The sequence below is a fragment of the Paenibacillus sp. FSL P2-0136 genome (assembly GCF_037975325.1).
Taxonomy (GTDB): Bacteria; Bacillota; Bacilli; order Paenibacillales; family Paenibacillaceae; genus Paenibacillus_AQ; species Paenibacillus_AQ silagei.
The window spans coordinates 5475867-5533537 of sequence record NZ_CP150244.1; the positions used below are offsets into that span (position 1 = coordinate 5475867).

The 57671-nt window shown below is 53.7% G+C and carries 39 protein-coding genes, 7 tRNA genes and 2 rRNA genes (2 of these 48 cut by a window edge); 17 read left to right on the forward strand and 31 right to left on the reverse strand.

Features of this window, described 5'->3' with window-relative positions; all coding sequences use genetic code 11:
• A protein-coding gene (gene ruvC, locus NYE26_RS23205) for a crossover junction endodeoxyribonuclease RuvC (RefSeq protein WP_036690559.1) crosses the window boundary here: on the reverse strand, positions 1–7 show its 5' portion. The gene continues 497 nt to the left of window position 1, outside the view; the window shows 7 of its 504 coding nt (coding positions 1–7); it begins with the start codon at positions 5–7; its stop codon lies off the left edge, out of view.
• A 301-nt stretch (positions 8–308) separates the two neighbouring features.
• Here ruvC and NYE26_RS23210 point away from each other — a divergent pair, with 301 nt between their 5' ends.
• Positions 309–605, forward strand: coding sequence for a transposase (locus NYE26_RS23210; RefSeq protein WP_339223802.1), 297 nt, complete (start codon positions 309–311; stop codon positions 603–605).
• 11 nt (positions 606–616) lie between these two features.
• Positions 617–1474, forward strand: a complete 858-nt coding sequence (locus NYE26_RS23215; RefSeq protein ID WP_339257270.1) for an IS3 family transposase — start codon at positions 617–619, stop codon at positions 1472–1474.
• A gap of 307 nt (positions 1475–1781) precedes the next feature.
• Here the strand turns inward: NYE26_RS23215 and NYE26_RS23220 are convergent, their stop codons facing one another.
• Together NYE26_RS23220 and NYE26_RS23225 are read right to left on the reverse strand one after the other, a co-directional pair.
• A complete protein-coding gene (locus tag NYE26_RS23220; protein ID WP_339250424.1) occupies positions 1782–2528 on the reverse strand; it encodes a BofC C-terminal domain-containing protein in 747 nt (248 codons plus the stop codon).
• A gap of 88 nt (positions 2529–2616) precedes the next feature.
• Positions 2617–3858, reverse strand: a complete 1242-nt coding sequence (locus tag NYE26_RS23225) for a serpin family protein (RefSeq protein WP_339250426.1) — start codon at positions 3856–3858, stop codon at positions 2617–2619.
• A 195-nt stretch (positions 3859–4053) separates the two neighbouring features.
• Between NYE26_RS23225 and fabV the strand changes: the two genes are divergently transcribed.
• Complete coding sequence (gene fabV / locus NYE26_RS23230; protein ID WP_339250428.1) at positions 4054–5244, forward strand: enoyl-ACP reductase FabV; 1191 nt, start codon at positions 4054–4056, stop codon at positions 5242–5244.
• Between the two features lie 586 nt (positions 5245–5830).
• Here the strand turns inward: fabV and NYE26_RS23235 are convergent.
• The 3 genes from NYE26_RS23235 to NYE26_RS23245 form a co-directional block, all read right to left on the reverse strand.
• A complete protein-coding gene (locus tag NYE26_RS23235) occupies positions 5831–6541 on the reverse strand; it encodes an ABC transporter permease (RefSeq protein WP_339250430.1) in 711 nt (236 codons plus the stop codon).
• Positions 6538–7383 (reverse strand): ABC transporter ATP-binding protein, encoded by an 846-nt coding sequence (locus NYE26_RS23240; protein ID WP_339250432.1) that lies wholly within the window; start codon positions 7381–7383, stop codon positions 6538–6540. Before NYE26_RS23240 ends, NYE26_RS23235 begins: the two co-directional genes overlap by 4 nt.
• Before the next feature lie 105 nt (positions 7384–7488).
• Entirely contained in the window at positions 7489–8424 is a 936-nt protein-coding gene (locus NYE26_RS23245) for a LytTR family transcriptional regulator DNA-binding domain-containing protein (RefSeq protein WP_051478662.1), read from the reverse strand.
• Between the two features lie 109 nt (positions 8425–8533).
• Between NYE26_RS23245 and NYE26_RS23250 the strand changes: the two genes are divergently transcribed.
• Positions 8534–8995: a hypothetical protein gene (locus NYE26_RS23250; protein WP_339250435.1), complete on the forward strand. Its 462-nt coding sequence runs from the start codon at positions 8534–8536 to the stop codon at positions 8993–8995.
• A gap of 104 nt (positions 8996–9099) precedes the next feature.
• The gene (locus NYE26_RS23255) at positions 9100–10248 is read left to right on the forward strand and encodes a glycoside hydrolase family 88 protein (RefSeq protein ID WP_339250437.1); all 1149 of its coding nucleotides are present in this window, start codon (positions 9100–9102) and stop codon (positions 10246–10248) included.
• Positions 10249–10263: 15 nt separating this feature from the next.
• On the opposite strand, the gene NYE26_RS23260 is transcribed toward NYE26_RS23255, so the two are convergent.
• The gene (locus NYE26_RS23260; RefSeq protein ID WP_339250439.1) at positions 10264–10533 is read right to left on the reverse strand and encodes a hypothetical protein; all 270 of its coding nucleotides are present in this window, start codon (positions 10531–10533) and stop codon (positions 10264–10266) included.
• A 369-nt stretch (positions 10534–10902) separates the two neighbouring features.
• Between NYE26_RS23260 and NYE26_RS23265 the strand changes: the two genes are divergently transcribed.
• Complete coding sequence (locus NYE26_RS23265) at positions 10903–11868, forward strand: MBL fold metallo-hydrolase (protein WP_339250441.1); 966 nt, start codon at positions 10903–10905, stop codon at positions 11866–11868.
• A gap of 77 nt (positions 11869–11945) precedes the next feature.
• On the opposite strand, the gene NYE26_RS23270 is transcribed toward NYE26_RS23265, so the two are convergent.
• Positions 11946–12788: a class I SAM-dependent methyltransferase gene (locus tag NYE26_RS23270; protein WP_339250443.1), complete on the reverse strand. Its 843-nt coding sequence runs from the start codon at positions 12786–12788 to the stop codon at positions 11946–11948.
• Between the two features lie 241 nt (positions 12789–13029).
• Here NYE26_RS23270 and NYE26_RS23275 point away from each other — a divergent pair, with 241 nt between their 5' ends.
• From NYE26_RS23275 to NYE26_RS23290, 4 genes are all read left to right on the forward strand, one after another.
• Positions 13030–13734 (forward strand): response regulator transcription factor, encoded by a 705-nt coding sequence (locus NYE26_RS23275; protein ID WP_036732418.1) that lies wholly within the window; start codon positions 13030–13032, stop codon positions 13732–13734.
• Positions 13731–14729: a sensor histidine kinase gene (locus NYE26_RS23280; RefSeq protein WP_036732421.1), complete on the forward strand. Its 999-nt coding sequence runs from the start codon at positions 13731–13733 to the stop codon at positions 14727–14729. The genes NYE26_RS23275 and NYE26_RS23280 overlap by 4 nt, the downstream gene beginning before the upstream one ends.
• Before the next feature lie 118 nt (positions 14730–14847).
• A complete protein-coding gene (locus tag NYE26_RS23285) occupies positions 14848–15615 on the forward strand; it encodes an ABC transporter ATP-binding protein (RefSeq protein ID WP_036732423.1) in 768 nt (255 codons plus the stop codon).
• Positions 15587–17467: an ABC transporter permease gene (locus tag NYE26_RS23290; protein WP_339250446.1), complete on the forward strand. Its 1881-nt coding sequence runs from the start codon at positions 15587–15589 to the stop codon at positions 17465–17467. Before NYE26_RS23285 ends, NYE26_RS23290 begins: the two co-directional genes overlap by 29 nt.
• Positions 17468–17602: 135 nt before the next feature.
• On the opposite strand, the gene NYE26_RS23295 is transcribed toward NYE26_RS23290, so the two are convergent.
• From NYE26_RS23295 to NYE26_RS23320, 6 genes are all read right to left on the reverse strand, one after another.
• Positions 17603–21376, reverse strand: coding sequence for an Ig-like domain-containing protein (locus NYE26_RS23295; protein WP_339250448.1), 3774 nt, complete (start codon positions 21374–21376; stop codon positions 17603–17605).
• Positions 21377–21413: 37 nt separating this feature from the next.
• Complete coding sequence (locus NYE26_RS23300; RefSeq protein ID WP_339250450.1) at positions 21414–22964, reverse strand: ABC transporter substrate-binding protein; 1551 nt, start codon at positions 22962–22964, stop codon at positions 21414–21416.
• A gap of 37 nt (positions 22965–23001) precedes the next feature.
• Complete coding sequence (locus NYE26_RS23305; protein WP_036732429.1) at positions 23002–23886, reverse strand: carbohydrate ABC transporter permease; 885 nt, start codon at positions 23884–23886, stop codon at positions 23002–23004.
• A gap of 15 nt (positions 23887–23901) precedes the next feature.
• Positions 23902–24888, reverse strand: coding sequence for an ABC transporter permease subunit (locus NYE26_RS23310; protein ID WP_051478672.1), 987 nt, complete (start codon positions 24886–24888; stop codon positions 23902–23904).
• A 257-nt stretch (positions 24889–25145) separates the two neighbouring features.
• Positions 25146–27455, reverse strand: coding sequence for a helix-turn-helix domain-containing protein (locus tag NYE26_RS23315; protein ID WP_339250453.1), 2310 nt, complete (start codon positions 27453–27455; stop codon positions 25146–25148).
• Between the two features lie 69 nt (positions 27456–27524).
• Positions 27525–28277, reverse strand: coding sequence for a GDSL-type esterase/lipase family protein (locus NYE26_RS23320; protein ID WP_339250455.1), 753 nt, complete (start codon positions 28275–28277; stop codon positions 27525–27527).
• Between the two features lie 134 nt (positions 28278–28411).
• Here NYE26_RS23320 and NYE26_RS23325 point away from each other — a divergent pair, with 134 nt between their 5' ends.
• A complete protein-coding gene (locus NYE26_RS23325) occupies positions 28412–29278 on the forward strand; it encodes an AraC family transcriptional regulator (protein ID WP_339250457.1) in 867 nt (288 codons plus the stop codon).
• Between the two features lie 19 nt (positions 29279–29297).
• On the opposite strand, the gene NYE26_RS23330 is transcribed toward NYE26_RS23325, so the two are convergent.
• Positions 29298–30203 (reverse strand): AraC family transcriptional regulator, encoded by a 906-nt coding sequence (locus NYE26_RS23330; protein ID WP_339250459.1) that lies wholly within the window; start codon positions 30201–30203, stop codon positions 29298–29300.
• Positions 30204–30332: 129 nt separating this feature from the next.
• Between NYE26_RS23330 and NYE26_RS23335 the strand changes: the two genes are divergently transcribed.
• From NYE26_RS23335 to NYE26_RS23345, 3 genes are all read left to right on the forward strand, one after another.
• Complete coding sequence (locus NYE26_RS23335) at positions 30333–32318, forward strand: alpha-amylase family protein (protein ID WP_339250461.1); 1986 nt, start codon at positions 30333–30335, stop codon at positions 32316–32318.
• Positions 32319–32644: 326 nt separating this feature from the next.
• On the forward strand, positions 32645–38038 hold the full coding sequence (locus NYE26_RS23340) for a CBM35 domain-containing protein (RefSeq protein WP_339250463.1): 5394 nt from the start codon (positions 32645–32647) through the stop codon (positions 38036–38038).
• Positions 38039–38600: 562 nt separating this feature from the next.
• Entirely contained in the window at positions 38601–39731 is a 1131-nt protein-coding gene (locus NYE26_RS23345; protein WP_339250465.1) for an IS4 family transposase, read from the forward strand.
• Positions 39732–40130: 399 nt separating this feature from the next.
• Here NYE26_RS23345 and NYE26_RS23350 read toward each other — a convergent pair whose 3' ends face one another.
• From NYE26_RS23350 to NYE26_RS23375, 6 genes are all read right to left on the reverse strand, one after another.
• Positions 40131–41255, reverse strand: coding sequence for a DUF4432 family protein (locus NYE26_RS23350; protein ID WP_339250467.1), 1125 nt, complete (start codon positions 41253–41255; stop codon positions 40131–40133).
• A gap of 90 nt (positions 41256–41345) precedes the next feature.
• Entirely contained in the window at positions 41346–42083 is a 738-nt protein-coding gene (pgmB, locus tag NYE26_RS23355; protein WP_339250469.1) for a beta-phosphoglucomutase, read from the reverse strand.
• Entirely contained in the window at positions 42064–44322 is a 2259-nt protein-coding gene (locus tag NYE26_RS23360; RefSeq protein ID WP_339250471.1) for a glycosyl hydrolase family 65 protein, read from the reverse strand. The genes pgmB and NYE26_RS23360 overlap by 20 nt, the downstream gene beginning before the upstream one ends.
• A gap of 51 nt (positions 44323–44373) precedes the next feature.
• A complete protein-coding gene (locus NYE26_RS23365) occupies positions 44374–45183 on the reverse strand; it encodes a carbohydrate ABC transporter permease (RefSeq protein WP_339250473.1) in 810 nt (269 codons plus the stop codon).
• 35 nt (positions 45184–45218) lie between these two features.
• Positions 45219–46094 carry a sugar ABC transporter permease gene (locus NYE26_RS23370; RefSeq protein ID WP_339250475.1) on the reverse strand — a complete coding sequence of 292 codons (876 nt, stop codon included), beginning with the start codon at positions 46092–46094 and terminating at the stop codon, positions 45219–45221.
• Between the two features lie 39 nt (positions 46095–46133).
• Positions 46134–47480, reverse strand: coding sequence for an extracellular solute-binding protein (locus NYE26_RS23375; protein WP_339250477.1), 1347 nt, complete (start codon positions 47478–47480; stop codon positions 46134–46136).
• A 317-nt stretch (positions 47481–47797) separates the two neighbouring features.
• On the opposite strand from NYE26_RS23375, the gene NYE26_RS23380 reads away from it, so the two are divergent.
• Positions 47798–49618: a sensor histidine kinase gene (locus NYE26_RS23380; RefSeq protein ID WP_339250479.1), complete on the forward strand. Its 1821-nt coding sequence runs from the start codon at positions 47798–47800 to the stop codon at positions 49616–49618.
• A gap of 4 nt (positions 49619–49622) precedes the next feature.
• The gene (locus NYE26_RS23385) at positions 49623–51239 is read left to right on the forward strand and encodes a response regulator (RefSeq protein WP_339250481.1); all 1617 of its coding nucleotides are present in this window, start codon (positions 49623–49625) and stop codon (positions 51237–51239) included.
• Between the two features lie 49 nt (positions 51240–51288).
• Here the strand turns inward: NYE26_RS23385 and NYE26_RS23390 are convergent, their stop codons facing one another.
• Positions 51289–52215, reverse strand: coding sequence for a LysR family transcriptional regulator (locus tag NYE26_RS23390; RefSeq protein ID WP_339250483.1), 927 nt, complete (start codon positions 52213–52215; stop codon positions 51289–51291).
• A gap of 99 nt (positions 52216–52314) precedes the next feature.
• Here NYE26_RS23390 and NYE26_RS23395 point away from each other — a divergent pair, with 99 nt between their 5' ends.
• Complete coding sequence (locus NYE26_RS23395) at positions 52315–53262, forward strand: hydroxyacid dehydrogenase (protein ID WP_339250485.1); 948 nt, start codon at positions 52315–52317, stop codon at positions 53260–53262.
• Positions 53263–53332: 70 nt separating this feature from the next.
• On the opposite strand, the gene NYE26_RS23400 is transcribed toward NYE26_RS23395, so the two are convergent.
• From NYE26_RS23400 to NYE26_RS23440, 9 genes are all read right to left on the reverse strand, one after another.
• Positions 53333–53411, reverse strand: a tRNA-Leu gene (locus tag NYE26_RS23400).
• A gap of 66 nt (positions 53412–53477) precedes the next feature.
• Positions 53478–53554: transfer RNA gene (locus NYE26_RS23405), tRNA-Arg, on the reverse strand.
• A gap of 6 nt (positions 53555–53560) precedes the next feature.
• Positions 53561–53635, reverse strand: a tRNA-Gly gene (locus NYE26_RS23410).
• Positions 53636–53667: 32 nt separating this feature from the next.
• Positions 53668–53745 (reverse strand) — tRNA-Asp (locus tag NYE26_RS23415).
• 9 nt (positions 53746–53754) lie between these two features.
• A tRNA-Met gene (locus NYE26_RS23420) sits at positions 53755–53828 on the reverse strand.
• A gap of 40 nt (positions 53829–53868) precedes the next feature.
• A tRNA-Val gene (locus NYE26_RS23425) sits at positions 53869–53944 on the reverse strand.
• A gap of 74 nt (positions 53945–54018) precedes the next feature.
• A tRNA-Glu gene (locus NYE26_RS23430) sits at positions 54019–54093 on the reverse strand.
• Positions 54094–54853: 760 nt separating this feature from the next.
• A 5S ribosomal RNA gene (gene rrf / locus NYE26_RS23435) occupies positions 54854–54970 on the reverse strand.
• A 215-nt stretch (positions 54971–55185) separates the two neighbouring features.
• Positions 55186–57671 (reverse strand): 23S ribosomal RNA (locus tag NYE26_RS23440); it runs 441 nt beyond the window's last position.

The window sequence follows — 57671 nt, forward strand, 5'->3', positions numbered from 1 at the left end:
TACGCAAAGTCCTTCTCTCTCCTCTATGCCCGGGCGGATACTTTCGGATAGATACCGGGGCAGAATAACCCTGCGGGTACAAGCCCTCTGCATCCATCCGTCCGGCCCTAAAGCGAACATATGTATTCCTTCCACCCATTATAGCAAAAAAAATTCCCCGGGAGACAAAAAGTTTGTCCGGGGAAATGAAACGGTATTGTATGTCTGCCAGTCAGGCTCAGGAGATTCAGGGGCACTATGCTGTTAGTGTTAACCGTGGACACCCGTTAAGAGAATAGAGATAATAAGCTTAACGAGGAGGTGTCCCCATGAGTGGAACACGGAGAAGCTACAATGAAGAATACAAAAGACAGACCGTAAAGTACATCCAGGAGCAGACGAAAACGGTGGCGGAACTGGCCCTGGAACTGGATGTCCCCGCCAAAACGTTGCATAAATGGCTAGGACAGTACCGGCAGTTTGAGAATGAGCCCATCGTGACTCCAGACAAATACAGAGAGCTGGAACGTCAACTGAAGGAGCGGGAGCAACAACTCGCAGAGCTGACAGAGGAGATGGCAATCCTAAAAAAAGCCGTGCACATCTTCAGCAATCCAAAGAACTGAGATTTCAGTTTATTGAAGATCATCGCTCCGAGTTCCGCGTGGAGAAGATGTGCAATGTCTTTCAGGTGTCCCGGAGCGGGTACTACAAATGGAGAACAGCAAAGCCCAGCCCTCAAGCCAGCCGCAAAACCTTGTTGCTGAAGCGGATTGCCTATCATTTTCATGACTCTAAGGGTCGCTATGGCAGCCCCAAAATCAAGGTTCTCCTAGAGCGTGAAGGGCACCAGGTCAGTGAACGCACGGTAGGCAAGTACATGAAAGAACTGGGTCTGCGCTCTTGTGTCGCAAAGAGATTTCGCGTATGCACCACCGACTCCAACCATCCGTTACCCATTGCCCCCAACCTGTTAAACCAGCAATTTCACACGGAAAAGCCGAACCAGACGTGGGTGGCGGATATCACCTACATTCCCTGCCGGGAAGGACGAATGTACTTGGCGAGTGTGCTGGACCTGTGTACCCGGGAGATTGTCGGCTGGCGGCTTAGCGACCGGATGACCACTGACCTCGTACAAGGCGCTCTGGACGCTGCCTACAAGGCCAAACGCCCCGGGAAGGGCTTAATTCACCATTCGGATCGAGGCTCCCAGTACGCCTCGGAAGACTACCGGGAACGCCTAAAGACGTACCAGATGACGGCAAGCATGAGCCGCAAAGGGAACTGTTATGATAACGCCTGTATCGAATCTTTTCACAGCCTCTTAAAAAAAGAGTTGGTGTACTGGAATCGATTTAAAACGAAGCAACAGGCGTATGATGCCATTTTCCAGTACATTGAATTTTTCTACAACCGCAAACGAATCCATGGGGCGCTCGGTTACGTTTCTCCGGTTCAGTTTGCAGCCACATTTAAGCGAACAACGATGTAGTTGCTGTCTACTTTCTTGACAGGAGTCCATTAATGCTCCTCATTTGCTCAGTTGGCCCGCTTTCGTTGAATTCAGGGGCATTAATGCTCCTCACTACGTTCATTTAGCCGCACTTGGCGCCACCCTATGGGATTTATACCTTTAAATTTCACGTTTGCCCACTTTCAGCCGAACCTATGGGATTTATCCCCTTCATTTACTTATCCGCCCCACTTCCCGCATCACCAATGGGATTTTTCCCTTTCATTCCCCGCACAAAAAGACCCGCAGGCCACTTGCACGCCCCGAGTCTTCTATAGTCTCTCCCTCACTCCGCATGCATCACCTGTTCAGAGGAATCACGAGCATAGTCGCTGAAGGTGGAGAGCACGCTGTTGTACTCCTCCAGATCCTGCACCCGGATGCCCTGATGAAGCTGCTCCCAGATGCCCTTGGGCAGAGAGGATTTGATGGAGCCCATGTCCATCTGGAAAAAGGTCTTCATGACCCGCTCCGCTTCGGGCGGGCCTTGGAACAAGGTCAGATTGCCCTGCTCGTCCACCCCGAAGTAGGCTTCTTTTTTGGTCAGCGGCGACAGATCATTGACCCGCTGCTCCAGCCACAGGTCCCCTTCCCGGCTGAGCCAGCCGCTCCAGCCTGCATGCCGGACAATCAGCTCGCTAAGCTGAGCCGGAGTCTGCTTGCCGGGCAGGGTCTGCACCTCTTCACCGGCTACATAGAGGGTCTTAAGATGCACCGTTCTGCTGATGGCTTCCTTGCCCACAGCCTTCAGCAGCTCTTGACTGTTCATCACGGCGGCATCCTCTTCAGCATCATCGTCTGTATGGTTATATACGGCGGCTACAGCCGGTAAGCTGCTTCCGGGTTCCAGATTCTGCACTGCGCTTCCGCTCAGGAATGACGAAGATTTAAGCAGCGTACTGATCTCTTCCGGAACCTGCATGCCGCGCCAGGCGAGCAACGTCAGCACGAGGCATGCCGCACCTACCCAGGGAGCTTTTTTCCAGCGTCTCCACCGCCGCCACAGTTGTTTTTTCAGGCGAAAAGCATTCACGTTAATCCCTTCATTCTGGTTTTTTCCTATTGTGACCTGTGAAGGGATCATTTATGCGTAAATGCTTGAAATTCATCCCAGCATGGATTCAATCCGTACGATGGGGATTCTCAATGGCCCCAAGGAACAGCACGACTCCGCTCTGCGTGTCCCGGATCATGAACAGGAAGGGCCGATTGACGTTCATTTCAAAGGGCGGGTCTACAGGGGGCGCCGATCCGGCACGCATAGCAATTACAGTGGAAGCCGCTGCCTCCGTTCCCCGCTCGTTCACATCGATATAGGTTTTGTGGATGACCTGTTCAAAATAGATCGGGCTGTCCAGATCCGACATAAGAGAGAAATCACCATGGCTCGGATCAAAAGCAAGCTTCACCCCCAGCGCCTGCAGCGCCTTGGAGAGCTCTGTACCATAGCTGGCCGTGAACCTTGGCAGCAGCAGCATCCCCCGGGAACTGGAGAAACCCTTATCCAGCAGCAGGGTCCCCTGCTCCAGTTGACCCACAAGCTCCGCGAGCGACGATTGCTCACCCGGAAGGACCACTACCATCTCCATCTGTCCCTCTCCGTAGGGAAGCTTTACCGCCTGCCAATCCTCATGGACGGCATACTCGAACATACCGCTCCGCTTCATCATCATCACCTGCACTGCCGGTCCGTCCGGAGGATAAAAGTCCGCCTGCTTCGTAGCCTGTTCCTCGAACACATCTCTCCAGGCACCTTGGAAATACAGCGCATTGACAAGGACGGCAACAGCCTGAGGTCCGGGCGGCTCCGTGAGCATCTCCGGAATCTTGTTCCCCGTATGGTCAGCCACCCATCCGTTAATCTCCTTCACAGACTTCTGTGCCGTCAGGTCCGTAGTCTTAATCTGCGCATCATAGAAATCCTTACCGGTCTTGAGATAGTCCCTGCGCAGCGGCAGGCCCTTCATACCCCAGACTGAATTCGCGATCTTCAGCTGCACGCCTGCTCCTCCATCATTCAAGAGCTTCATTAATGACTGCTGGCCGGTATTCAGCTGCTGCCGTTCGTCCGGCGCATAGCCCAGCAGTTTTCCGAGCTCCTCAGCCGTCTCTCCGGCACTGCCGTTATAGGCCAGGGCCAGAGCGGCAGCGGCACTGTACGGGGATATCGTCAGGTTCCCGCTCCCCTGCTTCCATAACTGGCTGAACAGCTTCACGCCCAGCCCGTTGCTGCTGTCAGCCAGACCCGAATCGAGCCCTGCTGCCGCAGCCTGTCTCTCCGCGTAATTCATGCCCGAACCTCCTTCACTGCAGCCGCCCAAGAGCAGTACGGCCAGTATAAGTGTCGATAATCTTTTGCCCATGCCAATCTCCTCCCTGAATCCGTCAGCAACCTCTCTACCCACTGACGCTGCGGATTGGGAAAAGTTGCAAATTCATAGCGGCAGGCATACAAAATTGCTATTCATTATATTGAAGGCTTATCTTTCTATGCCATCATTTGCTATACTCTATATTAACGAAAAAAGTTAAAAACTAAAACAAAGGGGATATCCTTGATGATTATTCAGCCAAAAACACGCGGCTTTATCTGCACAACAGCTCACCCGGAGGGATGTGCCGGACAAATACAGGAACAGATCGATTATGTACGGTCCCAAAAGAAGCTTACCGGCCCGGTGAACGTGCTGGTCATCGGCGCTTCCACAGGCTATGGACTGGCTTCGCGGATTGCCGCTGCCTTTGGCGCAGGCGCGAACACCATCGGCGTCTTCTTTGACAAGGCTGCTGAAGGCACCCGCACCGCTTCCGCAGGCTGGTACAATTCTGCTGCCTTTGAACGTGAAGCGGCCAAGCAGGGGCTGAAATCCTTCAGCATCGTCGGCGATGCCTTCTCGAATGAAATCAAGACCAAAACAATCGAGCTGATCAAGGCCGAATTTGGCACCGTTGATCTGGTCGTGTACAGCGTAGCCTCCCCGCGCCGCACCCATCCGGTAACCGGAGAAGTGTTCTCCTCGGTGATTAAGCCGGTAGGCCAAGCCTATTCGAACAAGACGATGAACTTCCATACCGGAGAAGTCTCCACCGTTACCATTGAACCGGCTACAGAGGATGAAGTCCGCCAGACCATCGCCGTGATGGGCGGGGAAGACTGGGGCATGTGGATCAGCCAGATGCAGGAGGCCGGTGTGCTTGCTGAGGGAGCAACTACCGTAGCGTACTCTTATATCGGACCCAAGATTACGCATCCTATCTACAAGGACGGAACTATCGGCCAGGCGAAGAACCATCTGGAGCAGACCGCCATTGCCTTGAACGAGCAGCTATCCGACACCGGCGGCCGGGCCTTCGTATCCGTGAATAAGGCACTGGTTACCCAGTCCAGCTCTGCGATCCCGGTGGTGCCGCTGTATATCTCCGCCCTGTACAGAGTTATGAAGGAGAAGGAGCTGCACGAGAACTGCATCCAGCAGATGTACCGTCTGTTCGCAGACCATCTGTATAACGGCGGTGAAGCGGCTGCGGACGGCAGCCACCTGATCCGCATTGACGACTGGGAGATGCGCGAGGATGTGCAGATCGAGGTCATGAGACGCTGGAATGAGTTGGAGACGGATAATGTGCCTGAGCTGGCGGATCTGGCAGGCTATCAGGACGACTTCTTCCATCTGTTCGGCTTCCGTACCGAAGGCGTAGACTATGAAGCTGAGACAGACCCTGCCGTAGAGATTCCTAATATGGTATAAAAGCTTGACGCTCGCTGTACGCACGCGGAACAAAATCATCCTAACGGATGAATAAGATTACCTGCGTGCGTGCAGAATGTATGCTGTTTTTCGCATACATTCGGGCTATGTGCCTGCATCTGAGCACAATGTATGCTGTTTTTCACATACATTTAGCCTATGCGCCTGCATCTGAGCACAATGTATGCTGTTTTTCGCATACATTCGAGCCACGCGCCTGCATCTGAGCACAATGTATGCTGTTTTCGGCATACATTCGGGCCATGCGCCTTCATTTGAACACAATGTATACTGTTTTCCGCATACATTCGGGCCATGCGCCTTCATTTGAGCACAATGTATGCTGTTTTCCGCATACATTCGTGCCATGCGCCTGCATGCGAACACAATGTATGCTGTTTTTCACATACATTCGGGCCATGCACCTGCATGCGAGCACAATGTATGCTGTTTTCCGCATACATTCGGGCCATGCACCTGCGCAATTCCTGTACACCAAGAAAGCCGCTCCTTCCGGAGCGGCTATTTAGCCTTCTGCCCGGCTGTAAGGACAGCCCGCGCCACGAATTGTCACAGCCCCGCCAGCCTATTCGTCCCGGAGCCGCTTCTGGTACAGCACCACAGACACAAGGGTCAGCACGGCTGTCCACGCCGCAATAATTAGAAGAGACGGCCACACCTCTCCCGCCGAATAACCGGCTGGGCTTAGGTTCAGCAAGTGCACCAGCTGGCTGCTTGGCATGTAATCCAGCACCCCGAACACCGGATAATTCTTCGCCAGTACGGCACCCCAAGGTGCGCCCATGAAGATGAAGGCTACCGGGATGATCGATAAGGACGCATCCAGTAAGGTTTTGGAATAGAGACCGCAGATCGTCCCGGCTGCCGTGTAGAGAACAATGGAAAGAACGATCGCGGCTACGAATACCCCTATATTTGCAGGCTCATAGCCAAACAATAGTGTAGAAATGGCGAGAACCACCGTCGACATGACAAAGACCAGACTGCTTTTACCCATCAGCACATCCATTGTTGTAGCCGGTGTCAGCATGAGTGTACGCAGCGTGTTGCGCTCCTTCTCTTCCGCAATCAGGCAAGCTTGGGCGAAGCAGGTCAGTAGAACAAACGAGCTGTTGAACAGAAATCCGGCAGCTCCCGGCAAGGATGCACCTGCGCTTTTGAACAGCACCGCAAACAGAATCGGAAACAGCAGCATAATGGACAGCGCATAATTGCGCGAGAATTCCTTATAATCCTTCACAAAGATCGCGCTGGCCCGCTTATAGGAGATGTTCATAGCAGCTCACTTCCCGTCATTTTGATAAAAATATCACCCAGGCTAGGTTCCTTCGTCTCTACCCGTTCAATGAGTCCCCGCTTCATCCAATCCGCGATCCGGTCCGCCGTGTCCCCATCCACCGGAAGCTCACAAGCCTCTCCGCTGGTCAGCTCCACCCGGATCAGGTTCTCGCGGTGCTGCCGCTTCAGCTCCCTTGGTGAGCCGATGGTCTGGATGCGTCCCTGATAGAGAATTGCTACACGGTTACAGAGCAGCTCCGCCTCCGCCATATCATGCGTGGTGATGAAGATGGTGGTCCCCTTCTCATTCAGATAACGTAAACCTTTATAGATATGCGCTGAATTCACAGGGTCCAGTGCCGAGGTCGGCTCATCCAGGAACAACAGCTCCGGCTCATGGATAATGGCGCAGGCCAGCATCACCCGCTGACGCATCCCTTTGGACAGCGTATTTGTTTTCTTCTTGCGCTCACTGCTTAAATTAACGAACTGCAGCACCTGCTCCACCGCAGAGCGGGGAAGATCGTACAGCTTCCGGTACAGCTCCAGATTCTCCTCGATGGACAACCGCTCGTACAAGCCGCTGTTATCGGTCAGAATGCCAAAACGCATCTTCTGGGCCGACTGCTGCATCGCCTCCGCCGGCTGATCGAATACTTTGGCCACTCCGCCTGTCGGCTTCAGCTGTGCAGTCAGAATCTTAATCAAGGTGGTTTTGCCTGCACCACTCGGACCGAGGAACCCGAAAATCTCCCCTTTTGGAATACTGAAGGACACCTCTGTCAGCGCATCTCTCGCCCCGAAGGTCTTGCGGACCTGTTCTACCTGAATAACCGCCATCTCACCACATCCTTATGTTGTTGATGACTTAACGTTATCCAGAATTCAGCCTTTCAGCCACCAAAACCGGGTGAATTGTACCCATTCCGGCCTGAACGGTACCTTTTACAGCTTAAGCAGCGCCTTAAGTTCCTGCAATTTGGAGCGGGATAACGGAACCACGGCCTCCTTGCCGGTGTTCAGCCGCAGACTGTAGCTGTTCTTCGTCCAGGTAATGATCTCACGTACCTTTTGCAGATTGACGATGTAGGACCGGTGGCACCGGAAGAAGCCGAAATTCAGCAGCCGCGCTTCAAGCTGGGTCAAGGTCAGGGCACAGTCATAATGCTCACCGCCGACATGTACCAGGATAGAGCCTTCTACACTTTCAATAAAATCAATCTCGGGCGGATCAAATAAAATCACCTTATCCTCCCGTTTGGTCGAGACCTTCTGCAAGGTGATGTTGGCCTCATCCTGCTTCACTGCCTCCTGCTTCTCCTCTTCCGAATCGCGGATATCCAGCTGATGAAGCCCGGACCCGCTCAGCCGGTAAATGACATCACAGGAGATCAGCGCATCCTCCAGATTCGAGGTCAGAATGAGTATCCTTTTCTGCTGCGACAGGTCATCCAGTATCCGCTTCAGCTGGCGGCGGTCCTGCTCCTCCAGATAGAAATACGGCTCCTCCAATACGAGCGTGGACTGATGGGCGAAAAAGGCCCGCAGCAGGGTCACATACACCCTTTTCGAAGAGCTGAGCTGCATCAATCTGACCTTACGTTCCTCCTTCAGCGCAAAATAATCAGTTAACACAGCCGCCCGCTCCTCCCGTCCCGACATTCGGATCAGAAACGAGATTAGCTCCTCTACCGTCAACCGCATATATTCGTTCTGCCCGGCCCACGACAAATAATTGCCGGATTCCCGGGACAATTGCTCCATTAATAACTGCTTGCGCCTCAAATCTGTGATAATACCAACCGAAGGGCTCGCAGACAGATCAAGCTCAAGCTTCGGCATAATTAATTCTCCGTCTTCATATATAGGTTGAAATTGCATATCTTCCTCCCGCTCCAGACTCTCTAGGATATATAATGCAATTATAGAGTTATGCTATGTATTTGTCAGGTACGGCCACTATCAATGCTCAGGAAGGCGGATTTCTGCGATGGGATTGCATGCTCAAGGTTTTATCATCTCTTTACTCGTATTACTGCCGAATCTACTATTCATATTCTTCCCGCCCAGGAGTGTTCCCGGCTCCCTGGACTCCGTCCCGCTGGTCTTCACGCTCCTGGAGCGGGCAGGTCAGATCACCTGCTTCATGATGCCCATTCTTTTCGGCCGAATGATTGCTGCTGAGCCCCTGGGAGTATCCGCCATACTGATGGCACTCTGCATGCTGGTGTACTATGGCTGCTGGGTGCGCTATTACCGGAGCGGGAGAGCTTTTGCGGTGCTGTTCAAGCCCTGGCTGGGTATCCCCGTTCCGATGGCCGTCTTCCCGGCCCTCTACTTCCTGCTGCTTGGCGTATGGCTCCAGTCCTGGTTATTCGTTGTTCCGGCCTGTCTGTTCGCCGCCGGTCATTTAGTCAACAGCTGGAGCGTCTACGGGCAGGTCCGTTCATAGCAGATCCGCAATATAACTATAGTTTTGCGCAACAAACCTACAGCTTAACCGGCTTATAATATGGTTAAGCACACTATAGCGATATGATGGAGGTTATGGCGGGTATGATGAACTGGGAGCAGGCGATTGAGCAGACGCTTACGACTACGCGGCTTAATGTGAAGCGATTTGGGAAGAGCTTTCCGATCGTAAGTATGGGGAACGGCAAATACCATCTGACAGACCACACCAACTGGACGGAGGGCTTCTGGTCCGGCATTCTGTGGCTAAGCTATGAATACAGCCAGGACCCGGAGATTCATGCCGCCGCCATCCAGGCGACAGATTCCTTCCGCCAGCGCATGCTGGACGGGCAGGCGCTGGATCACCACGATATCGGCTTCCTGTACTCGCTCTCGGCCAAGGCCCGCTGGATTGCAGACAAGGATGAAGCCTCGCGTCTGCTCGCTCTTCAGGCAGCGGACCAGCTGATGAAGCGCTGGCGCCCCGGTCCGCAGCTGTTTCAGGCTTGGGGACCCGAGGGCGATGAAGACAACGGCGGGCGAATCATCATCGACTGCCTGATGAATCTTCCGCTCCTCTGCTGGGCCAGCGAACAGACCGGCGACCCGAGCTATGCCAGGGCTGCCCGTATTCACGCCGAGACAAGCCGCCGCTTCCTGGTGAGGGGCGACGACTCTTCTTACCATACCTTTTATTTCGACCAGCAGACGGGGGATGCCCTTCGCGGGGGGACGGCGCAGGGGTATCAGGACGGCTCCACCTGGACACGGGGCCAGGCTTGGGGCGTCTACGGCTTCGCTCTCGCTTACCGCAGCTTCCAAGATCCGCATTATCTTGAAACCTCCAAAAGAATGGCCCGCTACTTCGTGGAGCATCTCCCCGCCGATCATGTCGCCTATTGGGATTTCGATGCCCCGCAGCAGGAAGGCACCCCGCGCGACAGCTCCGCTTCCGCTATCACAGCATGCGGACTCTTGGAGCTGCTGGAGCATCTGCCGGAGAATGATCCGGACCGGGACTATTTCAGGGACGCCGTGAACAAATCCATGGACTTGCTGATCAATCACTACTTCACCGCAGGCCACCCATTAGAAGAGGGATTTCTGCGGCACGGCTCCTATTCCGTCAGAGGCAACGCCTCCCCGGATGACTTCATGATCTGGGGCGATTACTTCTTCCTGGAGGCGCTGCTGCGTCTTGCGCGTGGTGTACCGGGGTATTGGTATGAGCGGGGGGACAGAGTGAAATAATATACTATCTAGATTTTAAGAGGACGAATTAAGAACAAAATCATCCTGCGGCATCCCCATTGTGATCGGTTTTTCGACCACATTCGGCCCACACGCCTCTGCCGCACCGAATGTAGTCGGTTTTCCGACCATATCCCGCCCACACGCCTCTGCCGCACCGAATGTGGTCGGTTTTTCGACCATATTCGGCCCACACGCCTCTGCCGCACCGAATGTAGTCGGTTTTTCGACCATATCCGGCCCACACGCCTCTGCCGCACCGAATGTGGTCGGTTTTTTGACCATATCCGGCTATTCGGTGAAATCAGCGAAGTCATTCCTATTACTGATCCAGAATATAGTCATCCTGCCGATGCTCCAAGACACTTACCCCCAACTTTATGCACAACTTATCCATATCGGACGCAAATCACAATTTCCTAATCAAGAACAAAATCACCCTGCGGGTGAACGATGCTAATGCCTTTCTCACCGGCCGCTTTTAAGGAGCAGTATTATTGCATTTTTTGGCAGGATTCTTCTTCAAATTGAACCGTTCGTAAGCTCTGCGAATATCACCAATTAAACGGAAATCAAATGAAAATCCAGAAAAATATTGTCTAGCGGACTCTTGTAGCGTATAGTATATTCCCATGTTGGAAGGGAGAGATTACTATGCTGAACAGGATTGAATCATTTCAAGGCTCCAGGCATTTCCGTCTGCAATATGTTGCAGATAGCACCGTTGCAGCGGTTGCGGTTCCAGGCACAGGCTCACTCGCAAACGCAGCCATTATTGATCTGGGGGGACTCACTCTGGTGGTGGATACATACGCTACGCTGGAGGCGGCTCAGGATTTGAAGGCTGCTGCTGAGCATCTCACAGGGAACCCTGTATCCTATGTAATCAACACACACTGGCATAGCGATCATACCACTGGCAATCAGGTGTTTGTGCCTGACGCTCAGCTGATTGCAACATTGGGCACACATGAGACGATGAATACATTTGCCAGAGACCGGGTAGCCCAGTACCAGAACAACAGAGAGAAGATGCTAGAGGCGATCGGAGAAGCTGAATTGCAATGCGAGCAGGAGACGGATACTAAGCTGCAGCAGGAAATGGCCTGGGAGAATGCAACGGACCGTGAATTTGTGAATATGCTGCCGCAGCTGGTGCATACGGTGCCGACGATAACTTTTGACCGGCAAATGACCATTCACGGCAGCAACCGCAGCGCGCAGCTCATTACATATGGCGGAGGACACACACAAAGTGATGCCATTGTGTACCTCCCGGAAGATAAAATTGTCATCATCGGGGACCTCGTGCTCTCAAACCACCATCCGGTTCTGGCCAATGCCAACCCTCAGGAGTGGCTGCATATTCTGGAGCAGATTGAGCGGTTGGATGTGGAGACGATTATACCGGGGCATGGTGAGGTCTGCTCCCTGCAACAGCTTCATGAGGTGAAGGGATACATAAGCAGAATGATCGCCATCGTGACCGAAGCCGTTCAGAATCAGCAGAGTATTGAAGAGATTGAAATACCCGAAGAATACCGGGCTTGGTACTTCACAACCTATTTCAAGACAAATTTGAATAAGCTGTATGACCTGATTACTGCATCAGGGGAGTAACAGAGAGTATTCGATGTAGATCTTATAACCAGACGAGGCAAGAAAAGAGAGCATATCTCTTCTTTTCTTGCTTTTCTCTATGCAGGCTGTGCCTTCCTAAGTACAAAACATAGCGTGTCTGCTCCCCCCGTATACGGACTCCCGCAACTATCATCGTAAACACTGTCCAGTTGAAATCCCCAAGGCAACACTTCATCCGCAAGGGTCTCCTGTGTAAACACCGTGTTCCAGATCAAATAATGATGAAGCTCATGATCGGTAAGTATGACGGTCTGACGGGCCTCCACGGTATGCCCCTCGAAGAAATAAGACGCTTCGAGACATACATGCGGTTCAGCATTCCAAAAACCTCCGTCTGGATACACCCTCCACGAGGTACTATCCTGCTTACTCCAATTCGTCTTCTGCGTGAACACATCGAAGATAAACAGACCGCCTGGCTTTAAGGCAAGGTATACCTTAGACAGTAGGGTGTTTCGCTCACTTAGTGTAAGCGCGCCGTAATCACAATAAATCAAGGTGATGCTATCGAACGCTTCGGTATAATTCAGCTCCAAATAATTCTGATAGATATACCGGCTCCGCGTATCATGCTCTTGGGCATAGGCGATTGAACGTCTTGAGAAATCAAGTCCCGTTACATTATACCCCTGTTCAGAGAGACGCTTGGTATAGAGTCCCGGTCCACAGCCAAGGTCAAGAATACGGCTCCCCGGCGGGATCAGACGGCTAAGCCACTTCACTGAACAGTCAATATCGCTGTGCCTGCGGCTCGCCGCTTCCCAGTCCGGATTCAGATGAGCTTCCAGCATTTGCTTCGAGATATGCCCGTCATTCCAAAAGGGTTCAACGCTTCGTTGCCAGAGTGCAGGTTGTCTAGCAAGTGAAAACAGGTGATTAATCATATGGTTTCCTTTCATAAAAAGCTTTCGGGCCGTTATACTCTCATTAACTCCCCGTACCTAAATGGTATGCGATCCTCTATGTCTGTCTCCAGGCATAGAATGATTAAAATAAAAGTTGCTGCTGCGAGGTAGTGTGCCTAATCGTATAGCACTTCCACCCTTTATGACTTCCAACCATCCTCCCCGCTAGCTTCCCTTACACCTCCACCCGTGTTATATATGTACTTAACTGAACAAGACAAGGAGACCCATGAAGATGTCCAGAATCATGATTGTGGAAGATGATCCGAAGATTGCAGATCTGCTGCACTCGGCTATTGAGAAATATGGATATGAGGCCGTAAGGGTCAGGGACTTTCGCCTGGTGCTGCAGGAATTCGAGGAGATGAGACCGGAGCTGGTTCTGCTTGATGTGAATCTGCCCAGCTATGACGGGTATTACTGGTGCCGGCAGATCCGCAGGGTCTCCACCTGTCCTGTGCTGTTCATCTCGGCGCGCGACGGTGAGATGGACCAGATCATGGCGCTTGAGAACGGCGGGGATGATTATATCACCAAGCCGTTCCATTCCGGAATTGTGCTCGCTAAGATCCACAGCCATCTCCGGCGGGCCTACGGGGAATATGCGGCTAAACGCGAGGAGCTGGTGCTCGAGAAGGAAGGGCTGATGCTGTATCCTGAAAGGCTTGAACTGCAGTACGGGCAGGCGGTCGTGCCCCTTACCCGCAAGGAATCGGATCTCATCGAGAGTCTGATGGAGCGTTACCCGAGGGTTGCCAGCCGGGAAGCGCTGCTGGAGAAGCTATGGGACCCGCAGGCTTTTGTGGATGAGAATACGCTGAATGTGAATATCGCACGGGTGCGCAAGAAATTCCAGGAGCTGGGGATGGAGGATGCCGTGCTTACCGTCAGGGGTTCGGGATACCGGCTCAACAACAGCTGGTCAGAGGGGGAGTCATGAGGCTGTTTCTCCGTGAGCATGCGTTGTTATTGGCTGTGCAGATCGTGCAATTCGGCGCTATGCTGTCCATTTACTGGCTGGACGGCTACCGCGATCTGCCGACCGCGCTCTATGCGGTCTTCATAGGCTTCTTCTTCCTCAGCTGCTACTTAATCTACCAATATATCAGCAGGCGCCGTTATTATCTCCGCCTCAGCAGACCTCTGGAGACACTGGACGAATCCTTTCAGAAGCTGGAGAACCACCCTGTATCCACTGCGCTGGAGCAGCTGCTGCACACCCAGTACGGCTACTATCAGCAGCAGCTGACGGCGGTGAAGCAGCAGCAGGAGCAGCATCTGACTTTCATCGACCAATGGGTCCATCAGATGAAGACGCCGTTGTCGGTCATAGAGCTGACCGTGCAGAATATGGACGAGCCGGAGTTTGCCAGCATCCGCGAGGAGCTGGAGCGTATGCGCAGCGGACTGCATACCGTGCTGTATATGGCCAGGCTGCGGGCTTTTGAGAAGGATTTCCACATCAAGCCTGTCGTCCTGCCGAAGCTGGTGAACGAGGTTGTCCATGATCACAGACGCCTGTTCATCCGCAGCCATATCTACCCCGAGGTCCGCGCCTCCGCTCCGGACATTACCGCCCAGACGGATGAGAAATGGCTGTTCTTCATGCTGTCGCAGATTATGAACAATGCCATCAAATATTCAGCGGCGGCTAACACGGAGAACGGCCGGAAAATCACTGTAGACTGTTATCTCAGAGGAACGGATGCGGTCATTGAGGTCAAGGACCGGGGAATCGGGATTCAGGCGTCTGATCTCAAACGAGTATTCGACCCTTTCTTCACCGGCGACAACGGGCGCGGACTGCGGGAGTCTACCGGAATGGGGCTGTATCTGACGAAGGAGTCCGCAGACCGTCTCGGACACCGGCTTGAGCTGGAATCGGCGACCTGCGAGGGAACGGTGGTGCGGATTATTTTGACGGCGAATCCTTAGCTTAGCTTACAGGCATGTAATAAAAGTGAAATCTAAATCGATGGCTGAGCTGCTGCCGTCTCCGGTATATTGGTTACAGAACAAGTGTGTTGCACACATAGAGGGGGAGTACAGCCATATGCTGGAGGTAAAAAAGGTCAGTAAAATCTATGAAGGAAACGTCGCCTACCGGGCATTGACCGACATTGATTTAACCATTGCAGCCGGAGAATTCGTGGGGATAATGGGACCCTCGGGCAGCGGAAAAACCACTCTGCTGAATCTGATTGCCACAGTGGACGTTCCGACTACCGGAAGCATTAGGATTGATAACAAGGACACGGGCAAGCTGGACAAAAATGAGCTGGCGGTCTTCCGCCGCCGGGAGCTGGGGTTTGTGTTTCAGGATTTCAATCTGCTGAACACCCTGACTGTGGAGGAGAATATCGTGCTTCCGCTGACACTGGATGGAACCCGGGTCAGTGAAATGAAGCATAAGGCCCGGGAGATTGCCGGTAAGCTGGGGATCAGCGCCATTATGAAAAAACGCACCTACGAGATCTCCGGCGGACAGGCCCAGCGGACAGCAATCGCCAGAGCCATGATTCATTCGCCGAAGCTGCTGCTGGCGGATGAACCTACCGGCAATCTCGATTCCAAAGCCGCCAGGGATGTGATGGATCTGCTGGAAACGCTCAACCGTGAGCAGTCCGCGACGATGATGCTTGTTACCCATGATGCTGTAGCCGCCAGCTATTGTCACCGGGTCGTCTTCATTAAGGATGGCAGATTCTATACGGAGATTCACTGCGGGGATAACCGCCAGAGCTTTTTCCAGAAAATCATCGACACACTTTCGCTGTTAGGGGGATATAGCCATGACATTCCGCCAGTTCGCATTCCGTAATGTCACCCGGAACATGAGGCTATACACCGCCTATTTTCTCAGCAGCATGTTTACCGTGATGGTCTTCTTTACCTTTTCCATCTTTGCCTACCATCCGGTGCTGAGCGGGGACAATATTCAATCCAGTGCGGCTCTTGCGCTCTCGGTCTCCAAATGGGTGATCTATGTGTTCTCCTTCTTCTTCGTGCTCTATTCCATGAGTGCATTTCTGCAATCGCGGAAACGGGAATTCGGGCTGATGATGATGCATGGCATGACGGTCCGGCAGCTCCGGCGGATGATCTTTCTGGAGAATATGATCGTCGGGTCAGGCGCCACGCTCAGCGGCATCGGACTCGGCGTTATTTTTGCCAAGGGGATTCTGCTTGCCGGGGAGAATGTGCTTGCGCTGAACGAGCCGCTGCAATTCTATTTCCCCTTCAAGGCGATAGTGCTGACGCTGATCTCCTTCCTGCTGCTGTTCGTCCTGATCTCCCTGTTCATCTCTACGGTGCTGCGCAGCGGCAAGCTGATCACGCTCATCCATTCCAACCGTCAGCCCAAGCCGGAGCCGAAGGCCTCGCTTCTACTGTCGTTGCTGGTGGTAACACTGCTGGGAATCAGCTACTTCCTGTCTCTTCGGGCGAGCGGTCTGAGTGTGGTGCTGCTGCTCGCGCCGGTGGTCATTATGGTGTCAATCGGAACCTATCTGCTGTTCACACAGCTCAGTGTGTACCTGATCCGTAAGCTGAAGGCGCGTGAGCAGCTATTCTGGCGCAGAACCAATATGCTGCTGCTCTCTGATCTGGCCTACCGGATGAAGGACAACGCGCGTTCCTTTTTCCTGGTCGCGATCATCTCTACTGTGTCCTTCAGCGCGATAGGAGCCTTATACGGCTTCCAGTCGATGATCAACGGAGCGCTGACACAGAAGAATCCCTATCTGTTCACCTATCAGTCCTTGGATGGAGACAGCAAGGTACAGGCCCATATACAGCTGATTGACGAGAGCCTGGGCAGAGCCGGGATTGCCGCCGAGAAAACAGGTCTGGAGCTTAACTACTATAAGGCTATGGAGGGCCGGACAATGGTTCTGGTGAAGCAATCCGAATATAACCATGTAGCCGAGCTGCTGGGGCTAAATCCCATCCGGCTTACCGCAGGGAAAGCAGCCGTTGTAGATTTCGGCCTGTCCCGCGAGGGAGAAGAAATGCTCAACCAGCCAGTCGAGCTGCAGTCAGGAATCATCATCGAGGCGGACCAGGCTATCGTATCTTGGGCGGTGCGGGGAGTCAGCGGTTATTACGTCGTCCCCGATGAATGGATCGGCAAGCTTGGACAGCCGCTCAAAGTGAGCCGGTATTATGCATGGCACGGAGCGATTGGACAGCCGGGTGCAGAGAAGGCAGGAGCAAAGCTGACGAATGAGCTTCCCTATGATGAGCAGTATACTTTCTATGCACTCGAGTATTTAACCTCCAAGACGAATGACGGCTTTGGCCCCGTGATGTTCATCGGTTTTTTTGTCGGGATCGTATTTTTTGTCTCTGCCGGCAGCTTTCTCTATTTCCGGCTGTACAGCGATCTGGATGAGGACAAACAGAAGTTCAGGGCCATCTCCAAGCTGGGGCTAAGTGACAAAGAGCTTCGCCGGATATTGAACCGCCAGCTCAGCCTGCTCTTCTTCGCGCCGATCGTGGTCGCCCTTATCCATGGAGCCGTTGCCCTTACAGCGTTGTCGAATATGTTCCAGTACTCCATATTCAGGGAGTCCCTGCTTGTGCTGGGCCTGTTCTTCGTCATTCAGGTAATCTACTTCTTCATTGTCCGCCTGTTCTACACGAGGCAGATCCGGTCCGCGCTGGCCGGATAAGACCGGTAGCGCAAGGCAAAGAAGCCGCCCCGTAAGGGAGCGGCTTCTTGCTGTATACATGGTCTATTCCAGCTGGACCCGTGGTTATTCTAACTGCACCCGTTCGGATTCTGCGCAAGCAGCGCCCGCCCTCCGTTACGGCAGAACCGAGAAGGTGATATCGTCGAACAGCATATAAGCGAAGCCGCTGGTATAGAAGCCGACCTTGCCGGACGGGCGGTGGTTCGGATCGCTGCCGGAGAGCCTTGGCGAACCATTCACAGATACGGCGATATCTCCGCCTCTCACCGTTACCTTCACATCATATTCCGTATCCGGCAGCAGGTCATGCCCCGGCAGTACACTCTCGGTAAGCTTCTGCCACGCTGTATCATACAGGATCCAGGAGGAAGATCCGTCTGCCCGGGTCCGGTAGCCGATCCGGGTGGAGCCGGAGCTGTCCTGGCGGTCGAAGATGTACAGGATGCCGTTATCCGGCATCACGGACGGCGTCTTCAGCTTGAACTCCAGCTGATAATCCGTGAAGCTGCGGTCCAGCAGGCCTGACGCGCCGTTCAGCAGCTTATAGCGGCGGTTGCCGTCCGGATCAGCGGCGATGCTGCGGTTAGGGTCCACCGGCCAGCCGTTGCCCCCGTTCTCGAAGTCCGTCTCATGCATAATATTAGAGACGGTGACGGTAATATCCGCCTTGATGAGCGGATTCACCGTAGACACCGCCGAGATGACCGTCTGCCCCTCGTATACGGCATGCACAACGCCCGTATTGTCCACCGTAGCGACCGCCGGGTTGGCCGACTGCCAGGTCACGCCTGTATCCGGCGTATCCGCAGGGTCGAAGGCCACCTGCAACGGCCGCTGCTCCCCTGCGGCCAGACGCACCGCGCTCTCCGCCGGAATAATCCCGGTCAGCGTAGTCGTCAGAGCCTTGAACTGAATGTCATCGAAGTGCATCTGGCTGACATTGCTGACGTAGAAGCCGACTTTGCCCTCTGCATTGTGTCCCGGATCATTGCCCTTCAAGCGGAAGGCTCCGTCCAGATAGACGCTGATATCGCCGCCCTTCACAAGCATTTTGACACTGTATTCTGTATCCGGCTGCAGGTCATGCCCCGGCAGCTTGACTTCCTTCAGCACCGTCCAGGCCGAATTGTACAGCAGCCACGCAGAGCTGCCGTCCGCCCGGGTCTTGTAGCCGACCCGGCTGGAGCCGCTCCCGGCCTGACGGTCGAAGATATACAGGGTCGCATTATTCCCCATCACCTCCGGCGTCTTCAGCCTGAAGCTCAGCTCATAGTCGGAGAAGGTCTTGGCACTGAGCGATGAGGCCCCGTTCAGTACCTTGTACCAGCGGTTCGTGCCAATCTTCTCAATGCTGCGGTTGGCATCCTGCAGCCAGCCGTTCGCACCGGATTCAAAGTCCGTGAAATCCATCACGCCGTCGCCGGCCTCCACATGAACCGTGACCGTGGCGGTCAGCAGCGGATTCTCTGCCGAGGCTACCGTAATGACCGTGCTGCCGACCGACTGGCCAGTAACATTACCTGCGCCGTCCACTGCCGCGATGGCGGGATCAGCCGAAGTGAAGGTCAGGGCGGGATGATCCGCATTCCACGGAAGCACTGCCGTGCGCAGCTTCACCGTTTTCCAGCGGTCCACGGTTATTTCATTGTCATAGACGGCAACTCCCTGCACGGGATAGCTGTCCGGACTGGTTGTCGTGCCCGCCCTGCCGTCAACGCCGATATCGTTAAACGGAATGTCAGGGAAGCCGGGAATGGCACCAAAGACATCCGCATCCGGCCGCAGCGACAGATCGCCTCCCGCCAGGTCGGTGAAGCCGGGATCTGCGACAGTCACCCAGTTACTCGCATACTGGACCAGTCCGAACTTGTCGTAGGCCCCGTACACATTGGTCGTTACGCTGCGCGGAACCGACGGGTTGTAGACGACATTCCCCTGGAACGTATTGGTGTCGGGATAATACCGGTTCTCCGTGAAGAAATCCGCCAGCTCGGGATACTTGGTCATATAAGGGGTGCCGGTGAAATTATTGTTCGCCGCGAACAGCGCCTGCCACTTCGGCATGTAGTTGAGCGGCACCTGATCATCCGGCTCGTCGCCCAGGAACATATCCGCATAATCATAAGGAAGCTTGCTGTCGATGAAGATATTGTTGCGGGTCAGGATATGGGATCCGCCGTTATTTTTAATCGCCGAATTGCCCATCTTGTAGAAAATATTCTCGTCAATGGTCAGTCCCATCGTGAAGTTGTCAGGGTATACCCCTTCTACTCCGGCCTTGCTCTCGCCGATGTTATGGAAATAATTGCGCCGGATGACCGTCCCCCGCTCATGGGGCTGCTCGCCCGCATTCATATAGATCGCGCCGAGATCCGAGAAGGTGGTGCATACGTCATAGATCTCGTTATACTCCACGGTATGGTCATTGCCGAAGATCAGCACGCCGGGATGGGGCGCGTCATGCAGCTCATTGTTCGACATGCGGTTACCGACGCCGGATAGCAGTACACCGGGATTATAGGCTTTGTGATAGTAGGCAAAATCGTGGATATGCGAATTCTCCACCACATTGTTCCCGGGCGCAAGCGTTGTCTTGTTCCCTCCTGTCAGCGTGACGGCAGTGCCGCCGATATGATGGATATGGCTGCTGATAATGGCATGGTCCGTACCCGGCGCCCCTTCGAAATTGTTGTAGTAGAACCGGCTCTGCGTATTGACCAGCACCCCGCTGTTGGTGAAGTTACGGATCTCGCTGTTCAGGATACGCATATGACTGCCGCCCATGAATACGGCTGCCGAATCACGGCCGTTCTCCAGAATAAGCTCGGAGAAGTCGATGTACGAAGCATTCAGTGCGTTAATCATCGGACTCTTCAGCATTGTGACTTCAATATCGGGATTCGCGGCAGCGAACTCGGCATTCGGCAGAAAATAGAGCTTGCCGGCCGGGCGGTCGATATAATATTCGCCGGGCATATCGATTTCCTCCAGCAGATTCTGCGCGAAGTGGAAGTCAGGATACCAGTTCTTGAAGATACCGCTCATCTCCCCGTAGCGGAGGGTGATGCTCTTAGCGGCCGTATCGATGGAAGCAATCTTATTGTACGACCATTCCCAGCTGTAGCCGAAAATCCCGTCCAGCCAGATATCGTCTGCCTGCGTCCAGTACTGGGGCCGGTCATACGTATAGGTGAAGGTGCCCCCGCGCGTATGCACTTCCCCGTTCGGGTCCTTCCGGGTCGGACCGGGATCAAGGATTTCATCCATCTGGACGGTGCTCTCATTGGGCCAGCGGGCCAGGGTCATGCCCTGCCCGGCCACATACAGCTCCATCGGCGGCACCTCGCTGAGATCATTGGCCAGATAATAGCCGTGGCGGCTGAGCTGGCCGTAATCGGTGATGCCCAGTGCTCCCAGATCTGCGGCCAGCACCTTCGTTCTCGCCTCCGGGCTGATGATCCGGCCGAGAATGGCCGGATCCGTGACCGGAACGAATGCCGATTTGGCCAGCTGGCGGGAGCCTGACAGCGTAACCGACTCCCCCGGATAGGCCGTATACGTGACCGGCTTGCCGGCTTCGCCCGAATCCTGCTCCCGCAGCTCGAAGCTGGACGTCCGTTCATACCTGCCTTCACGCAGATACACCGTAACGCCGCCTTCCGGCAGTCCCTCCTCCGCTTTGAACGTCCGGATCGTATCGCGTGCTTTCTCAAGCGTCAGAAATGGGGCATTCAGCGTTCCGGCATTGGAATCGCTTCCATTATTAGCCACATAAAATGCGGTCCCGGACAACACCTCCTCCGCATGTACAGGGGACGCAAACGGAGTAGAGGGATTGAGCGTGAACAGCAGACTGGCCGCAAGTGCCGCAAGCAAACGTTTTTTCACCAAGGCTCCTCTTCCTTTCAACGTGGGATGTAGGGGCTTACTTCTTCAGACCTTTATCCTTAAGGAATTGTTCAAATTGTTTGGTGACTTCAGCCACGTATTTCTCTTCGCCCGCTTCCTTCAGCTTGCCGTACAGCGCAGGCCAGGTTTCTTCGAAATCAAGCGTTCCGGTCACGAGTCCGCGTTTGTATTCTCCCCACACGGCATTCAGGTTGGCAATCTCCGTATTCACCGGCTCGGAATTGAATTTGAAGGCACCTACAGGATTAACCTCGGAACTCGAGTTGATCTTCTTGGTCTCCTCCCAGACATTCTCCGGCTGTCCTTCCTTCAGATACGAGTTGAATACGCTGCCGAACACCCAGTCCATATTCGGCAGATAACGGGAGTCCGCTTTGGCCTTGATGTACTCCCCGTCCAACTTGTCATAGTGTTCTCCGGCAATGCCGTTGCAGAGCAGATTGTACAGCTCCTTGTCGGTATTGACCAGATTCAGCAGCATCATGGCACGCTCCGGATTAGGGGCAGTACGGCTGATCGACTGGTTGGTGGTCGCCGAATAGCCGTTGGAGAACCAGTCGCTGAGCGGAACCGTAATGACCTCGTTGCCGCCGTTTTTGGCCTTGACCTCCGCTTCCACGCCCGGCTTCAGCGTCACGTTGAAATCGACGGCAATTTGGCCTTTGGCGAGGTAATCATTCGCTTTTTCGGTAGCGGCATCCTTGTAAATATAGCCCTCCTTATACCATTTGCTGGCCAGCCGGAAATTGTCCAGCTCTTCTTCCGGATAGCGCTGGAGCGTATACGTAGGATCATCGGTTTTGATATAGAAATGGTCATCCAGACCCGGAACTACCCAGTACTTGTCGTCATGCGACTGCGGATTGATGAAGGAAGTGCCGAATATGCCAAACGGAATGATATCCGGCTCGTTCTGCTTAATCTGGGCCAGGAACGGCTCGATGTCTTCTATTTTTTTGATGGAAGCGGTATCAAGATTATACTTGTCGGCAAAACGCTTCTGGATGATAAATCCGTAACGGGAGCCGTTGATCTGCTGGTTCGGGATACCGTAAATCTCCCCGTCCACCGAGAGGCCGTCCCACATCACCTGCGGCACCTCCGCCTTCAGCTCCGGAGCGTATTCCTCCAGCAGCTTATCCATCGGCTGAATCGCGCCCTTGCGCACCAGCTCTTCCGGCTTCAGCATGTAGCCGGTCCAGAGAATGTCGAACTTCTCGCCTGCTGCAAGCACCGTGTTCATCTTCTGCACATAATCCCCGATCGCTACAGGCATCAGCTTGACGGTGGCATTGATCTTCGCCTTCGTAATCTTGTTGACTTCCTCCTGCACCTTATCCTGGTCTGCCTGAAGCTGGGACAGCGGATAATACCAGGTCAGCTCGACCGGCTTCAGCTCGCCATCCTTCCCGCCTTCCGCAGCCGCACTTTGCGTTGCCTCCGCTCCGCTTCCTTCCGTACCTTTAGCGGCATTACCATTGCCGCCGTTATTGTTCCCTCCGCAGCCTGACAGCACGGATGCAGCCAGCAATACGGATGCCAAAACGCCAACCAGCCCTTTTTTCATGTAAGTGACCTCCTGTACTTAGTACATGTAATGTATGTTAACCCTTTAGGGAGCCAACCGTAAGCCCTTTGACGAAAAACCGCTGAAAGAACGGGAAGATGACCAGCATCGGTCCGCCGGCCAGTACGGCAATCGCCATCCGCGCGGAGCTGTTGGGGAAGCTGCTCAGATCAATGCCAAGCTGCCCGGTAAATTCAGAGTTCGTCGTGAGAAACTCGATGCTGTTGAGCGTCCGCACCAGCAGAAGCTGCAGCGGCACCTTGTTCGGATCATCAATGTAGAGCATCGCGTTAAACCATTCGTTCCAGTAGGTGAAGGAAATCAGCAGGCCCAGAGTAGCCAGCGCAGGCGTTGAGAGCGGCAGGATGATCCGGAAGAAAATACGGAATTCCCGTGCGCCGTCGATTTTGGCCGATTCGATGATCTCCAGCGGGATCTTGGACATGAAGCCCTTCATGACCATAATGTTGAACGGCGACAGCAGGATGGGCAGAATCAGCGCCAGCAGGCTGTCCTTCAGATGCAGATATTGCGTAATCAGAATGTAGGAAGGAACGAGCCCCCCGCTGAACAGCATGGTGAAAAATACATAAAAGGTCGTCGCCCGGTTATACCGATAATCCTGCCTTGAAATCACGTACGCGGTCATCGCGGTCAGCAGCAGTCCGGTCAGCGCGCCGATGATGGTTATCGTGAAGGTCACGCCATAGGCCCGGAGCAGGATGTCAGGCGCGTCCAGCAGATAGCGGTAGGCATCCAGACTGAAGGACTCGGGGATGAACTGGTACCCGTTTGCAGTCAGCGACTTTTCATCCGTCAGCGAGACTGCGATGACCAGTACAAACGGCAGAATGACCACCAGCGACAGCACCGTAAACAGCAGATTAATGAACAGCTTGGAAAATTCGAATGTTTTGCCCATGCTCAGGGCACCTCCTTACCACAGGGAATTATCGGGATCGACCTTGCGCACAATTCCGTTGGCCGTCAGCACCAGCACCAGACCGACCACCGACTGGTAGAAGCCTGTAGCCGCAGACATGCTTACATTGCCGACTTCACGCAGCGCGCGGTACACATAGGTATCAATGATGTCGGTAGAGCCGTAGAGAAAGCCCGAGTTGTTCGGGATGAAATAATGCAGGCCGAAGTCGCCGCGGAACATATTGCCGATAGACAGGATCAGCATAATGATGATGATCGGGGCCATCAGGGGAATCGTGATTTTGAAGGCCATCTGCCGCTTGGTCGCCCCGTCGATCCGCGCCGCTTCGTAATATTCGCTGTTAATGCCGATAATGCCGGCAAAATAAATCAGCGTGTTGAACCCCACCACCTTCCATAGCTGGACCAGAATAAGTATCACCGGCCACGGCCCGGCATCCTGGTACCAGCTCACCGGGTTCAGCCCGAAGGATTCGAGGGTGCGGTTGATAAATCCGTCCGAATGGTTCAGGAAGGCGTACGCCACATAACCTACAAGCACCCAGGACAGGAAATGCGGCAGAAACAGGGCCGTCTGGTAGAACTTGCTCCATTTCGCCTTGATTTCGTTCATCAGAATCGCCAGCAGCAGCGCTGCCGAGGTCCCCACCAGAATGTACGCGGTATTATATAGAACCGTATTACGGGTGATCCGCCACGCCGTATCCGTAGTGAATAAGTAACGGAAATTGTCCAGTCCCACCCACTTGCTGCCGAAGATCCCGAGATCGTACCTGTAGTTCTTGAAGGCGATAATCAGGCCGATCATTGGAATATAGGCAAAAATCAATTTGTACAGCAGTCCCGGCAGCGAGAGCAGAAACAGCTCCCGGTTGTTCCGGAAATGGTGAAGCTCCCTTCCGATCCAGGTCTTTTTACGCGTTGCCGCAGGCGCACCCGGACTTGCTTGTTGTTCCGCCAGTGGAACCTTATTCAACATAACCAAAGCCCCTTCCTTTCCTTCCTTAGCTGCAGCTGTCTGCCTGTGTCCCAGGCTTTGCACGACTAACATAGCGCAGAACCAGGCCACTGCGTTACTGTACAATTGCAAGATTGCTGTAGATCCGGGCTGTATTGTTGCCAGATTCCTGCTCCGGCCGGGCCGTGGCATGCATCGCGCAGCAAAAAGCCCGCTATAGGAACAATGTCCATTAGCGGGCCTGGCTTAAGGCTGAAAACCCTGTTTATTGGCTTTGTTTATTTGCTGCGGTCAATGGCCGATTTCAGGCGGTATTCCTTCGGCGTGGTGCCGTAGCGGCGTTTGAACAGGCGGTAGAAATAGCTTTCATTCCCGAACCCGACCTTCTCCATAATCTCTGTCACGGTCAGGTCCTTCTGCTCCAGATACTCTCTGGCGCAGGCCAGGCGGGCTGCGTTGATCTGATCAACCACCGTCGTTCCTTCCTGCGCCTTAAATACCTGGCCCAGATAGACGGAGCTCATCTTGAGCATGTCGGCGATGCGCTGCACATTAAGGTCAGGATCGGCGTAATGCTTATCAATAATTTCCTTCACGGTCTCCGCCAGCAGCCTGTTCTTGTCCTCGCGCCCGCTCCGCCGCTGCTCAGCGACCTCACGCACCACCTCCAGGAGCACAGCCTCGATCTCATCCAGCGTTTCCTTTTCCAGAATACGGCGGTTGACGGCCTGCAGGTTGACCGAGACCGGGTTGACGTTGCGGCTGTTCATCTCGCCAAGCGTGTTGCTTAGCGTAACTGCAAGATGAAGCACCGCAGAGAACATATTCTCGTAGCTGAAGCTGCCCAGCAGCTCTCTCCATTTGCGGATCGTCTGCTCCGTCTCTGCCAGATCCCCGCCCTTCAGTCCCTCCGTCAGCTGCCGTTCCAGCTCCTGTGGGATACGAAGGGATTCATTTGCCTCATTCTCCCGGAGCATCCCCGGCTCAAGCACTGCCCCCTTGCCGTAGATCATCCGGTAGCCGGAGTGGCGGATGGCCAGATTGTAATGCCGGGTGATGTCGCGGTAATCCGTGAAGACCTCGCTTAGCGTGACTGTAAAAGTAATATGATAATAGTTTCCGATCGTCTGCTGAAGCTCCCTGAACCGTTCCTCCAGCTTCGCCAGTTCCCTGTCGTCACTCCCGGCAATAAAGACCAGATGACCGCTCTTCATATCGGCCGCTTCACAAGTGCCTTCCAGCCGCAGCTGCTCCTGGCCGATGTTAGCAATGGCGAAATACAGCAGGGACTCCATCGGCAGCCCCGGTTCGGCGGCCAGCCCCTGCAGATTATCAATCTGCACCAGCGCCAGACGGAGCGGAGACGGATAAGCGATGTCAATGCCATGCTGCTCCCTGAGCTGCCTGAAGGCAGCCTCATCCATGCTGTGGCTGGACCCGATCAGGCTGCGCAGCTGATAGAGCTTGGCAATATTCGACTGCGAGGCCCGCTCCAGCTCAAGCCCCTTCAGCTTGCTGATCATCTCGGTCACATTGGCCGCAATCAGCGACAGCTCATCCTTCGCCTGCGGAGTGCCGTGCGCCTCCTGCGGCACCAGCGTCAGCAGCTGGCCGACCGGCTTATACAGCCGCACCGCAAAGAACACGGACAACAGCACGGCCAGCAGAACAACAGACAGCGTAACCGCGATTTCCGTCCATTTCATCTGCCGGACGCTGCCCAGCACAACATCGTAATCCTGCATGCTGACAATCTGCCAGTTGTTCAGCGCTTTGCTCAGATAAGTGACCTTATACTTCCTGTCTTCATGTGTATAATTGAAGGAATTCAGCGGCTTGCCCGAGGCGCTGATCCGCGGCAGCAGCTCACCCCTGATATTCAGCCCGGCAGGAAGCAGGCCGTCCGTAGAAATAAGCACCTCACCCTCGCTGTCCGTTACGAACAGGACATCATTCTGCCGCTCGGCCACCTGGTTAAGCGCTTTCATATTATCCAGCATCCACCCCGGCTTCACCGTCAATATCAGCACGTTGTCATTGATTGAACCCAGCGACTCCCCGTCATACAGGAAGAAGGCAAAGACGTCTATGCCCCCGCCCTTTCCGTCAAGGTCCAGGGGAATCAGCTGCAGCTTGGGCAGATCCGCCCGGGAGCCCATGTAACCCTTCAGGGAATCGTACAGAACGCGGTTATCAATCTCATGATTCAGCGACGAGAAGAACCGGTGCTGGGCGCCGTTATAGAACACGGCAGCGTGCAGATAAGGGGAAGCCGCCACGGTATGATTCAGGCGCTCGATCTTGAGAATGCTCTGCCTGTAATCCGCACCTGACTTCAGGGCCAGCAGCTCCTCATCATTGTATAGAGATACGGCCAAATCCTTAACGATGCCGTTCATGTTCTCTATGTTGTAATTAATCTGGGTCAGCAGCTTGCGGTCTGCCTCGTTCTGCAGGCTAAGCACCTTGCTGCGGGCACCCGAGTTCACAAACAGCGAGGCCGCCGCCAGTGTGGCGACAACAAGCATGAAGCTGAGCAGAATCCGCTGTAAATATTTGCGCGAGCGGATTGTCTGAAGTATATTCATGGTCCTCTCTCCCGGCTCTTAGGGTGACACTACTATAATCCCGCGCTATTTTGCTTGTCAATCAGGGGTTCAGGAACAGGGCTGCTCCCGGAGTCCGTCCGGATCCTGGCGGAATAACTCCCGCAGCAGCACCTGCGCCATGATCCGGTGACCGGACAGATCCGGGTGGATACCGTCCCCGTAGCGGTAAGAGTCATGAAGCAGCCGCTCATGCCGGATATGCTCCAGCAGCGGTGTACGTATGTCGATGACACCGTCTGCAGGACAGCCGCCGGAGATCAACCAGTCCGCATAACGCTCCAATACACGGTCATAATCCCGGTAAGGCGCGAGATAGCTGAAATCAGCCGCCTCTGCGGGCTGCAGCGGACCGTCCATCGAGGCGGCGTGAAACGGCGGCGGTGTCAGCAGCACGGCAGCGGCTCCTGCTTCACGGATAAGAGCGCTCAGACGCTTCATCCCGGACTGATAGGCTGCAAAGCGCGCTTCCGAGAAGGGATGATAGATCCCGTCATTCATCCCGTAACAGGCAACGGCCACATCGGGACTGACCGCCGCCAGCTCGCCTGCCAGCCGGTCATGGACACAGGGCCGCGGAAATGGATGCGCGGCTTCGCTGAGTCCCGAGACGGTCTCGCTGGGAACCCCGCACGCAAGCAGTTCCACCTCCAGCTCCGGGCGGTGCCTGCTTAAGCCTTCCCGGACCAGGCTGATATACCGGCCGTCTGCCGTAATGCTGTCCCCGAGGAACAGTATCCGGAGATTTCCGGTACTTGGTTTTTCTTTATGATTCAGTACGTTGTGATTTAGTAAATGAAGCATTCTTTTCCCCTCCTGACCATTACGCAGGTCTCCCCGGCTGTCCCCAGCCAGGCAAATATGCCCGCAATCTAATGGTAGCGCCGCCCGCCGTTCTCCGCCTTGACGATCCCGACCTTCTTTAGCATAATATTGCCATGACAACCAAAATACTAGCGCGGGACATTGGACTTGAGCCCGGCTTCACCTTCAGAATCCAGAAGTGCCCGCTGACCCATGATTACTACGTCCACAGCCATGACTTCTCCGAGCTGGTCGTCATCCTGTCGGGAAACGCCGTGCATATCATTGAAGGGAGAGAGTATCCGGTTACCGCCGGCCAGGTTTTTCTGATCCACAGCAACGTTTCCCATGGCTACAAGAATGTCGAGGGCATCGAATACGTCAATGTGATGTTCCAGCCTGAACAGCTGCTCCAGCAGTCCGAGCTCAGACTGCTGCCGGGGTTCCAGGCATTATTCTATATCGAGCCGTTCTACCGGAAGGAGATGTACTTCAAGGGCATGCTCTCCCTGGAAGCCGGGCAGCTCCGGGAGGCGACGCGGCTGCTGGATGACATTCTGGAAGAGCATGACCGTCAGCCTGAAGGATACCGGCTGATGATCCGCACCTATTTCACCGCCTTGGTAGGCATGCTCTCTCGTTATTATCAGAACAGCAGCGGCCACGAGGATAACAAGGCGCTGCGGATCGGTGAGACGGTCACCTATATCGAGGAGCATTTCCTGCAGCCGGTCACCCTCCAGTCCATGGCGGATATGGCCTATATGTCCACCCGCCAGTTCCTGAGAGTGTTCACCCGCAACTACCAGACCACGCCGATGGATTATGTAATCCGCAAGCGGCTGGATTATTCCTGCACGCTGCTGCGCAGCCCCGGCCTGAGCGTCTCCCAGGTGGCGATGGACAGCGGCTTCCATGACCAGAATTACTACTCACGCCAGTTCCGCAAAGTATTCAACTGCACCCCCACCCAGTACCGCGAGCGAATCCTGAATTCCTGACCTTATCCCCGGCCATCGCTCAGATTTCCTCCGTATCGGCGGCAGCCTCATCCCGCATGCGCAGCCGCCGCCGGTATGCCCCGGGGGTGACACCGAACCTCATGCTGAACAGGCGTGTCATATAGTTCGGGTCCTGAATACCGACCCGTTCGGCAATTTCAGCAATGTCCAGCACCGTACCGCCAAGCAGCTTCTTCGCTTCCTCCAGGCGCCGCTGCAGCACATACTGCAGCGGCGTCGTGCTGATATGCTGCTTCATGCACCTCGTAATATAATCCGCCTGGAAATGCAGCTCCTCCGCAAGCCCGGCCAGATGAAACGGCTGTCTCCAGTGGACATCCAGATAGGCAGCGGCAGCCCGGGCCAGCCGGGCCGCCGGCTCCGGCTGGCCCGTCCGCTGGCATTCCGCCTGCAGCGCTACCAGCAGACCGGCCAGCAGCAGCTGGAGCCGGAGTGCGTTCTCTGCGCTCAGCCGGCTGTGAATCTCGTTCATCTCCTGCAATACCGGCTCCAATGCCTCTATATCAACCGGGGCGAATTTGGGCAGGTACAGGCGCTGCTGCACAGACGGTTCCTCATCCTCCACCGTTCCCTTAGCCAGCAGTGAAGACCAGGGAATCTCCCCGCGCCGGATATATCCCGGCTTATGCTCATGGATGAAGTGCACCCAGTAAATTTCCGTATCCTCCGCACAGGCCCGGTACCCGTCATGCGGCCTTCCCGCCTCCAGCACCAGGAGTTGTCCCGCACCCACTGCGTATTCCTTGCCTTCCTCTGCCATATAGAGCGTTCCCCGCTTGACCAGCAGCAGATCGTACACACCGAACGTGCGGGCGAAATGCCGGTCCCCCGGAGACCAGACCGCATGTCCCACCGTAACCAGCTGCGGCAGCGGGGGAATCGCAAATTCCAGGCACAGCATCATAGCTCCCCCTTGTCTCAGGTCGATTTTGTGCTATTCAAAGTCTATATTATCACTGGCTGCCACGGCGGAAAAGAGGTACATTGACTGGGAATCCGCTTTTCATCCAATTCTCTAAGGGGTTGTGTATCCATGCGTTTCCGTCAGGTTCATCTTGATTTCCATACTTCTGAAGCCATTCCCGGCATCGGGCAGGCCTTCTCCAAATCCCAGTTCCAGTCCATGCTGCGCTCAGGTCACGTAGACTCGGTCACCGTATTCTCCAAATGCCATCACGGCTGGGCCTATCATCCCAGCGACGCCAATGAGATTCATCCCGGCCTCTCCTTTGACCTGCTGGGCGAGATGATTGAAGCCGCTCATGAAATCGGGGTCAAGACTCCGGTCTATCTGTCAGCCGGTCTTGATGAGAAGCTGGCCCGCCGTCATCCGGAGTGGCTGATCCGCGATGCCGAGGACCGTACACGCTGGGTAAAAGACTTCATGACCCCGGGCTACCATGAGTTCTGCCTGAACACGCCTTACCTGGACATCCTGCTGGCCCAGATTCATGAAGCCGTCTCCCGGTACGAGGCAGACGGTATCTTCCTCGACATTGTCGGCGTCCGCAAGTGCCGCTGTCAATACTGCGTCGCCGCCCTGCGGGCAGCCGGCCGGGACCCCCGCGATGAAGCAGCCGTCATCGCCCTCGGCGAGCAGACCTACCTGAATTATGCCCGCCGTGTGCGGGAGACGATTGATGCCGTGAAGCCCGGCCTGCCGGTCTATCACAACAACGGCCATCAGCAGCGGGGACGCCGCGATCTGGTGCAGGTCAACAGCCATCTGGAGCTGGAGTCGCTTCCTACCGGAGGCTGGGGGTATGACCATTTCCCGCTGTCGGCACGCTACGCCCAGACGCTCGGCATGGAATTCCTCGGCATGACCGGCAAATTCCATACCTCCTGGGGCGAATTCGGCGGGTATAAGCATCCGAACGCGCTGCGGTTCGAAGCCGCACTCAGCCTCGCCCATGGCGCCCGATGCTCCATCGGCGACCAGCTTCACCCTTCCGGCTGGATGGATGAAGCGACCTATGCCCTGATCGGCGCCGCCTACAGCGAGGTGGAGGCGAAGGAGGAGTGGTGCAGCGGGGTTACGTCCGTTGCAGATATTGCCGTCCTGTCCCTGGAGGCTGCACGTGAAGCCAGCCCCGGCGGACAGGCACGCAGGGGGGAACGCAATCTAGCGGATGCCGGTGCGGTACGCATACTGACAGAAGGCCACTACCTGTATGACATCGTAGATACGTTCAGCGACTTCACCGCCTACAAAGTGCTGGTGCTGCCCGATGAGGTGCCCGTATGGCCGGAGCTGGCCGACGCGATCGGGTCCTTTACCGCCGGAGGCGGCAAAGTGCTGGCCACCGGACGCTCCGGCCTGAATCCGGAAGGCGATGCTTTTGCACTGAACCTGGGGATCAGCTCGCTGGGGGCCAACCCTTACCGGCCGTCTTACTTCAAGCCCCATTTCACGCCCGGCGCCCTGCTGTCCGCATCCTATGTAATGTACGGCGAGGGTCAGCTGGTGGAACTCTTGGAAGGACAATCGCTCGGTCATCTGGAGAATCCTTATTTCAACCGCGATGTCTTCACCTTCTGCTCGCACCAGCATACGCCGGGTGCACAGGAAGACAATGGGCCGGGGATGGTGGAGAGCAGCAGCGGGATCTATATTGCCTGGGATGTATTCAGCGAGTATGCGGATGCCGGCCATCTTATCCTGAAGGAAATGGTGCTGCATGCACTGTCGCGGCTGCTTCCGCTTCCTTCCCTTCGCACTAATCTGCCGGCCCGGGGCATAACGACCCTGCAGTACCAGCAGGCAGAGCAGCGCTATGTGCACCATCTGCTCTACGCCGCTCCCGCCCTCAAAGGCCGGATCGAAGTCATCGAGGATATTGTGCCGCTGCGGGACATTTCCGTCAGCCTGCGCCTCCCCTCCTCTGACCCCGTCCACCGGGTCTATCTGGCCCCGTCGATGACAGAGCTGCCGTTCACCGTCAGCAGCGGGGGCGGGATCACCTACACGATTCCTTACTTGGAGAATCATCAGATAGCGGTAGTCGAGCTGGTGTAGCCGGAAGAACGGCCGTTACTCCGCCCTGCCAGTCATGCCAGACAGGCCTGTAAGTTGCCCGGACGCAGCTTGCAGGCCTGTTTCTGCTTCCCGGTCCAGGCAGTCAAAATAACATAAGAAACCTAAAAAAAATGCAAGCCGTCCGGCTTCCTATCCCGCAGACTTCTCCAGTCCTGACAATCCCTCAAAATATCGCAAAACATGATGCGGAAAAACAGTTCCACTTTTAATTTATAATGATTGCGTAGCGCTACACATTTAAGTAAGCGGTTTCAAATCATTAGTCCTTAGCTTCAGAGGAAAATTGAACAGATAAGGAGATTATTATGAGGAAAAAAAGTTTGGTGATGTTACCCTTTGTGATTCTGCTGTCCTTCATGCTGGCAGGCATCTCCAGTGCAGAGGTAACCTCTAATTTTGTCAATCCGCTTATGGGAGGTGCTGATCCCACCATCGCCAGGGCTGCAGACGGCTATTACTATTCAGCCTTTTCAGGCGATAACAATATCACCCTGAAGAGGCATGAGACCATTCTCGGCGTATCTGTTGCCAAAAGCAAAGTCGTCTGGAAAAAGCCGAATAACTTTGGATACGTATGGGGTCCTTATATCTATAGGCTGGAGGGCAAATGGTACCTGTACTTCTCTTCCGGCCCGGAGAATGATTACGGTTATGGTCATCCCAGCTCATATGTCCTGGAGAATGCATCTCCCGATCCTTTTGAAGGAACCTGGGAGCTTAAGGGCGAATCCGCCAATGCAGACAGCGACGGGCAGGTTACGCTCAAGCAAGGGCTGCTGAACACGGAGAGCTTCGGTTTGGCCTGCGGAGTGGTATCCATTCAAGGAGAAACCTACTTCACCTATACCAAATACTTCTATTATCCTGACCCGAACGACCCGGCAAAGACGAAATTTGACGAGAGCCCAACCATTGTCAAAATGAAGAACCCTTGGACCCTGGAAGGTCCGGAAGGCACTGTGGCCCGGCCGCAATATGACTGGGAGAAGCAGCACGACAATATCAATGAGGGCGCGGCAGTAGTGGAACGCAATGGCAAAACCTATTTCGCTTACTCTGCAAGCAGCTTTATGAATGATAACTATTCTGTGGGAGTATCCGTGGCGGATGCCGGCTCCGATGTGATGCAGGCAGCGTCCTGGGTGAAGCATCCCGAGCCGGTCATGAAAAGATCGGATGAGAACAGCTCCTACGGACCGGGATCGCCCCTGTTCCTGAAGTCCGAGGACGACACCGAGGATTGGATCATGTATCATGGCATACCGACTCATGGACAAGGCGGCGGGAACCGGGGCATCAGAGCCCAGAGCTTCCACTGGGATGATCATGATTTCATCAATCTTGGAATCCCTTCCAATCCCGGCACTGTCCTGAACAGACCCTCCGGCGAGGAAAAAAGCGAAATCTACGAAGCCGAAGATGCAAGCCTGTCAGGTGTGAACAGAATCGTCGGCAAAAGCGGTTATGCTTCAGGCGGGCTGTATGAGAAATTCAGTAACAGCAGCGACAATAACTATGTAGAGTTTACAGTGAACACCAACGCACCGGGAACCTACTCTCTGGATTTCAGATACAACAACAATACGCCAGGCACGGTTAACATGAAATTAAAGGTCAACGGGGAGGCAGCCCGGAATGTCTCTTTTGCCTCCAATGCAGGCTTTGATGCCAACTTCGATATCCATTCCGTTCATAATATTCAGCTGAATGCCGGAAGCAACACGATCCGGTTATCCGGCAGAAGCGAGCTGGCCCTGGATGCGATGATTATCAAACGAAGCAGCCTGTACGAGGCCGAAGATGCCATTCTGTCCGGGAATGCTCAGATTGACAGAAACCACGCGGGATATAGCGGAACCGGATTTGCCGGCGGCTTATGGGTTACCGATTCTGCGGTCACCTTCAAGGTTAATGCCGGCAGTGCAGGCAGCTATTCGGTTAATCTGGGCTACAGCTTAGGGTTTCCGGATGACCGGACTCTGACTATGTATGTGAACGGGCAAAAAATTAAGCGGGTCGATTTCTTCAGCCTGGGGAGCTGGGACCGCTGGGCCGACCGTTATGATAATGTTTTCCTCAGAGAAGGGGAAAATACGATCATGTACAAATATGACGCCGGTGATACCGCCAATGTCAATCTGGACTATATCACGGTCACCGAAGCCACCACCTGGCATTATGGCGCGGAGGATGCGAAGCTGACCGGTGGCGCTGACACTTCAGTCGTGTACGCCAAAGACGGCAACATGGGGACCGGTTATGTGACCGGGCTATCCGCTGCGAACTCCTCGGTAGAGTTTGCTGTAAATGTTGAGAATGCGGCGTCCTATGATGTGAAATTGAGATATGCAAAAGCTGATGCGGGCAAAACTCTGGCCTTCTACTTAAACGGCACCCGGATCAAGAGCATCACCCTCCCTGCTACCGGAGGGCCTGCGGTCTGGAAGGAGCAGCTTGAGACGCTGAGCCTGAAGCAGGGCAAGAACACGATTACTTATAAGAACGAAACGGACCATTCCGGCATCATCAATATGGACAGCATTCATCTGACCAAGCGCACGCCCTGGCGATATCAGGCAGAAGAAGCAAGCCGCTCGGGCAGTTTAAAGGCCGCTACAGACCATCTGTGGTATGAAGGCAACGGATTTGTCGGCGGCTTCGAGCAAACGGGCGATTCCCTGAAATTCGAGGTCAACGTGTCCAATACGGCAGCCTATACGTCAACCCTGCGCTATTCCGGTGCACAGAGCACCAACATAACGATGTCCATGTACGTTAACGGGCAGCGAATCAAGCAAGTCTCCCTGACTCCGACCGCCAACTGGGAGATGTGGGCCAACAGCACCGAGTCTGTGAATCTGAATGCGGGCAACAACACGATTGAATTCATCCGTGAACAAGGCGATACCGGAAGATTCAATATCGACAGTCTCACCATTGATAAGACAAGCGGCGGATTTATGAGCTCCATTGCCAAGAAGATCATTCCTGAAAAAATGGTCAAAATCCAGCCGAAGCACAGCGGAAAAGCGCTGGATGTGGACCGGGTGTCCAGTGATCCGCTGGCAGTCATTAACCAATGGGCTAATGGTGACGGCAATAATCAGCTATGGAGATTCCTGGATCTCGGCACGGGATATTATCAGATCCAGTCGGTTCATAGCGGCCTGGTTATTGATATTCTTCCCGGCTCCGCGACACAGCAGATCTGTCAGAATACGATGGCCAAGGGAACGATCCCGGATAGCCAGCAGTGGAAGCTGGTGAAGGACGGGGACTATTACAAGATCGTGAACAAAAGCAATAATAAAGTCATTACTGTAAACGGAGCATCCAATAGTAACGGTGCGTCAATAATCGTAGCGGATGACCAGGCGAAGGATAATCAGCGCATGCGGATTGAAGTCCGCAATCTCAGCAACAGTGAGATCAGCGCCTTAAGCGAGCCGGGAGGCCGCCATGAGGTTACCTTTAACGCGAGTGGCGGAAGTCCGGAGCAGACGGTTGTTCAGGCTGTATATGGGGAAAAACTGACACCTCCGGCGGTCACGAAGGCAGGCTATGAGCTGGAGGGCTGGTACAACGAGGCCGGGAAATGGGATTTTGCAGCAGGGACAGTGCCAGGCGCACTAACGCTGACGGCGAAATGGGAGCTTAAAGCGCCGGAGGTGCAGATTGTCAGTGAAGGCTCGATGCGTGCAGGCTCAGACGGAGTGCTCCGCGCCGCAGGCCAAGGTACAGGAACGCTGTCCTACACCTGGTATGTGAACACGGGTGAAGGCTATGGCGAGCCGGTCGGCTATGGCGACAAGCTGGTGCTTCCGGAGCTGTCCGAAGCGATGAGCGGCTACCGGTACAAGGCCGTGGTGACCGGCGAAGGCGGCTTAACCGGGGAGCAGGAATACATCCTGCAGGTGCTTCCGGCGGATGCCGAATGGACCCCTCCGGCATTCGGCATAGATCTGCCGGCCGGACTGGAGACAGTGGCGGGTGAACCGTTGACGCTGCTGGTTGAGACTACCGGAGATGTCGAATCCATAGCGTGGGAGATGAAGCGCCCGGACGGCGGAGACTGGCTGGCGGCCAGTGTTACCGGAGCGGTATACAGCTTCACTCCTGGAGTGGAGGATGACGGAACACAGTACCGTGTCGTGCTGACAGGCACAACCGAGGTGAATTCGGTACGAGTTACCGGAACGGAGCTTACCCTCAAGGTATATCCGGCGCATGAGCTGCCGTCTATCCAGTCGTTCGCAGCGACAGCTAACCCGGTAACCGAGGGAGATTCCGTTACCTTTACCGTTGTAGCCAGCTCGGTTTATGGCGAGCTGAGCTACCGCTGGCTGAAGAATGACCTTGTGCTGAACGGCGTCACCGGCAGCAGTCTGACTGTTGAGAAGGCCGGGGCTGATGATGCAGGAGCCTACAAGGCAGAGATCAGCAACACCCGTAACATCGGCAACCGTTCCTATACGGATACAGCCTTTACGGAGAACATTGATCTGACCGTACGTCCGGCGGTAACACCAACGGACCCTCCGGTAACCCCGGTAGACCCGCCGGTATCAACGGCAACTCCTAAGCCCACACCGCAGCCAACCGCAACGCCGGGTCCTGCGGCTGCAGTCATTACAGCAGCTCAGCTAAGCGGCCTAGGGACAGACGGAGTGGTTACGGTGCAGGTGGGGCAAGCGGCTGTAGTGGAGCTTCCGGTGAATGCCGGGGAGCTGCTGGGAACCCGTTCCCTGCGTGTGCAGGGAGACGGAATCGGGCTTGTGCTGGCGCCGGAGCTGCTGAATCAGCTGGCGGAAGCCGTGCCTGCGGGCGGGCGCAGCGGTGCCAGGCTCCTGCTGACCGCAGCGCAGAAGACGCTGGACGAAGCGGCGCTGAAGACCGGAGCAGGCGTCACGCTTAAGGGCAAGCTGCTGAGCTATGACCTCAGTCTGACCGGGGCGGACGGCAAGATCCACCGGCTGGACAAATATCCGGTTCCGGTAAGCCTCAGCTGGCCGGCCGCTGGACTTGATCCGAAGCTGCTCGGCCTGTACCGTGTGGAGAGTGACGGTACGCTCACCTACCTGGGCGGTGCTGTCGAAGGCAGCGGATTGAAGGGACTTCTTGACGGCAGCGGCACCTACGCGCTGCTGGAGTATTCCAAGCAATTCAGTGATGTTCCGGCCACACACTGGGCCTTTGACGCGCTGCGTGAGCTGTCTGCGAAGCATCTGATCCGGGGCATCTCGGAGCAGGCTTATCAGCCGGGTCGGAATATTACCCGGGCTGAATTCGCACAGCTCCTGGCGAACACGCTGCAGCTAAGCGGCAGCGGCACCACTAGCTTCACCGATGTGCCGCAAAGCGCCTGGTATCAGAAGGCACTCTCCGGCATGGTCGAGGCCGGCCTGATTACCGGACGGACCGCAGAGTCCTTCCAGCCGAATGCAGAGATCAGCCGGGAAGAGATGACCGTCATTCTGCTGCGGGCGTATCAGCTCCGGCAGGGAACCGCGCTTCCGGCTGCTCCTCTCAGTCCATCCCTTAAGGATGCCGACAGCATCTCCGGCTGGGCAGCGGAACAAGTGGCCGCAGCGGCTTCCCTCGGCCTCGTGAAAGGCCGGGCTGACGGCACCTTCGCTCCGAAGGCTCCCGCCACCCGTGCCGAAGCTGCACAGCTCCTGCTGAATTACTTGAAGAAATAAGCCATGCCAGGACACGGTTATCACCTGTTCTGCAAGGCATAATTAAGGCGCTCCCCCGAAACCGTTTCCGGGGGAGCGCCTCTTGCTGTGCTCTCGCTTTAATATCCAGTTACCCGCACATTTCAACCAACTAATTGTATTTCCTGCAATAGAAATCTCATATTGTTCTGCGAAATGGGATTCTACTGTATTTCGTACAATAGAAGGTTGCATTTCAGATGAAAAATGGCCTTTACTCGAAATTCAACTGTACAGAATACAATAGAGTCTACGTTTATTGCCTTTTTCACAGCATTCTAATGTACAAAATGCATTTGCCATTGCTCTATCTAATACAGTATCAGATTCAATGAAAAGAATTGGGGCAAATCCCTTAGTCCTTCAGGCATCATAACGCCCCAGCCGCCCGTTTAAGTCTGACGCTCTTCTAATACTGTCACACTAATCTCTCAATTCCTGCCCAAAATATAAGCGTGTTGATTTCCCAAAAAAAGGGACAAGAAAGGCCGCCATTTCGGGTAATGGTAAGTACGACCAAACCAAACCGAAATGAGGCGACCTCATGAATAATAATACCCCATTCCTGGCCGTGTTCAAACAAGTATTAACTCCGGAAGAAGTCGAAATGGTGACTGGGCAAACCAAGAACTACGAGGATACAGGAATCAAAATGACTGTCGGTGTGTTGTTCGACTACTTTATCCAAGCCTGCTACCACAAATGGGATGGCTTTCGTCAAAGTGCTCGGGTGGGCTCGAACTACGATTTGCCCAAGGTTCATTACTCCACTCTTTCGGGCAAAGCCGGTGAAGTGCCTTACGATATCTTCAAGCGTTTGTTTCAAATGCTCGTCCAGAAATGTAACCGGCAAACCCGGCGGCACCTGAATCTGCCTAAAGATCTTCTGCTTATTGACTCTACGACGGTTACGGCGGCAAACTCCCGTATGTCTTGGGCTCCGTATAAAAAATTCAGAGGAGGTATCAAGCTGCATGTGGCCTTCTCGCATGGACAGCATTCACCCGTGAAGGTGGTCGAATCGATTGCCCGGCGCAATGACGCTCCATTTGGAGAAGTCTTGGCCGATAAGGACTACCTTCTAGTCCAGGATCGGGCATATGGAAAAATCGGTCGATTGGATCAATATGTGCAGCAAGGTCAGTCCTTTGTGATTCGTTTGAAAGACAATCTCCACTTGGTGTTGCCGCGAAAACGTCAGCGACCGGCAGAGGGAGACAGCAAAATTGTACGCGATATCACCTGTTATATCGGTCAAGGGAAACACCGATCCGCCCAGCGCCACCGCGTCGTTGAATTTGAAAATGACCGGGGCGAAGTCGTACGGGTCGTCACTGATTTGAGAAAAGAGTCCGCTCACGTGATTGCTGAAATTTACAAAGCACGCTGGGAGATTGAAGTCTTTTTCCGCTGGGTGAAACAGCATTTGAATGTCCCTTGTCTGTTTGGAACCACCGAAAATGCAGTGTATAGCCAATTGTTTGTGGCCCTTACCGCGTATGTGCTTCTGAAATACATTTTTGATGAAATTCATCCGAAGGTACCGGTCTTTGCTAAGCTGACTCTATGGGAATTTATGCAGTACTGGCGTATATTTAATCTTCCGCTGGAGTGGCAGGTTCAGCTTAATCAGCTCAGGCGTAAAGAACATTTAGGTGTTTTTGTCATCCCATAATATGGGTAATCAACACGCCTGCCCAAAATACAACATTTCCCTCACAAACTCGGCCCCGCCCGGCAATTGTTGTACGAATGTCATCATTTCCCTGCCTCCCTGCATCAATACGGAGCAAATCCTGCATTTCGTGCAGGAATCCGGCTTACATGCCGGTAATTTGAGAGTCTAGGCTGCATAATGTGCAACATTTCCGCCTTGGCCTCTTGTGCCTGGCCTTCTTATGTCTGCCGGATAACTTCTGTCCCCCGTGTAATTTCTGTCCGCCGGATAATCCCATTCTCTGCAATAAAAACACCTTCAAGATTGTAGCCCTGTCTTACGGTAGGGTCCATTCTCTTGAAGGTGTTTGGATGGTGTTTGGATGGGTCTCACTTTATGGGGCTGCTCCGGCACCCATCACTTTGCTGCACTTCGGATCAAGCCGATAAGGGCTGCAATCTCTGCTGGATCACGGCTTGCCCCCAGAATGATCCAGCCGCTGCACTGGCTGCGCGGCCCGAGATAGACCGTTTCACCGTCTATCGTTTTTTGCTGCATGGAATTGGGCCGCGTTTTACATGGCTCCAGAGCATACATGCAGTCGCTGATCGCCCGTTTGGCGATCAGCGAACGGGGATAGCATTGCAGAGAACGGATGACATAGGCTGCAGTATCCTGTCCTGCGTTCACCACCATCTCGGCGGTCAAGCCCCGGCTTCCCCCTGCAGCAGCAGGATAACATCGGACCTGCGGCAGCCCGGCCAGTCCCTCCACGGGCTCAGGGACGTATTGATAACAGCGGATCGGGTCCAGCCGGGTCCCGGCATCGTAGACAACCAACGGGTCCGCTTCCGGCGGGGCAGAGTCGCGGAGCAGCATTTTCTCAGGCAGAACCGGCAGGATATAACTCCCCCCGCCCGCCATGAAGGCTCCCGCCAGCTGGATATGGTATCCGTCATCAACGGGTTGGACGGAATCTGTTACATTTTGCACCGTATCCTCACGGAACAGGTCAGCCGCCCCGTAACGGGTAATGATACGGACTGTTTTATGATACACAGGCGATATTCCATACCCTCTCACCGGAATGTCACCCTCCAGGCAGATTTGCTGCTCATCCCAGCTCAGCCGCACCGATTCCGGCAGCGCCGGGGAATAGGAACCCGTCCCGTGGACGGTTCTGACTTCATCCGGGGTGCCGAAGATCTCAGGGCCTATAGCAGCTACAGCCGCATAGAACCCTGAATCCCAGCCCGAATGCTCATTATCGGTCAGATCTACATGATCCGGATGAAGCAGATACCGCTCATCCCGCTCCCAGCTGATCTTCTCGGCCTCCAGCCAGATTTCCCCGATATCCATCCCCCGCTCCAAAATCACGGTGAAGAGCAGCCGTCCATTGGAGATCGTCAACTTGTTCATTTGCGAGCCGAAGCGGTCTGTAACCAGCACCAGACTGACATAGCCGCCTTCCGGCAGCGCTAGTGGAAGGTCCGGCTGCAGCTCGGCCAGCGTCAAATTACCAATTTGCTCAGTGTTCATCCAAATGCTCCTTCCGTCCGCCCCTCTGCCAACCCGCCATTCATCCCCGTCCGCCTCTCAGCCTCCCGGCCATTCATCCCCGTCCGCCCATCAGCCATCCAGCCGTTCCCCCCGGACCGCCCAATGTTCATCCGGGCGTTCTTCCCCTCCGGTATGACCGGCTATGCCGATATGGCTAAGCAGATATACAGGTTCCAGCTGTTCGAAGCTGATGACGGTAAGGTGGGCGCGGGCCAGCAGTCCGCTGTCTCCGATGCCGACCACGCGCATGCCTGCCCGGACCGCACCTTCTACACCCGCAGCCGCATCCTCAAAGACTATACAGGCAGCAGGCTCCGCAGTAAGTAACCGGGCGGCCTGTAGGAACACCTCCGGGTCCGGCTTCGCCCGGGCGGTGCTGTTTCCGTCCACCACCGCATCAAACAGCGGCCGGATGTTCACCTTCTCCAGAATCAGTGGCGCGTTCTTGCTGGCCGAGGCAATCGCCGTTCTGATTCCGCGGGAGTGTAACCGCCCAAGAAAGCGCCTTACACCCGGTAATACATCGTCCGGGGTAAGCGTCTCAAGCAGCTCCTTGTACCACTCATTTTTGCGGGAGGCCAGAGCCTCCTTCTGCTCTGCTGTCAGATCCGTAATTCCGCCGGCCCGCAGCAGAAGCTCAAGCGACTCCATGCGGCTGACACCCTTCAGCTGCTCATTCTCTCTTTCGCTGAACGCGAAGCCCAGCTCACCGGCAAGACGCTTCCAGGCCGTATAGTGAAACTTCGCGGTATCGACAATGACACCGTCCAGGTCGAAGATTGCTGCCTCAAACGGTTGTGCCCGCAACAAGATTCCCTCCATTCAGCTGCTGTACTTCACAAGTATCTGGATTAACGGTGATCTGGTAGCGCACTCCCCGCCAGGCCAGCGTGAAGCTCAGCTCCTCCCAGCCCTCGGGCAGCCGGGGCTCCAGCTCAATACTCTCACTCCACATCGCACTCTTCAGCCCGGCGAACCCGTATACGATCAGCTGCCACAGGCCGCCGCAATTGGCGATGTGAATCCCCTCGGCAGCACCTTTCTTCTCTGTCGAGAGATCGATATCCATCACCCGCTGCAGGAAAGCCCCCGCAGCCTCCTTCTGGCCGAGCCAGGAAGCCACAATGCCGTGAACTGCCGCTGACAAAGAGGAATCATGAGTCGTAATCGGCTCATAATAGGCATAGGATGCCTTCAGCTGCGCCCGGGTGAATTCCTGCGGGAACAGCATCATTAATTCCAGCACATCCGCCTGCTTCAGCGCCTTGGAGCGGTAATTGCGCTCCTGGGAGATGAAATGGCCGAAGGGGCGGGACCTGTCGGTCCAGACACTGGCAAAATCCACCTCTGCATAGGAGTCGAAATCATCGGATTGCGGAACAATATCGCTCCGGCTGTCATACGGCAGCCTCAGCTTCTCCGCCGTGTGCCGGAAGCGCTCCCGTTCACCTGGACGGATATCCAGCCGCGCAGCCGCAGCCGCATAGCTGTCCCGCTTACCGTCTTCCAGACTGTCCAGACAGGCAACGGTCTGCTCCAGACTGAATTTGACCATACGGTTGGTGAAGGCATTGTTGCGGGTAAAAGGCAGATATTCATCCGGTCCCATCACGCCGAGCAGCCCGCCCTCCCCCTCCCGGCTCCAATCCACCCGGTCACACCAATAACGGGCCGTCTCCACAAGAATATCTACGGCATAGCGCTCCAAGAATTCATCGTCGCCCGTAGCCCTCACGTAATGATATAGCGCGTACACAATATCCGCTGTTATATGAATTTCATGATCCGCATACTGCCAGTTGGCACATTGCTCTTCCCCGCTTATAGACGACTCCCAGGCATACCTTGCTCCCCGGTATCCATATTTCTGCGCGTTGCGTCTGGCTCCATCCAGCGTATTGTAGCGGAATAGAAGCAGATTGCGGGCTGCCTGTGGATTGGTGTGCAGGAAGAAGGGCAGCAGGTTAATCTCCGTGTCCCAGAAATATCTGCCGAAATAAGCTTCGCCGGCATATCCCTTGGCACAGATGGCCACCCTGTCATCCTTCTCCGCATTCGCACGGATGAGATGATAGAGTGAGGCGCGAACGCTTAATTGTGCCGCATCATCTCCCTTGATACGGATATCAGCGGCCTGCCATTTGCGCTTCCAGCAGTCTGCATGCCGGTTATACAGCTGCTCCCCGCCCAATTTACGTGCGCGGCTAAGCTGTGCCATTGCCCGGCCGCGGACCGTTCCTTCCTCCCTGTCCCGGTCGGTTGTCACTGCAGTCAGCTTGCTGACGGTCAGACGGTCACCTGTCTTCAGCCAGCGCTCCCCGCGAAGCGCAGCCATCACCGGGGTGTGGCCGGCCTGCCAGTTCACCGCTTCAGAGGCTTCCAGCGCAGACAGCATAAAGATCCGGTTGCCCTCCTCTGTCAGTGTCTCAAGCGATATACAGTCCCCGGATTCCGCCGAAGGAACTACCCGGGCAAAATGATTCATCCCGTTCGTCCGCACATCTCCCCGCAGAGTCGCCGCCAGCTCCAGCCGGCCTTCACCCGCCAGCACCTCCAGCTGGACCTGCTGGATGCACAGATGGGTATCCGCCATACTCAGATAGCGGCTATGGGTACACTTAAGCTGCATTCCCTCTTTCGTCTCCCACAGGAACGAGCGGTGAAGCCTGCCATCCCGCAGATCCAGCCGGCGGCTGTAGCCGCTGATCTGGCAGCGGTCCATATCCAGAGCCTCGTCTCCCGACCGGAATTCAAGCCCCAGCATATAAGGGAGATTGACAATCTCCTCCTTCAGCAGCGGATGCTGCGCAACAATGCCCGGGACGAAGGTTCCCTGCTTGGACTTGGGATGACGCGGCTTTTCGAGCGTAACATTGTCGGGAAAGCGCAGATATTCCTCATCCTGCGGCGCGTCGCTGCACCCTTCCTCGAAGCTTCCGCGGACATGCATATAGCCGTTCCCTTGGGTGAAAAGCCCTTCATAATGCTTATGCAGCCGGGCTTCATACCCGTCTTCCTTCAGCCACCACAGGTTATCCTCATTCATCTGCAACCCTCACTTCTCCGATATCTTTCACTGGCATTTCCGTCCGCCCGGTCATCCCTTCACCGCGCCCGCAGCAAGGCCGGATACGACCTGCTCCTGCAGCAGAATATACACCACAATACTCGGGATGATCACGACCATCGTGGCCGCGAACATGACGCCGTAATCACTGGCAAACTGGCTTTTGAAATAATAGAGCGCCAGCGGCAGTGTGCGGCTCTGATTCCCCGTCGTCAGAATAATGGCGAACTGAAATTCATTCCAGCAGAGCAGGAACTGCATTACACCGGCCGTGCCGAAGCCCGGCTTCGAGATGGGCAGAATAATCCGGAAGAACGTCTGGATGAAGCTGGCCCCATCCAGATAAGCCGATTCCTCCATTTCCTTCGGAATGGTCAGGAAATAGCTGGATAGAATGTAGAGCGAGACCGGCAACCCGAAGCCGGTGTATACAATAATAAGTCCAATCAGCTTGTCGTACAGCCCGAGCGTGTTCACCGTCAGGTACAGCGGCTGCAGCATCGCCGCGCCCGGAATCAGAAGCGACAAGGAGAAGGCTCCCATCAGCAGCTTCTTGCCGCGAAATTTAAAGCGCGCCAGAACATAGGCTGCCATTCCCAGCAGCAGCAGATTGAGCAGAGTTCCGAAGATCCCCACGATTACGCTGTTGATGTAGAACCGGGAGATCGGCGCTATTTGGAAGGCCTTCGTGTAATTAGAGAAGCGGAAGCTGCTTGGCCAGCCCAGCGAATTGGTCAGAATCTCGGCATTGGTCTTAAACGAAGCGAGCAGCACCCACAGGAACGGACCCAGGGACAACAGAACAATCAACAGCACAAAACCATATTTAAGAACAGCCATACCCTTTTTCAACATTCTCACCCCATCCGCTCCATTCAGTTTTGGGAGCTGCCTATTCTGAACAGATTTCGGCACAGCAGGACAAAGATCAAGCCAAAGCCGATTAAGAAGACGCCCACTGAATTGGAGTAACCGAAGTTATTGTCCATGAGTGCAGTCTTGTAAATATAGATAGGCAGGTTCATCGTCTCATTGCCGGGTCCGCCGCCTGTTGTCATCAGAATAATATCCATCTTCTGCAGCATGCTGGTTCCGGACAGAATGACGCAGGTCCCGATAATGTTGCGCAGCATGGGAATAACAATGTACCAATTGATCTTGAAGGTGCTGGCCCCGTCGATCCGCGCCGATTCATACAGGCTTTCCGGAATGGCTGCGATCTCCGCCAGAATCAGGATCGTGACAACCGCCGCATAAGGCAGCCAGGTCATCGTGACAGAGAAGAAGGCCGTGGCATAATCCATGAACCAGTTCTGCGAGAAATCCGCATTCCCGAACATGCGGGCGATACTGTTCACCGCACCAAAGTCAGGATTGAGCATACACAGGAACAGCATCCCTACGGCTGCACCCGAGATAATATTCGGAAACATGTAGACCGTGCGTGCGAACTTCCAGTAGAATTCCTTCATACTGAGAATAATGGCGAACAGGGTCCCGATGACAACGTGGATCGTAGACTGGAGCAGGACCCAGATGCCTGTATTCAGTGAGCTTTGGCGAAAATCGGCATCGTCGGTGAACAGCTTCACATAGTTAGCGAGACCGATAAACGCCGGGCTGCGTCCGGCCGACCATTCGGTAAACGAGGTGCCGAACAGAATGACCAGCGAGACAGCATAGACAAGAATAAACAATATTACAGTCGGTAACAGGAAAAGCGTGATATACCCTCTATTTTTCCTAACCATCCATATGGTCCTCCCCAATCCTCAGCTTACATTACTGCTTTATTTATTCTTAGCAGCAATTTCCGTCAGTTCCTTAGCGACTTCTTCTGCTGTTGCCTTGCCGGCAACCAGCTTCGGATACTGGTTCTTCCAGGCATCCGTTACGTTCGGATACACGATGGAGTCGAGGGTCCGGTAATGAAGCTGTGTTTTTTGAGCGACTGTGATCGATTCGACCATGATCGGATATTTCTCTTTAAGGGCATCAGACGGCTGAACCTCACTCGATACCGGCATTACATTCCCGTATTCAAGCGCGATGGTTTGCCCTTCAAGCCCTGTTTTGAACTTGATGAATTTCTCGGCGGCATCGCGGGTTTCCGGCGTCTTGGCTCCGATCATATAGCCAACCTCATAGGTGGAGATCAGACTGTTATTCGGATAAGCCGCGACTCCCACTTTTTTATCGAAGCCTTCACCGGATTTGGTCGGATCGCTGAAATCTCCAATCATCCATGGACCATTGGCAATCATAGCGGCCTTGCCCTGGCTGAACGCGTTCGCTGCATTGGCATATCCCGCTCCAAGCGCATCCTTCGTGGTATACTTCTCCAGCAGCTCCTTCATCATGTTCAGCGCCTGAATCATTTCCGGCGTATTGAAGTCGGTAGGGTGAAGGGTGTTCATGAACGCTTTCCCGTTCTCCCCGTTAGTGCCGATCATCGCGGCAAGAATCAGATTGGACGTCCAGGCATTCTCCCCGGTCATCAGTGCGAGGGGAACGAAGCCTGCCGCCTTCAGCTTCTCGTTGTTGCTCATGAATTCATCCCAGGTCTCCGCCGGTTTGATTCCTGCCTTCTCGAACATTTCTTTATTGTAAAAGTAACCGATGTTCTGCTTCTGATCACTGATCGACCAGATCTTGCCGTCCCGTGTATTGGAAGCGAGAGCATCTTCACCGATGGCTGCCTTCCATTCCGCATCTTTATCCAGATATTCATTGAAAGGGGTTGCAAGATTGCCTTTGATCAGAACATCGTTAATTCCGTCCTTGCCCATGACAACATCCGGCACATCCCCGGAGGCGGCGAGAATCTTGATCTTGTCAACGTATGCGGCATCACTTGGAATCTCTTCAACCACAACCTCCACTTCATTGCCGTACTTGGCATTGAACTGCTTGATCTGTTCTTCCTCCATCTTGGCGGACGCATGTGTGCCTACCCGGAAGGTAAGATAGGATATTTTGACCGGCGCTTTGGCCGCAGGTGCCGTATTTTTCGAGCCCGCTGCCCCGTCAGCCCCGCCCTTATCCGCTGAATTCTCTGTTCCACAAGCTGAAATGGACATAGCCAGCAGCAGAGCGCTTGCCAGAGTAATGCCTGTTTTAACCCTCGATCTTTTCAAATGAAATCCCCCTTAATAATGATGGCCTTATGCAAAAGCGTAATCCTGCAGCCGTTGCAGTTTGTTACAGCTCTCATTGTAGAACAAAGAAAACGGCGAATGAATTCGTTTTTCCGTATACTCTTTTATAATATCTTGAGCAAATAGGGAAAGGCAGCAGCAGAGCTGAAAGGGCTTTCAGATTTCTTTAACTCTTCTTCGTTTTCTTTACCACATTGGCCAAAACGGCCTGTTTTCCCCCTGTCCGGCTATTCGCCATCCGCCAAAAATTATATAATACCTTTAATCATATGAATCATCACCAAGGAGCAGTCTGCATGTCCAACAAGCTTATCCTGCGATGGCTCAGCCTTCGCCCGGTTTCCGGATTATTCACCCGTATTCCCGTCAGGAATAAAATTGTAATTATCATCGTTCTTCTGATTCTTCTGCCGATGACCTTCGCCGGCTGCTATTTCTACTGGAACATCTCCCAGATTCTAACCAGGAACGCCAATGCTAATCTGTCTCTTCTGATCCGCCAGACCAACGATAATATTGAGAAATCCTTTCAGATTATCGATAACACCTCCCTGCATTTTCTCTCTAACAAAATGTTAAGAAACTGGTTAATCGACGATATGTCGCTGAGCGATGATTTCTACAAGAAATTCGTCAACAAAACCGAAATGGAAGAGGACCTGAAGTATAGCCTCATGTTCAACAATGCCTGGAATATCAGCCTGTTATCAACGGCTTTTGTATTTTTTGATAGCGATAACTATGTATCCGTTCTGAAGACACCGCCCAATATTGAACAGACCAATAAGAACAATCTCGCTGTCTATCAATCGGTGAATGGCAGAATGGTCAGAGGCAAGGAGATTCTGAAGCCAAGCCCCGGTGACCCCACCATTTATTTCACACGCGTCATGTCCAATATCAATCTTCCCCGGCAGCGTCTGGTGCTGATCTTTGGCACGAATGAGGCTGATTTGGCCGAGGAGTATTCCGGCCTGCTCGCCTTCACAGGCGCTATGGCCTACATCATTGATGGCCGGGGAACCATCTATTCCAGTGCCGGCAAGCAGGAGCTGGGTTCCGTCGTTTCACCGGATATATTAGCGCTCAAAGACAATACCGATGTAAGTGAAGTCAAGCTGGGCCAGGAGACTTACCTGGCTGCCTCCCGCAGCATCGGCACCACCGGGCTTACTTTTATTGCAGGCATTCCGAAGAAGCAGGTGCTCTCCAGACTATCCGGAAGCATGCATAACTACATATGGATTATTATGCTGATTGCCTTCGTCTCCCTTGCAGCAGGAATTGTAATTTCCTTACGTTTTACCCGGGTGGTCCGCGATCTGCTGCGCAATATCCGCAAAGTGCAGAAGGGGAATTACAACACAAGGATGCCGGCGTACAAGGATGCTGAGCTTAACCAGCTCAGTGCCACCTTCAACAATATGACGGATGAGATCAATTATCTCATTAAGGAAGTGTACGAGAAGCACCTGCTGATCAAGGAGTCGGAGATCAAATTTTTGCAAGCCCAGATGAATCCCCATTTCCTGTTCAATACGCTCATTACGATCGGCTACAAAGCCAAAATGTCCCGAGATGAGACCGTTTACAGAATGGTCTCCTCCCTTACGGAGCTGCTGCAGGCGAGTATTTATTCGAACAGCCTGGCCAAGATTCCAATTCGTCAGGAGCTGGATTTCATCAAATTTTATCTCTATCTGCAGAAGGAGCGATTCGAAGATAAGCTGGAGTATACGATTCAGATCGAGGATGATGCCTTGCTGGATCTGCTGCTGCCCAAGCTGAGTGTCCAGCCGCTGGTAGAGAATGCGGTGGTGCACGGTGTGGAGAAAAAGCTGGGCAAGGGTATGATCCATATTCATATCTACCGCCGGAACGACTCCGTCTTTTTTGAAATCACGGATAATGGCAACGGATTTGACCAGATTCCGCAGGATTGGAACAATTACGAGAACCTCACGATACGCAAACAGGGCCACAACAACATTGGTCTGATTAATACACATAAGCGGGTCAAGCTGATTTACGGCGAGCCGTATGGAATTGAGGTCGAGAGCGAGCCGGGGGCAGGCTCCAGGGTTACCCTTCACATACCGACAGATTTGGGGGAATGATCGCATGTATAATGTCATGATTGTAGATGATGAGCCTGTTATCAAAAAAGGGCTGCAATGCTTTATTGACTGGAGCCTGCTCCATTGCGAGGTTAGCTGTGAGGCCTCCAACGGGATGGAAGCCGTAGAGCTGCTGGGCTATTATGAGATCGATATTATCGTTACCGATGTCCGTATGCCAGGGATGGATGGCCTTGCCCTATCGGACTATGTGCACCGGAATTTCCCGCAGATCAAGGTGATCATTCTGACAGCCTTCGCAGATTTCTCCTATGCCCAGACGGCTATTCAATATGAGGTGGTCGATTTTGTCATCAAGACCAATCCAACGGAGCAGATTCCCCGGGCCATTGAAAAAGCAACGCGGCTGCTGGAAAAGGAAAGAGAGCAGAAGCAGAAGGTAAGGCAGCTGGAGAGCAAGATTCATGACAATCTGTCTGAAATCAGCGAGAAATTTCTAAAGGAGGCCGTCGAAGGCCTGATCAGCGATGAAGCCGGTTTATTCAGCCGCTCCAGAGAACTGGGACTGCAGCTGGAGAACTATTTCGGGGTCTATATGGAAGTTAAGGATATGCCCGGCCCCCATGCCTCTGCTGGAGCACAGACCAATGATCATCACCGGTTCCTGGCCTCCATCCGCCAGTTCCTTACACTGGCGTTCGCGGAACGCCCCTTTTATATTCTGAATATGGAGAAAAACGCTCTTCTGGCGATTGTCTCCATGGGCAGCGGCAATGCACCCGTCTCCACCCAGACCCTGCTCACGATCAGCAATGAAATTCTGGCCATGGCGGAGCACTTCCGGCAATACCATGTCAATATCGGTATCAGCCTGCTGCACCGGGATGTGCTGACCCTGCCCGCAGCTTACCAGGAGGCCCGCGAGGCGCTGCAGGGCAGCTTTTATAACGATAATTATGTCGCCGTGTATATGCCTCATGCGAGCCAGACCCTTACTCCCGGTGCTCCTCCCCATCATGCTGCCGAGCAGATTGCCGAATATCTGCAGCAAGGACAGAGCGATCAGGCGGTCAAGCAGCTGGATCAGCTGCTCAAGAGCTACCGGAGCCACCAAGAGCCGATTGAGAATGTAAAAGTAGCTTGCCTGCTTATCGCGTCCTACTGCTTCCGCCTGCTGAGTGCCAGCCAGCCCTTCGAACCGGAGATGGATGAGAACCAGTCGGCGGTGTACAAGCAAATTCAGGAGAGCAAGAGCATTCAGCTGCTCGCAGATATCCTCATGCGACTCATACAGAGCTGCTCGAAGGCCATTGCGCAGAATGACAACCAGCCTAATTACATCGTCATCGAATGCCAAAAATATATACGGGAGCATTACAACCAGAACCTGAATCTGCAGATCATTGCCGACCATATTCACATCAACAGCAGCTACCTCAGCCGCCTGTACAAAAAAGTGACCGGCGAGTCCATCATCGACGTCATCAATAAATACCGGATTGAAATGGCCAAGAAGCTGCTGCGCAACCCTGCCAGCAAAGTCTTCGAAGTCGCCGAAGCCGTCGGCATCGAGACCCCGGCCTATTTCACCCATGTCTTCTCCAAATACACCGGGATGAGCCCCAAGGAATACAAGCTGAATTATTCGCAGCTGAATTAACGGCAAAAGCTGCAAGACCATCATCAGCGGCGTATGGCGGCAAGCCAGATCACTGGTGTCCAAATCTAATTTGCAGATAGTTATCAAGAATCTGAAGGGGCTCGTGTAACGCCTGGTTTGGAAACTTATGAGTTACCTTATAGCCTACTCTGGGGGGCACTGACACCGCCAGCTTCTGAAGAACAAATTCTCCCATCCCCTTCATATGGACGCCAATCGAAGCGGGCACAATTGTCCATTGTCTGGCATTCGTCAAAAAAGTAGTGATGAGTCCCGCTGAGTCCAGATGTACACGGGACGGACACAGCGGGTCCCACCACTGGTCATGTCTGAATTGAAACTCCCGATTCCAATTGACGAGGACTTCATGCTCTGCCGCCAATTCTTCCATTTCCACCGTATCTCCAGCCTGCCGCCCTGGTACAGCCAAGCGCAACAGTACCATTTCTTCAGTGAAAAACGGTTGAACAGTAACGCTAGGCGAAACAATTTCCCGTACCACAAACGCCACATCCATCTCACGCCGCTCAATACTATCAAAAGCCTCCTGAGTATGCTGCGTACGAATCTGCAATCGGATGGACGGAGTATGCTGATTAAGCATTCTATATACCGGAGGCAAGACAAAGTGGCTTATACTTTCGGCAGCGCTTATGGCCAGACTTAACTGCGAACCATTCGCCTTTAAAATTTGCGTTTCCCTCCAGAGCGCCTCCCATCTTTCCGCAATACTAAAAAAGTTCTCCCCTTTTGGGGTCAGGCTGATTTTGGCTGCCCCTTTTCTTCGCTCCACCAACAGGCCGCCCATCCCTTGCTCTAATGTCTTTAAGCGGTAACTTACCGTTGCTTGTGACAGATGCAGCAGATCGGCCGCTTTACTTATACTCCCAGTCCGTACGATAGCTAAAAACGCTTCTATCCCAGGAAAATACATAGAATACCTCCTCAATATATAGAAAATATTAATATAGTTCACAAAATATTTGCGTTTTACAACATTATTCTTTATGTCTAAAATTATCATTAACACAGACAAGGGGTCAAATAGTCCAGGTTATGAAAAGGTGGTTTAGCTATGAAGGTTCTCATCGTTGGTCATTTTAACGAAACTGCACAATCAAAGATTACCGGGTATTTTCCGCAAGACTGGAACGTTATCATTGTCCCGCCCGGACAAGATATGCAGCATCATATTGAAGATTGCCAGGTCCTCATTCCTGAACATATCCAAGTGGACCCTAGCCTGCTGGCTAGCGCCAAAAAATTAAAATTGGTACAGACAGGTGCAGGTTATGATAATGTCGATATCCCCGCCTGTACACAGCTCGGCATTTGGGTGGCCAATGCGGCAGGAGTGAATGCTCAGGCCGTGGCCGAGCACGTAATGGCACTAATGCTGGCTTATTATAAAAACATTCCGTTTCTTGATCATTTCATGAAAAACAGGATGGATGAACATCATTTGGAGTACACAGGAAGTGAATTAGAGGGCAAAACCATGGGGATTATCGGGCTGGGCGCTATCGGAAAAAAGGTAGCTGCGTTTTGCAGCGCTTTTGATATGAATGTGTTGGCTTATGCGAGAAGTACCGAAGTGCCATCGGACGGCATAGTGAAAATGACCGATTTCGATACACTCCTAAGCACATCCGACATCGTCAGTGTTCACGTACCCTTGACTGAGCAAACCAAGCACCTGATGAACCAAGAAGTCTTCAAGAAAATGAAGGATACTGCTATTTTTATCAATACCGCCCGCGGGGGGATTGTCAACGAAAGAGACTTGCTGGACGCATTAAAAAACGGAGATATTTCCGGAGCCTGCCTGGATGTGTATGAATCCGAACCGCTTCCTATAGACAGTGAGCTCCACACTCTGGATAATGTGATCCTTACTCCCCATACCGCAGGAATGCCTGACGGCCGGAAATTCCACCAAAAAAGATATGATTTCTTCATAAAGAATATAAAACGTGTACAAAACGGGGAAGAGCCTGAAAGCAGGCTAAATCAGTTATTATAGTTTCAGTGCAATAAAAACAAAAAAGGTTTATGACATTGTCCAAAATACAATGTCATAAACCTTTTGGTAGTACCGGCGAGAGGACTCGAACCTCCACGGTTTCCCACTCGATTTTGAGTCGAGCGCGTCTGCCATTCCGCCACGCCGGCTTAATATCATATATATCCATCATGGATAATTAAATTTAAGATGAAAAACATTCAATAAAATAGTAATGGCGCGCCCTGAGAGATTCGAACTCCCGGCCTTTTGATTCGTAGTCAAACGCTCTATCCAGCTGAGCTAAGGGCGCAAAATATGGAGCGGACGACGGGAATCGAACCCGCGACCCTCGCCTTGGCAAGGCGATGCTCTACCGCTGAGCCACGTCCGCACACGGTATGTATTCAACTGCTTTAATGAAAATGGCGGAACCGACGGGATTCGAACCCGCGATCTCCTGCGTGACAGGCAGGCATGTTAGGCCAACTACACCACGGTTCCAAGATAATATTGCGGGGGCAGGATTTGAACCTGCGGCCTTCGGGTTATGAGCCCGACGAGCTACCGGGCTGCTCCACCCCGCGTCAGTAAAAAAATATTCTCTTCTAGCTTGCAAAGTCTGCATGGTGGAGGCTGAGGGGTTCGAACCCCCGACCCTCTGCTTGTAAGGCAGATGCTCTCCCAGCTGAGCTAAGCCTCCATCGAAGAAGCAACTTAATGATCATAACACATTTCCATAAGATATACAACCATTAATTTTATTAAAGATGAAAGTGGTGACTCGTATGGGATTCGAACCCATGTTACCTCCGTGAAAGGGAGGTGTCTTAACCCCTTGACCAACGAGCCAGATAAGCAAACAATCTTTCGACAACAAAAGATATTATATCAAATAAAACAGTATAATACAATAGAAATATTAATATTGTATATGGTCAGTATCTACATCACATGCAATGAGCTTATTCTCATGCCCTCTAAGACATCTCTCCATCTGTAAAGCGCCCCAGGGACTCCTGCCTTCATCACGGCTCTCCAGTCAACAGTATAGAGTCTCAGAGGAAGCAGACAAGGTTAAATTGACGAACATCTCGTCCCTCGCGTCTCAGCCTGCCCACAATCTCTATGAAATACGCTTCTTCCACTAGTACTGCATCAGATTAAAAATAGTGGAGCAGACGCAATTCCTCTTCAAATTACTTCTTTTTTCCAATCGGGAGTTGTTCTTCAGGGGCGTTTGGCTTAGCGTAACGGACTGAGGTGCTCTTATTTGGGAAGAAAGTCGTCAATTGGGCGAGTAACGGACTCCACAAGCCTTATCCTTTGCACTTCAGCTCCGAAACATCTCATAGAGAGACGATAAGGTCCACTGAGTCCGTTAAGCTGCAAAAAGTGGCGTTTTCGCGGGGATAAGATCTCTCCGGTCCGTTAGATTTTGGGTTGATAAGGTTTAACAAGCTTATTCATCCTTTTCATCCTTTTAGATCTGATGAGGTACTAGTGTCATAGGTAATGCTTCCGCCATAGCCTGAATCCAGGTATACCAGCATCGAATAGATAAAGTCACGCAACAAAAAACCACCATTGATAATCAACAGTGGTCTTAAGTGCTTGGCAACGTCCTACTCTCCCAGGACCCTTCGGTCCAAGTACCATCGGCGCTGGAGGGCTTAACGGTCGTGTTCGGGATGGGTACGTGTGGAACCCCTCCGCTATCGCCACCAAACGGGCATTTGAATATCAAATGCTATTATTCAGGTTTCAGCATCGCCAAATGCTGAAAACAAATCTTCTTTACAGAGCTACTTGAGCTCCATAAATTACAATTTGATTCCTGAAAACTGAATCCGAAACGAATTTGCGCTCGCCCTTCTTACGGGGCCCCCGGAAAGTATTCGGAATCCGCTTCGTCAGCTTCATCTTCACTTTTTGGGGTAGTTCTTGGATAAGCCCTCGACCGATTAGTATTGGTCAGCTCCATGCATTGCTGCACTTCCACCTCCAACCTATCTACCTCGTCGTCTTCAAGGGGTCTTACATACTGGGAAATCTCATCTTGAGGGGGGCTTCACGCTTAGATGCTTTCAGCGCTTATCCCGTCCGTACGTAGCTACTCAGCCATGCTCCTGGCGGAACAACTGATGCACCAGCGGTACGTCCATCCCGGTCCTCTCGTACTAAGGACAGCTCCTCTCAAATTTCCTGCGCCCACGACAGATAGGGACCGAACTGTCTCACGACGTTCTGAACCCAGCTCGCGTACCGCTTTAATGGGCGAACAGCCCAACCCTTGGGACCTACTTCAGCCCCAGGATGCGATGAGCCGACATCGAGGTGCCAAACCTCCCCGTCGATGTGGACTCTTGGGGGAGATAAGCCTGTTATCCCCAGGGTAGCTTTTATCCGTTGAGCGATGGCCCTTCCATGCGGTACCACCGGATCACTAAGTCCGACTTTCGTCCCTGCTCGACTTGTAGGTCTCGCAGTCAAGCTCCCTTATGCCTTTGCACTCTGCGAATGATTTCCAACCATTCTGAGGGAACCTTTGAACGCCTCCGTTACTCTTTAGGAGGCGACCGCCCCAGTCAAACTGCCCGCCTGACACGGTCCCCGTACCCGATAAGGGCACTAGGTTAGAACCTAGATACGATCAGGGTGGTATCCCAACGGCGCCTCCGCAGAAGCTTGCGCTCCTGCCTCCACGGCTCCCACCTATCCTGTACAGATCGTACCCAAATTCAATATCAAGCTGCAGTAAAGCTCCATGGGGTCTTTCCGTCTTGTCGCGGGTAACCTGCATCTTCACAGGTATTAAAATTTCACCGGATCTCTCGTTGAGACAGCGCCCAAGTCGTTACGCCATTCGTGCGGGTCAGAATTTACCTGACAAGGAATTTCGCTACCTTAGGACCGTTATAGTTACGGCCGCCGTTTACTGGGGCTTCGGTTCACAGCTTCGGATTGCTCCTAACCGCTCCCCTTAACCTTCCAGCACCGGGCAGGCGTCAGCCCGTATACTTCGCCTTGCGGCTTCGCACAGACCTGTGTTTTTGCTAAACAGTCGCTTGGGCCTTTTCACTGCGGCCCCCTCGGGCTATTCACCCTACCGAGGCACCCCTTCTCCCGAAGTTACGGGGTCATTTTGCCGAGTTCCTTAACGAGAGTTCTTCCGCGCGCCTTAGAATTCTCTTCTCGCCTACCTGTGTCGGTTTGCGGTACGGGCACCTTCTCCTGGCTAGAGGCTTTTCTTGGCAGTGTGAGATCATGACCTTCGCTACTATAATTTTCGCTCCCCATCACAGCCCAGCCTTAATGATGTGCGGATTTGCCTGCACACCAGCCTCACTGCTTAGACGGACATCCATCAGTCCGCGTCACTACCCTCCTGCGTCACCCCATCGCTCATAGCGGATTACGGTGGTACAGTAATTTCAAACTGTTGTCCTTCGACTACGCCTGTCGGCCTCGCCTTAGGTCCCGACTTACCCTGAGCGGACGAGCCTTCCTCAGGAAACCTTGGGCTTTCGGCGGATCAGATTCTCACTGATCTTTTCGTTACTCATACCGGCATTCTCACTTGTATGCTGTCCAGCGCTCCTTACGGTACACCTTCAACCCACATACAACGCTCCCCTACCCCAGATGCAAAGCATCTAGCCATAGCTTCGGTGGTGTGTTTAGCCCCGTTACATTTTCGGCGCAGAGTCACTCGACCAGTGAGCTATTACGCACTCTTTCAATGGTGGCTGCTTCTAAGCCAACATCCTGGTTGTCTGTGCAACTCCACATCCTTTCCCACTTAACACACACTTGGGGACCTTAGCTGATGGTCTGGGCTGTTTCCCTTTTGACAATGGATCTTAGCACTCACTGTCTGACTCCCGGCAAGAAGTAAATGGCATTCGGAGTTTGACTGAGCTTGGTAACCCTTGCGGGCCCCGCACCCAATCAGTGCTCTACCTCCACCACTCCATTCACCGAGGCTAGCCCTAAAGCTATTTCGGGGAGAACCAGCTATCTCCGAGTTCGATTGGAATTTCTCCGCTACCCCCACCTCATCCCCGCATTTTTCAACATGCGTGGGTTCGGGCCTCCAGTGCGTGTTACCGCACCTTCACCCTGGACAGGGGTAGATCACACGGTTTCGGGTCTACGTCCACATACTCAATCGCCCTATTCAGACTCGCTTTCGCTGCGGCTCCGGCTTCTCACCTTAACCTTGCATGTTAAACGTAACTCGCCGGTTCATTCTACAAAAGGCACGCCATCACCCATAGAAAGGGCTCTGACTTTTTGTAAGCACACGGTTTCAGGTTCTATTTCACTCCCCTTCCGGGGTGCTTTTCACCTTTCCCTCACGGTACTGTTTCACTATCGGTCGCCAGGTAGTATTTAGCCTTAGCAGATGGTCCTGCTGGATTCATACG

Excerpts from the sequence above, each read along its gene's own strand:
- NYE26_RS23210 (WP_339223802.1), top strand. The coding sequence starts at position 309 with ATGAGTGGAACACGGAGAAGCTACAATGAAGAATACAAAAGACAGACC.
- NYE26_RS23225 (WP_339250426.1), bottom strand. The coding sequence starts at position 3,858 with ATGGGCAAAAGATTATCGACACTTATACTGGCCGTACTGCTCTTGGGC.
- fabV (WP_339250428.1), top strand. The coding sequence starts at position 4,054 with ATGATTATTCAGCCAAAAACACGCGGCTTTATCTGCACAACAGCTCAC.
- NYE26_RS23235 (WP_339250430.1), bottom strand. The coding sequence starts at position 6,541 with ATGAACATCTCCTATAAGCGGGCCAGCGCGATCTTTGTGAAGGATTAT.
- NYE26_RS23240 (WP_339250432.1), bottom strand. The coding sequence starts at position 7,383 with ATGGCGGTTATTCAGGTAGAACAGGTCCGCAAGACCTTCGGGGCGAGA.
- NYE26_RS23245 (WP_051478662.1), bottom strand. The coding sequence starts at position 8,424 with ATGCAATTTCAACCTATATATGAAGACGGAGAATTAATTATGCCGAAG.
- NYE26_RS23250 (WP_339250435.1), top strand. The coding sequence starts at position 8,534 with ATGGGATTGCATGCTCAAGGTTTTATCATCTCTTTACTCGTATTACTG.
- NYE26_RS23255 (WP_339250437.1), top strand. The coding sequence starts at position 9,100 with ATGATGAACTGGGAGCAGGCGATTGAGCAGACGCTTACGACTACGCGG.
- NYE26_RS23260 (WP_339250439.1), bottom strand. The coding sequence starts at position 10,533 with ATGGTCAAAAAACCGACCACATTCGGTGCGGCAGAGGCGTGTGGGCCG.
- NYE26_RS23265 (WP_339250441.1), top strand. The coding sequence starts at position 10,903 with ATGCTGAACAGGATTGAATCATTTCAAGGCTCCAGGCATTTCCGTCTG.
- NYE26_RS23270 (WP_339250443.1), bottom strand. The coding sequence starts at position 12,788 with ATGAAAGGAAACCATATGATTAATCACCTGTTTTCACTTGCTAGACAA.
- NYE26_RS23275 (WP_036732418.1), top strand. The coding sequence starts at position 13,030 with ATGTCCAGAATCATGATTGTGGAAGATGATCCGAAGATTGCAGATCTG.
- NYE26_RS23280 (WP_036732421.1), top strand. The coding sequence starts at position 13,731 with ATGAGGCTGTTTCTCCGTGAGCATGCGTTGTTATTGGCTGTGCAGATC.
- NYE26_RS23285 (WP_036732423.1), top strand. The coding sequence starts at position 14,848 with ATGCTGGAGGTAAAAAAGGTCAGTAAAATCTATGAAGGAAACGTCGCC.
- NYE26_RS23290 (WP_339250446.1), top strand. The coding sequence starts at position 15,587 with ATGACATTCCGCCAGTTCGCATTCCGTAATGTCACCCGGAACATGAGG.
- NYE26_RS23300 (WP_339250450.1), bottom strand. The coding sequence starts at position 22,964 with ATGAAAAAAGGGCTGGTTGGCGTTTTGGCATCCGTATTGCTGGCTGCA.
- NYE26_RS23305 (WP_036732429.1), bottom strand. The coding sequence starts at position 23,886 with ATGGGCAAAACATTCGAATTTTCCAAGCTGTTCATTAATCTGCTGTTT.
- NYE26_RS23310 (WP_051478672.1), bottom strand. The coding sequence starts at position 24,888 with ATGTTGAATAAGGTTCCACTGGCGGAACAACAAGCAAGTCCGGGTGCG.
- NYE26_RS23315 (WP_339250453.1), bottom strand. The coding sequence starts at position 27,455 with ATGAATATACTTCAGACAATCCGCTCGCGCAAATATTTACAGCGGATT.
- NYE26_RS23320 (WP_339250455.1), bottom strand. The coding sequence starts at position 28,277 with ATGCTTCATTTACTAAATCACAACGTACTGAATCATAAAGAAAAACCA.
- NYE26_RS23325 (WP_339250457.1), top strand. The coding sequence starts at position 28,412 with ATGACAACCAAAATACTAGCGCGGGACATTGGACTTGAGCCCGGCTTC.
- NYE26_RS23330 (WP_339250459.1), bottom strand. The coding sequence starts at position 30,203 with ATGATGCTGTGCCTGGAATTTGCGATTCCCCCGCTGCCGCAGCTGGTT.
- NYE26_RS23335 (WP_339250461.1), top strand. The coding sequence starts at position 30,333 with ATGCGTTTCCGTCAGGTTCATCTTGATTTCCATACTTCTGAAGCCATT.
- NYE26_RS23340 (WP_339250463.1), top strand. The coding sequence starts at position 32,645 with ATGAGGAAAAAAAGTTTGGTGATGTTACCCTTTGTGATTCTGCTGTCC.
- NYE26_RS23345 (WP_339250465.1), top strand. The coding sequence starts at position 38,601 with ATGAATAATAATACCCCATTCCTGGCCGTGTTCAAACAAGTATTAACT.
- NYE26_RS23350 (WP_339250467.1), bottom strand. The coding sequence starts at position 41,255 with ATGAACACTGAGCAAATTGGTAATTTGACGCTGGCCGAGCTGCAGCCG.
- NYE26_RS23360 (WP_339250471.1), bottom strand. The coding sequence starts at position 44,322 with ATGAATGAGGATAACCTGTGGTGGCTGAAGGAAGACGGGTATGAAGCC.
- NYE26_RS23365 (WP_339250473.1), bottom strand. The coding sequence starts at position 45,183 with ATGGCTGTTCTTAAATATGGTTTTGTGCTGTTGATTGTTCTGTTGTCC.
- NYE26_RS23370 (WP_339250475.1), bottom strand. The coding sequence starts at position 46,094 with ATGGTTAGGAAAAATAGAGGGTATATCACGCTTTTCCTGTTACCGACT.
- NYE26_RS23380 (WP_339250479.1), top strand. The coding sequence starts at position 47,798 with ATGTCCAACAAGCTTATCCTGCGATGGCTCAGCCTTCGCCCGGTTTCC.
- NYE26_RS23385 (WP_339250481.1), top strand. The coding sequence starts at position 49,623 with ATGTATAATGTCATGATTGTAGATGATGAGCCTGTTATCAAAAAAGGG.
- NYE26_RS23395 (WP_339250485.1), top strand. The coding sequence starts at position 52,315 with ATGAAGGTTCTCATCGTTGGTCATTTTAACGAAACTGCACAATCAAAG.